The sequence below is a fragment of the Bacteroides sp. D55t1_190419_B8 genome (assembly GCF_015558905.1).
GTDB lineage: Bacteria > Bacteroidota > Bacteroidia > Bacteroidales > Bacteroidaceae > Bacteroides > Bacteroides vicugnae.
In genome coordinates, this window is record NZ_JADMOU010000004.1 from 215,051 (window position 1) to 272,721 (window position 57,671).

Annotated in this window: 40 protein-coding genes (2 of these 40 running past the window's edge); 18 read left to right on the top strand and 22 right to left on the bottom strand. The window is 43.1% G+C overall.

The features are described 5' to 3' along the window. The 9 genes from I2I13_RS05790 to I2I13_RS05830 form a co-directional block, all read left to right on the top strand. Positions 1 to 1,246, top strand: the final stretch of a protein-coding gene (locus tag I2I13_RS05790) for an efflux RND transporter permease subunit (protein ID WP_195649064.1). It extends 1,859 nt beyond the left edge of the window; only the last 1,246 of its 3,105 coding nucleotides appear in the window; the start codon falls outside the window, past its left edge; it ends in the stop codon at positions 1,244 to 1,246. Next, on the top strand, positions 1,246 to 2,625 hold the full coding sequence (locus I2I13_RS05795) for an efflux transporter outer membrane subunit (RefSeq protein WP_074556441.1): 1,380 nt from the start codon (positions 1,246 to 1,248) through the stop codon (positions 2,623 to 2,625). Before I2I13_RS05790 ends, I2I13_RS05795 begins: the two co-directional genes overlap by 1 nt. 206 nt (positions 2,626 to 2,831) lie before the next feature. Then, on the top strand, positions 2,832 to 4,478 hold the full coding sequence (locus I2I13_RS05800; RefSeq protein WP_074556442.1) for a diphosphate--fructose-6-phosphate 1-phosphotransferase: 1,647 nt from the start codon (positions 2,832 to 2,834) through the stop codon (positions 4,476 to 4,478). Between the two features lie 169 nt (positions 4,479 to 4,647). After that, on the top strand, positions 4,648 to 5,541 hold the full coding sequence (locus I2I13_RS05805; RefSeq protein ID WP_195649065.1) for a glycoside hydrolase family 25 protein: 894 nt from the start codon (positions 4,648 to 4,650) through the stop codon (positions 5,539 to 5,541). A 75-nt stretch (positions 5,542 to 5,616) separates the two neighbouring features. Further along, positions 5,617 to 6,960 carry a dihydrolipoyl dehydrogenase gene (gene lpdA, locus I2I13_RS05810; RefSeq protein ID WP_195649066.1) on the top strand — a complete coding sequence of 448 codons (1,344 nt, stop codon included), beginning with the start codon at positions 5,617 to 5,619 and terminating at the stop codon, positions 6,958 to 6,960. A 19-nt stretch (positions 6,961 to 6,979) separates the two neighbouring features. Then, the gene (locus I2I13_RS05815; RefSeq protein ID WP_195649067.1) at positions 6,980 to 7,702 is read left to right on the top strand and encodes a lipoate--protein ligase family protein; all 723 of its coding nucleotides are present in this window, start codon (positions 6,980 to 6,982) and stop codon (positions 7,700 to 7,702) included. A gap of 108 nt (positions 7,703 to 7,810) precedes the next feature. After that, a complete protein-coding gene (locus tag I2I13_RS05820) occupies positions 7,811 to 9,175 on the top strand; it encodes a dihydrolipoamide acetyltransferase family protein (RefSeq protein ID WP_195649068.1) in 1,365 nt (454 codons plus the stop codon). A 37-nt stretch (positions 9,176 to 9,212) separates the two neighbouring features. Further along, the gene (locus tag I2I13_RS05825; RefSeq protein WP_195649069.1) at positions 9,213 to 11,249 is read left to right on the top strand and encodes a thiamine pyrophosphate-dependent enzyme; all 2,037 of its coding nucleotides are present in this window, start codon (positions 9,213 to 9,215) and stop codon (positions 11,247 to 11,249) included. 12 nt (positions 11,250 to 11,261) lie between these two features. Next, entirely contained in the window at positions 11,262 to 11,768 is a 507-nt protein-coding gene (locus I2I13_RS05830) for a flavodoxin (protein WP_148366197.1), read from the top strand. 175 nt (positions 11,769 to 11,943) lie between these two features. Here I2I13_RS05830 and prmA read toward each other — a convergent pair whose 3' ends face one another. Beyond that, entirely contained in the window at positions 11,944 to 12,810 is an 867-nt protein-coding gene (gene prmA, locus I2I13_RS05835; protein ID WP_074637181.1) for a 50S ribosomal protein L11 methyltransferase, read from the bottom strand. A gap of 331 nt (positions 12,811 to 13,141) precedes the next feature. Between prmA and I2I13_RS05840 the strand changes: the two genes are divergently transcribed. Further along, the gene (locus I2I13_RS05840) at positions 13,142 to 14,467 is read left to right on the top strand and encodes a hypothetical protein (RefSeq protein ID WP_195649070.1); all 1,326 of its coding nucleotides are present in this window, start codon (positions 13,142 to 13,144) and stop codon (positions 14,465 to 14,467) included. A 25-nt stretch (positions 14,468 to 14,492) separates the two neighbouring features. After that, on the top strand, positions 14,493 to 16,163 hold the full coding sequence (locus I2I13_RS05845) for an OmpP1/FadL family transporter (RefSeq protein ID WP_195649071.1): 1,671 nt from the start codon (positions 14,493 to 14,495) through the stop codon (positions 16,161 to 16,163). 120 nt (positions 16,164 to 16,283) lie between these two features. Here I2I13_RS05845 and I2I13_RS05850 read toward each other — a convergent pair whose 3' ends face one another. The 21 genes from I2I13_RS05850 to I2I13_RS05950 all read right to left on the bottom strand — a co-directional run bounded on the left by I2I13_RS05850 (position 16,284) and on the right by I2I13_RS05950 (position 45,038). Continuing rightward, the gene (locus I2I13_RS05850) at positions 16,284 to 17,090 is read right to left on the bottom strand and encodes a fimbrillin family protein (RefSeq protein WP_195649072.1); all 807 of its coding nucleotides are present in this window, start codon (positions 17,088 to 17,090) and stop codon (positions 16,284 to 16,286) included. Between the two features lie 40 nt (positions 17,091 to 17,130). Further along, positions 17,131 to 17,601: a nucleoside deaminase gene (locus I2I13_RS05855; RefSeq protein WP_148366205.1), complete on the bottom strand. Its 471-nt coding sequence runs from the start codon at positions 17,599 to 17,601 to the stop codon at positions 17,131 to 17,133. Positions 17,602 to 17,755: 154 nt separating this feature from the next. Next, complete coding sequence (locus I2I13_RS05860) at positions 17,756 to 18,742, bottom strand: Gfo/Idh/MocA family protein (protein ID WP_004325616.1); 987 nt, start codon at positions 18,740 to 18,742, stop codon at positions 17,756 to 17,758. A 519-nt stretch (positions 18,743 to 19,261) separates the two neighbouring features. Next, complete coding sequence (locus tag I2I13_RS05865) at positions 19,262 to 20,488, bottom strand: alginate lyase family protein (RefSeq protein ID WP_195649073.1); 1,227 nt, start codon at positions 20,486 to 20,488, stop codon at positions 19,262 to 19,264. A 41-nt stretch (positions 20,489 to 20,529) separates the two neighbouring features. Beyond that, positions 20,530 to 21,954 carry a hypothetical protein gene (locus tag I2I13_RS05870; RefSeq protein WP_195649074.1) on the bottom strand — a complete coding sequence of 475 codons (1,425 nt, stop codon included), beginning with the start codon at positions 21,952 to 21,954 and terminating at the stop codon, positions 20,530 to 20,532. Between the two features lie 15 nt (positions 21,955 to 21,969). Beyond that, positions 21,970 to 23,484, bottom strand: coding sequence for an IPT/TIG domain-containing protein (locus tag I2I13_RS05875; protein WP_148366211.1), 1,515 nt, complete (start codon positions 23,482 to 23,484; stop codon positions 21,970 to 21,972). Between the two features lie 19 nt (positions 23,485 to 23,503). Then, the gene (locus tag I2I13_RS05880; RefSeq protein WP_195649075.1) at positions 23,504 to 24,985 is read right to left on the bottom strand and encodes a RagB/SusD family nutrient uptake outer membrane protein; all 1,482 of its coding nucleotides are present in this window, start codon (positions 24,983 to 24,985) and stop codon (positions 23,504 to 23,506) included. A 20-nt stretch (positions 24,986 to 25,005) separates the two neighbouring features. Then, positions 25,006 to 28,122, bottom strand: coding sequence for a TonB-dependent receptor (locus tag I2I13_RS05885; RefSeq protein ID WP_229128568.1), 3,117 nt, complete (start codon positions 28,120 to 28,122; stop codon positions 25,006 to 25,008). Between the two features lie 23 nt (positions 28,123 to 28,145). Beyond that, complete coding sequence (locus I2I13_RS05890) at positions 28,146 to 29,348, bottom strand: alginate lyase family protein (protein ID WP_074637162.1); 1,203 nt, start codon at positions 29,346 to 29,348, stop codon at positions 28,146 to 28,148. Positions 29,349 to 29,370: 22 nt separating this feature from the next. Further along, positions 29,371 to 30,537: an alginate lyase family protein gene (locus I2I13_RS05895; protein ID WP_195649076.1), complete on the bottom strand. Its 1,167-nt coding sequence runs from the start codon at positions 30,535 to 30,537 to the stop codon at positions 29,371 to 29,373. A 35-nt stretch (positions 30,538 to 30,572) separates the two neighbouring features. Continuing rightward, on the bottom strand, positions 30,573 to 33,062 hold the full coding sequence (locus I2I13_RS05900; RefSeq protein WP_195649077.1) for a glycoside hydrolase family 2 TIM barrel-domain containing protein: 2,490 nt from the start codon (positions 33,060 to 33,062) through the stop codon (positions 30,573 to 30,575). 64 nt (positions 33,063 to 33,126) lie between these two features. Next, complete coding sequence (locus I2I13_RS05905; RefSeq protein ID WP_195649078.1) at positions 33,127 to 34,386, bottom strand: glycoside hydrolase family 88 protein; 1,260 nt, start codon at positions 34,384 to 34,386, stop codon at positions 33,127 to 33,129. A 166-nt stretch (positions 34,387 to 34,552) separates the two neighbouring features. After that, positions 34,553 to 38,788, bottom strand: coding sequence for a two-component regulator propeller domain-containing protein (locus I2I13_RS05910; protein WP_195649079.1), 4,236 nt, complete (start codon positions 38,786 to 38,788; stop codon positions 34,553 to 34,555). After that, positions 38,775 to 39,614, bottom strand: coding sequence for a transporter substrate-binding domain-containing protein (locus I2I13_RS05915; protein ID WP_195649080.1), 840 nt, complete (start codon positions 39,612 to 39,614; stop codon positions 38,775 to 38,777). The genes I2I13_RS05910 and I2I13_RS05915 overlap by 14 nt, the downstream gene beginning before the upstream one ends. Before the next feature lie 17 nt (positions 39,615 to 39,631). Continuing rightward, positions 39,632 to 41,683, bottom strand: coding sequence for a putative porin (locus tag I2I13_RS05920; RefSeq protein WP_195649081.1), 2,052 nt, complete (start codon positions 41,681 to 41,683; stop codon positions 39,632 to 39,634). 120 nt (positions 41,684 to 41,803) lie between these two features. After that, complete coding sequence (locus tag I2I13_RS05925) at positions 41,804 to 42,346, bottom strand: 2-oxoacid:acceptor oxidoreductase family protein (protein ID WP_074556452.1); 543 nt, start codon at positions 42,344 to 42,346, stop codon at positions 41,804 to 41,806. A 20-nt stretch (positions 42,347 to 42,366) separates the two neighbouring features. Next, positions 42,367 to 43,131: a thiamine pyrophosphate-dependent enzyme gene (locus I2I13_RS05930; RefSeq protein ID WP_005677852.1), complete on the bottom strand. Its 765-nt coding sequence runs from the start codon at positions 43,129 to 43,131 to the stop codon at positions 42,367 to 42,369. Positions 43,132 to 43,143: 12 nt separating this feature from the next. Beyond that, positions 43,144 to 43,317: a hypothetical protein gene (locus tag I2I13_RS05935; RefSeq protein WP_008999147.1), complete on the bottom strand. Its 174-nt coding sequence runs from the start codon at positions 43,315 to 43,317 to the stop codon at positions 43,144 to 43,146. An 86-nt stretch (positions 43,318 to 43,403) separates the two neighbouring features. Beyond that, the gene (locus tag I2I13_RS05940) at positions 43,404 to 44,483 is read right to left on the bottom strand and encodes a 3-methyl-2-oxobutanoate dehydrogenase subunit VorB (protein WP_074556453.1); all 1,080 of its coding nucleotides are present in this window, start codon (positions 44,481 to 44,483) and stop codon (positions 43,404 to 43,406) included. An 11-nt stretch (positions 44,484 to 44,494) separates the two neighbouring features. Beyond that, positions 44,495 to 44,722 (bottom strand): ferredoxin family protein, encoded by a 228-nt coding sequence (locus I2I13_RS05945; RefSeq protein WP_004297419.1) that lies wholly within the window; start codon positions 44,720 to 44,722, stop codon positions 44,495 to 44,497. Positions 44,723 to 44,756: 34 nt separating this feature from the next. Beyond that, positions 44,757 to 45,038, bottom strand: a complete 282-nt coding sequence (locus I2I13_RS05950) for a tol-pal system YbgF family protein (protein ID WP_008999149.1) — start codon at positions 45,036 to 45,038, stop codon at positions 44,757 to 44,759. Positions 45,039 to 45,292: 254 nt separating this feature from the next. Here I2I13_RS05950 and I2I13_RS05955 point away from each other — a divergent pair, with 254 nt between their 5' ends. The 7 genes from I2I13_RS05955 to I2I13_RS05985 all read left to right on the top strand — a co-directional run. Further along, positions 45,293 to 45,841, top strand: coding sequence for an RNA polymerase sigma-70 factor (locus I2I13_RS05955; protein ID WP_148366231.1), 549 nt, complete (start codon positions 45,293 to 45,295; stop codon positions 45,839 to 45,841). Between the two features lie 126 nt (positions 45,842 to 45,967). After that, positions 45,968 to 46,945 carry a FecR family protein gene (locus I2I13_RS05960; RefSeq protein ID WP_148366233.1) on the top strand — a complete coding sequence of 326 codons (978 nt, stop codon included), beginning with the start codon at positions 45,968 to 45,970 and terminating at the stop codon, positions 46,943 to 46,945. A 168-nt stretch (positions 46,946 to 47,113) separates the two neighbouring features. Continuing rightward, positions 47,114 to 50,440 (top strand): TonB-dependent receptor, encoded by a 3,327-nt coding sequence (locus I2I13_RS05965; RefSeq protein WP_195649082.1) that lies wholly within the window; start codon positions 47,114 to 47,116, stop codon positions 50,438 to 50,440. Between the two features lie 10 nt (positions 50,441 to 50,450). Then, positions 50,451 to 52,274, top strand: a complete 1,824-nt coding sequence (locus tag I2I13_RS05970; RefSeq protein WP_148366237.1) for a RagB/SusD family nutrient uptake outer membrane protein — start codon at positions 50,451 to 50,453, stop codon at positions 52,272 to 52,274. 30 nt (positions 52,275 to 52,304) lie between these two features. After that, on the top strand, positions 52,305 to 54,020 hold the full coding sequence (locus I2I13_RS05975) for a DUF4979 domain-containing protein (protein ID WP_008999154.1): 1,716 nt from the start codon (positions 52,305 to 52,307) through the stop codon (positions 54,018 to 54,020). 124 nt (positions 54,021 to 54,144) lie between these two features. Beyond that, the gene (locus I2I13_RS05980; RefSeq protein WP_229128572.1) at positions 54,145 to 56,406 is read left to right on the top strand and encodes an alginate lyase family protein; all 2,262 of its coding nucleotides are present in this window, start codon (positions 54,145 to 54,147) and stop codon (positions 56,404 to 56,406) included. Between the two features lie 17 nt (positions 56,407 to 56,423). Beyond that, a protein-coding gene (locus I2I13_RS05985) for a GH92 family glycosyl hydrolase (RefSeq protein WP_195649083.1) crosses the window boundary here: on the top strand, positions 56,424 to 57,671 show its 5' portion. The gene runs 948 nt beyond the window's last position; the window shows 1,248 of its 2,196 coding nt (coding positions 1-1,248); its start codon is at positions 56,424 to 56,426; its stop codon lies beyond the right edge, outside the window.

Sequence of the window (57,671 nt, forward strand, 5' to 3'; positions counted from 1 at the left end):
TGCTGAACTGACGGTGATCCTGAAACCTTGGGAAGAACGGAAGAGTACTACTATTGAGAAAATCATGCATACGGTGGAAAAACATCTTCAGGAATATCCGGAATGTAAAGTCTATCTGTCCACCCCTCCGGTGATTCCGGGACTGGGTAGTTCGGGAGGTTTTGAGATGCAGCTGGAAGCTCGCGGAGAAGCCACCTTTGATAATTTGGTAGACGCAGCAGATACATTAATGTACTATGCATCCAAACGTAAAGAGCTGGCCGGCTTGTCATCTTCTTTGCAATCGGAAATCCCACAACTCTATTTTGATGTGGATCGAGATAAAGTGAAGATGCTGGGTGTGCCTTTGGCTGATGTGTTTTCTACCATGAAGGCTTATACCGGTTCGGTGTATGTGAACGACTTTAATATGTTCAACCGTATATATAAGGTTTATATTCAGGCGGAAGCTCCTTACCGGGAACATAAAGACAATATTAATTTATTTTTCGTAAAAGCCTCCAATGGAGCGATGGTACCGTTGACTTCTCTGGGAAATGCATCATATACCACAGGACCGGGAAGTATCAAACGTTTCAATATGTTTACTACGGCCGTTATTCGTGGAGCAGCTGCGCAAGGATATAGTTCCGGACAGGCGATGGAGATCATGGAACAGATTGCCAAAGATCATCTCCCCGATAATATCGGTCTGGAATGGAGCGGTCTTTCCTATCAGGAGAAGCAGGCGGGAGGTCAGACAGGTATGGTGATGGCACTGGTATTCTTGTTCGTTTTCCTTTTCCTTGCCGCACAATACGAAAGTTGGACAGTGCCTATTGCCGTATTGCTTTCTTTACCTGTGGCTGCTTTGGGAGCCTATTTGGGAGTCTGGGTTTGCGGATTGGAAAACGATGTTTATTTCCAGATTGGCTTGGTTATGTTGGTCGGACTTGCCGCTAAGAATGCAATTTTGATTGTAGAGTTCGCAAAGGTGCAGGTAGATAAAGGTGAAGACTTGGTGCAGTCGGCCATATACGCAGCCAAATTGCGTTTCCGTCCGATTCTGATGACCTCTCTTGCCTTTGTGCTCGGTATGCTTCCGATGGTACTGGCAAGTGGTCCGGGTTCGGCAAGCCGGCAGGCAATCGGTACAGGTGTATTTTTCGGAATGATATTTGCCATCGTATTTGGTATCATTCTTGTGCCGTTCTTCTTTGTGATGGTGTATAAAACAAAGTCGAAAATCTTAAAACATAAGAAATAATGAAACGAAAGAAACTATATATTGCTATTCTGTTACTTGCCGGAGTACTGACTTCCTGCAAGGTAGGGAAAAGCTATGTCCGTCCTGATCTTCATTTACCCGACAGCTTGGAAAGATCACAGGATTCGGTCAGCTTCGGTGCTCAGGACTGGAGGGATATTTATACGGATGCTACATTGAGAAGTCTGATAGAGCGTGCATTGGATCATAATAAAGATATGCTGATTGCTGCTGCCCGTGTGAAAGAAATGGCTGCACAGAAACGAATTTCTACGGCGGCATTGCTTCCGGACATTAAAGGAAAAGTGACAGGGGAACGTGAACTTGAGAATCATGGAGGAGACGCTTTCAAGAGATCAGATACCTTTGAAGCACAATTTCTTGTTTCATGGGAACTCGATCTGTGGGGAAATCTACGTTGGGCACGTTCGGCTAGCATTGCCGAGTATCTGCAATCTATTGAGGCGCAACGTGCATTGCAGATGACGATTGTGGCTGAAGTGGCGCAGGCTTACTATGAACTGGTAGCTTTGGATACAGAGCTTGATATTGTCAAACAGACGTTGAAAGCCCGTGAAGAAGGGGTACGTCTGGCACGTATCCGGTTTGCCGGTGGATTGACCTCCGAGACTTCCTATCGACAGGCACAAGTGGAGTTGGCACGTACGGCCACTCTGGTTCCTGACTTGGAACGTAAAATCTCTCTGAAAGAAAACGATATTGCTTATCTTGCGGGTGAATATCCTAATAAGATAGCCCGTTCCCGTTTGCTTCAGGAATTTAATTCTCCGGAAACACTTCCCGTAGGATTACCGTCTACTTTGTTGGAACGCCGTCCCGATATTCGTCAGGCAGAGCAGAAACTGATTGCTGCCAATGCAAAAGTGGGAGTGGCCTATACGAATATGTTCCCGCGTCTTGCCTTGACAGGCGGTTTCGGTAGTGAAAGTACTTCTTTGTCGGAACTCCTGAAATCTCCCTACGCAATTATGGAAGGAGCTTTATTGACTCCTATATTTGGTTGGGGAAAGAACCGTGCGGCATTGAAAGCGAAGAAGGCCGCTTATGAGGCTGAAGTACATAGTTATGAGAAATCCGTACTGGAAGCTTTCAAAGAAACACGTAACGCGATTGTCAACTTCAACAAGATCAAGGAAGTATACGAACTTCGTGCCAATCTGGAACGTTCGGCCAAGAGCTACATGGACCTGGCACAATTGCAGTACATCAATGGGGTCATCAACTATCTGGACGTATTGGATGCCCAACGTGGATACTTTGATGCCCAAATCGGATTGAGTAATGCCATTCGTGACGAGTTGATTGCGGTGGTTCAACTTTATAAGGCTCTTGGCGGAGGCTGGGAGCAGAATCCCTAGAATTATATTATAAATTAGCTCGCTGAAGAAAACGTAAAGGCTATCTCCCACGTCGGGAGATAGCCTTAATTTTTCTTTCTTCTTCCTTTTGTCTTAAAAACAACAGAAGAAGAATTTTCATAATTCGGAAAAAAGTGCGAAATTTGCAACGCTTTTCAAGTTTGACAAGAAACTTACTAACACCTTTAAATAAAAAATTAAAGAAAATGACTAAAAGTGCATTGCAAATCGCAAGGGCTGCTTACCAGCCCAAACTTCCGAAAGCATTGGCATCAGGAGCTGTTAAGGCTGTAGCAGGTGCTGCTACTCAATCTGTAGCCGATCAGGAAGCTATCAAAGCATTATTCCCGAACACGTATGGAATGCCGTTGATTACATTCGAAGCCGGTGAAGCTGTTGCTCTTCCTGCTATGAACGTAGGTGTAATTCTTTCCGGTGGTCAGGCTCCGGGCGGACACAATGTAATCTCCGGTTTGTTCGACGGTATCAAGAAATTGAATCCGGAAAACAAATTATATGGTTTTATTTTGGGTCCTGGTGGTCTGGTAGATCACAACTATATGGAACTGACTGCTGATATCATCGACGAATACCGTAATACGGGTGGTTTCGATATTATCGGTTCCGGACGTACGAAGCTGGAAGCTGAAAGCCAGTTCGAAAAGGGTTATGAAATCATCAAAGAATTGGGTATCAAGGCACTGGTTATCATTGGTGGTGACGACTCTAACACAAATGCTTGCGTATTGGCTGAATACTATGCTGCTAAGAAGTATGGTGTACAGGTAATCGGTTGCCCGAAAACAATCGACGGTGACTTGAAGAACGATATGATTGAAACTTCTTTCGGTTTCGATACAGCTTGTAAGACTTATGCTGAAGTAATCGGTAACATCCAACGTGACTGTAACTCTGCACGTAAATACTGGCACTTCATCAAATTGATGGGTCGTTCGGCTTCTCACATTGCACTGGAATGTGCTTTGCAGGTACAGCCTAACGTATGTATCGTTTCAGAAGAAGTGGAAGCAAAAGATATGTCTTTGGATGATGTAGTGACTTACATCGCTAAAGTGGTAGCAGACCGTGCAGCACAAGGACACAACTTCGGTACAGTATTGATTCCGGAAGGATTGGTAGAGTTCATTCCTGCCATGAAACGTCTGATTGCTGAATTGAATGACTTCCTGGCTGCTAATGCTGAAGAATTCGGTCAGATTAAGAAATCTCACCAACGTGATTATATCATCCGCAAACTTTCTCCGGAAAACTCTGCTATTTATGCTAGTCTGCCGGAAGGTGTTGCCCGTCAATTGACTTTGGATCGTGACCCGCACGGAAACGTTCAGGTATCATTGATCGAAACTGAAAAACTGTTGTCTGAAATGGTAGCTACTAAGTTGGCTGCATGGAAAGAAGAAGGCAAGTATGTTGGTAAATTTGCTGCTCAACACCACTTCTTCGGTTATGAAGGACGTTGTGCTGCTCCGTCAAACTTTGACGCTGACTATTGCTACTCTTTGGGTTACACGGCTTCTATGTTGATTGCTAACGGTAAGACTGGTTATATGTCTTCTGTACGTAACACAACAGCTCCTGCTGCTGAATGGATTGCTGGTGGTGTGCCTATTACCATGATGATGAACATGGAACGTCGTCACGGTGAAATGAAGCCGGTTATCCAGAAAGCATTGGTAAAACTGGATGGTGCTCCTTTCAAAGCATTTGCTTCACAACGCGAACGTTGGGCTATCGAAACGGATTATGTATATCCGGGTCCGATCCAATACTTCGGTCCTACAGAAGTTTGCGACCAGGCAACTAAGACTTTGCAACTGGAACAAGCTAAATAAATACACTTCAGAGCAGTTGTTAATGTAATAGTTGCAATAATAGCTGCAATGAAGGGTTCTTTCAGGCACGGATTACGCGGATTAACACGGTTTTTTAGTTATTTCTTAATAAACCGTGTATTCCGTGTAATCCGTGCCTATCTCTAAAAATATTGATCGTTTAAAGTAAATGCCGCAACGCAACAACCCGATGTCTGCCGTACAGAAGAAAAGAACTGTTTCCACCACTAAAAGAAAGGGAACGGCCTCTTCTTCCAAAACTTCCCGTACCTCAAAAAAGGAACAGGTGAAGCATCGAACTGTGATGCCTACCTGGCTCCGTAATATGCTGGCAGTGATGATTGTCGGTTGTTTCTCCGCAGCTTTCTATTATTTCTTTATCCGTCCTTATGCTTATCGATGGAAACCTTGCCATGGCTTAAAGGAATACGGTGTCTGCATCCCTGACGGATATGATATTCATGGTATTGACATTTCTCACTATCAGGGAAAGATTGATTGGAAGAAGCTGTTGCAGAATAAAGAGACGGCTACTCCTTTGCATTTTGTCTTTATGAAGGCAACAGAAGGAGGAGATCATAACGATACTACATTTGAGGCAAACTTTGCCAATGCCCGTAATCATGGATTTATCCGTGGCGCTTATCATTTTTATATTCCGAGCACGGATGCTTTGAAACAGGCGGACTTCTTTATTCGCACGGTAAAACTGGATTCCGGCGACCTGCCTCCGGTTCTCGATGTGGAAGTGACCGGACGAAAAGAGAAAAAGGAATTACAGCAAGGCATCAAACGCTGGCTGGACCGGGTGGAATCTCATTATGGGGTGAAGCCTATTCTTTATACCTCTTATAAATTTAAAACCCGTTATCTGGACGACTCTATCTTCAATGCATACCCTTATTGGATTGCCCATTATTATGTGGACTCTGTAAGGTATCAGGGAAAATGGCACTTTTGGCAACATACGGATGTGGGAAGTGTTCCCGGTATTAAAGAAGACGTAGATTTGAATGTATTCAATGGCTCGTTAGAGGAACTTAAAAAGCTGACAATTAAGTAACGGGTATTTCTTTTCCCTACAACTTATCTCTTCTCATATTTGTTATAATCGTATTATTACTTAAAAGATACGATTATGAACTTTGATATAGCTATTATTGGTGGTGGTCCGGCCGGGTACACAGCTGCCGAACGGGCAGGGGCCAACGGATTAAAGGCCGTTCTTTTTGAGAAAAAGGCAATGGGTGGAGTATGTCTCAATGAGGGGTGTATTCCTACTAAAACTTTGTTATATTCTGCTAAAATACTGGATAGCATCAAGAATGCTTCCAAATATGGCGTTTCTGCCGAATCTCCTTCGTTCGATTTATCCAAGATTATGAGCCGTAAAGATAAAACAGTAAAAATGTTGACGGGCGGTGTGAAGATGACTGTGAGTTCTTACGGAGTGACTATTGTAGAAAAGGAAGCTCTGATAGAAGGAGAAAAAGATGGGAAAATACAAATCATTTGTGATGGAGAAACCTATTCCGTGAAATATTTGCTGGTATGTACCGGCTCTGATACAGTGATTCCTCCTATACCGGGACTGTCAGAAATCAGTTATTGGACTTCCAAGGAGGCATTGGAAATAAAGGAACTTCCAAAGACGCTGGTCATTATTGGCGGCGGGGTGATTGGGATGGAGTTTGCTTCTTTTTTCAACAGTATGGGTGTGAAAGTGCATGTGGTAGAAATGATGCCGGAGACTCTGGGAGCGATGGATAAGGAAACCAGCGGTATGCTTCGTGCCGAATATGCCAAACGTGGAGTCACTTTCTATTTGAATACGAAAGTGGTGGAAGTAAATCCTCATGGAGTTGTGATAGAAAAAGAAGGCAAGACGTCTACTATTGAAGCGGAGAAGATCTTGCTTAGTGTAGGACGTAAGGCAAATCTATCCAAGGTAGGACTGGACAAGCTGAATATAGAACTGCATCGGAATGGAGTGAAAGTAGACGAACATCTGTTGACTTCGCATCCTCGTGTATATGCGTGTGGTGATATTACAGGCTATTCTTTATTGGCGCATACCGCTATCCGTGAAGCGGAAGTCGCTATCAATCATATTTTAGGAGTGGAAGACCGGATGAATTACGATTGTGTTCCGGGAGTCGTTTATACCAACCCTGAAGTGGCGGGAGTGGGAAAGACGGAAGAAGAACTGGTAAAATCAGGAGTTCCTTACCGTGTTTCAAAATTACCGATGGCTTATTCCGGACGGTTCGTTGCGGAGAATGAACAGGGAAACGGACTCTGTAAGCTGATCCAGGATGAAGACGGGAGGATTATCGGTTGTCACATGTTGGGAAATCCGGCATCAGAACTTATTGTGATAGCAGGTATTGCTATTCAGAGAGGGTACACGGTGGAGGAATTCCAGAAGACTGTGTTTCCGCATCCTACGGTCGGAGAGATTTATCACGAAATTATGTTTTAACTCTTATTCCGCTTGATCTATGATTCGATGTATCTATAGTCCGTTTACTGATATTTACTTTCACTTGGCAGCAGAAGAATATCTGTTGAAGCAGGTAAATGAAGATATTTTCATGCTTTGGCAGGATACTCCTTCTGTGGTAATAGGTAAGCATCAGCGGTTGCGGTCGGAAGTCGATAAGAAATGGGCGGAACAGGAACGAGTACATATTGCCCGTCGTTTTTCGGGTGGGGGAGCGGTGTATCATGATTTGGGTAATGTCAATCTGACTTTTATAGAAACGGTTCCCCGTCTGCCGGAATTTGTTACTTACTTGCAGCGGACATTGGATTTCCTGAATTCTATAGGCCTGATGGTAAAAGGAGATGAACGATTGGGGATTTATTTGAATGGATTGAAAATATCAGGGAGTGCGCAATGCGTACATAAGAATCGGGTGTTGTATCATTGCACTTTATTGTATGATACGGATCTGGCAGCATTGCATAAAGCTTTGAATCCGGAACCGATGGTTGATGATGAAACTTTATCGTCAGTATATGCCGTTCCTTCCGTTCGGAGTGAGGTAACTAATATTCGGAGTCATTTGCCGGAGGGAACTGTAACTGATTTTAAAGAGAAGGCTTTTCAGTATTTCAGTAAGTTCCAATCTGTCAGTGCTTTTAACGGGAAGGAAATAGAGGCTGTCAATCAGCTCCGGAAAGAGAAATATATTCAGAAAGAGTGGATATATAGTCGTTGATGTCCGGACTGGCTTTGTCAGTATCCGGTTAAAATTTACTTAACTTAAAACTTTCTATTTCAGCCCGTTGTTGTAATATATCAAGGTTTAATAATAAATTAACTGTCTATGTCGAAATTCGAAATAAAAATGCCTAAGTTGGGCGAGAGTATAACCGAAGGGACCATCGTCTCTTGGTCTGTAAAGGTGGGTGACATGATTCAGGAAGACGATGTGCTTTTTGAAGTGAATACTGCTAAAGTAAGTGCGGAGATCCCTTCTCCCGTAGCGGGAAAAGTGGTGGAGATTTTATATAAGGAAGGTGATACTGTTGCTGTAGGAACCGTAGTCGCTATAATTGATTTGGATGGCGAAGAATCTTTTGGAACGGAGCCGGTAAATGTTTCTGAAACATCACCATCGTCAGCGGAAACTGCTAAGAACGAATCAGCGAATACTGCATCGAAACCTGTTGTTGCAGAGGAAGAACGTTGGTACTCTCCTGTTGTGATTCAGTTGGCGCGGGAAGCTAAGATTCCGAAAGAAGAGCTGGATGCTATACAAGGAACCGGTTATGAAGGGCGATTGAGTAAGAAAGATATAAAAGATTATATTGAAAAGAAGAAAAGAGGAGGTAGCGTTGAACCGAAGCCGGCATCTGCTGCTCCGGCCGCAAGCAAACCATCAGTTGCTGTTTCTTCTGAACAGGCAAGTCCGAAGGTTGCTCCGGCTACATCTGCCGCTGCTGCCCAGCCGGCTGCCACTTTATCTAAATCGTCTGCTCCTGTAGCAATGCCTGGAGTCGAAGTCAAAGAGATGGATCGTGTCCGCCGGATTATTGCCGACCACATGGTTATGTCTAAGAAAGTATCTCCTCACGTGACCAATGTAGTAGAAGTAGACGTTACCAAATTGGTACGTTGGCGTGAAAAGAATAAAGATGCTTTCTTTCGTCGCGAAGGAGTGAAACTGACTTATATGCCTGTGATAACAGAAGCCGTGGCAAAAGCATTGGCTGCCTATCCACAGGTGAATGTATCGGTAGATGGATATAATATTCTTTTCAAAAAGCATATTAATGTCGGTATTGCCGTCTCTTTGAATGATGGAAACCTGATTGTTCCTGTGGTACATGATGCCGATCATCTGAATCTGAACGGGTTGGCTGTTGCTATCGATTCTCTGGCCTTGAAAGCAAGGGATAACAAATTAATGCCGGAAGATATTGATGGGGGCACATTTACGATAACCAATTTTGGTACATTCAAGAGCCTGTTCGGTACGCCAATCATTAATCAGCCGCAAGTAGCTATCTTGGGAGTAGGGTATATTGAGAAGAAACCTGCTGTTGTAGAAACTCCGGAGGGTGATACGATTGCAATCCGGCATAAAATGTACTTGTCTTTGTCTTACGATCATCGGGTAGTAGACGGAATGTTGGGAGGTAACTTCCTGCATTTTATAGCCGACTATCTCGAAAATTGGAAAGGCTGATAACTGATTGTTTCATTCATTAAGAACTTCATTACTCATGAAAAAGAAATATGATATAAAGACTACAGATGTAGAAACCCTGAAAAAGTGGTATCATCTGATGACATTGGGGCGTGCCTTGGACGAAAAGGCACCGTCTTACCTGTTGCAATCATTGGGGTGGTCTTATCATGCTCCCTATGCAGGACATGATGGTATTCAACTTGCCGTTGGTCAGGTATTCACCCTCGGTGAAGATTTCCTGTTCCCATACTACCGGGATATGTTAACCGTGCTTTCTGCCGGAATGACCGCTGAAGAAGTGATTTTGAACGGTATTTCCAAAGCGACGGACCCGGGTAGCGGAGGACGTCATATGTCGAACCATTTCGCGAAACCGGAATGGCACATTGAAAACATCTCCTCTGCTACTGGCACACACGACCTTCACGCAGCAGGTGTGGCCAGAGCAATGGTATATTATGGACATAAAGGCGTGGCTATCACTTCTCACGGAGAGTCGGCTACTTCCGAAGGATTCGTTTACGAAGCTATCAATGGTGCCAGTCTCGAACGTCTTCCGGTGATTTTTGTAATACAAGATAATGGGTATGGTATTTCTGTACCCAAATCGGAACAGACTGCCAACCGTAAAGTGGCCGAGAACTTCTCGGGCTTCAAGAACTTGAAGATTATCTATTGCAACGGAAAGGATGTATTCGATTCGATGAATGCTATGACCGAGGCACGGGAATATGCTATCAGCACCCGTAATCCGGTTATTGTGCAAGCGAATTGTGTCCGGATCGGTTCGCATTCCAATTCAGATAAACACACCTTGTATCGGGATGAGAATGAATTGGAATATGTGAAAGATGCTGATCCCTTGATGAAGTTCCGCCGGATGCTGCTGCGTTATAAACGTCTGACCGAGGAAGAACTGCAACAAATAGAAGCTGATGCAAAGAAAGAATTGTCTGCTGCCAACCGGAAGGCTTTGGCTGCTCCCGATCCCGATCCTAAAAGCATTTATGATTTTGTAATGCCCGAGCCTTATCAGCCACAGAAATATAAAGACGGTACACATGAGGCGGAAGGGGAGAAGACTTTTCTGGTCAATGCCATTAATGAAACATTGAAAGCTGAATTCCGCCATAATCCCGATACCTTTATTTGGGGGCAGGATGTGGCAAACAGGGAAAAAGGAGGCGTGTTTAATGTAACCAAAGGTATGCAGCAAGAATTCGGCGAGGCCCGTGTATTCAGTGCACCGATTGCGGAAGATTATATTGTAGGCACTGCCAATGGAATGAGTCGTTTTGATCCTAAAATTCATGTGGTGATTGAGGGAGCGGAGTTTGCCGATTATTTCTGGCCTGCCATAGAGCAATACGTGGAGTGTACACATGAGTACTGGCGTAGCAATGGGAAATTTGCTCCGAATATAACTCTGCGTCTGGCTTCCGGTGGTTATATCGGTGGAGGCTTGTATCATTCTCAAAACCTGGAGGGAGCTTTGACCACTTTACCGGGGGCACGTATTGTCTGCCCATCTTTTGCGGATGATGCTGCCGGATTACTTCGTACCAGTATGCGATCCAAAGGCTTTACGCTGTTCCTCGAACCGAAAGCATTGTATAATTCGGTAGAAGCGGCAGCAGTAGTGCCGGAAGATTTTGAAGTACCTTTCGGGAAAGCACGTGTTCGTCGTGAGGGAACAGATTTGAGCATTATTACCTATGGCAATACCACCCATTTTTGCCTGCACGCAGCAGAACGATTGGAAAAAGAAGGTGGCTGGAAAGTGGAAGTCATTGATATTCGCTCCTTGATTCCGTTGGATAAAGAGGCGATATTCGAATCGGTCAAGAAAACGAGCAAGGCATTGGTCGTTCATGAAGATAAAGTTTTCTCCGGTTTTGGTGCGGAACTTGCTGCTATGATTAGTGGGGAAATGTTCCGTTATCTTGATGGACCGGTGCAGCGTGTGGGGTCTACTTTTACTCCTGTCGGTTTTAATCCGATTCTGGAAAAGGAAATTCTGCCGGATGAGGCCAAGATATACGAGGCTGCCCGGAAATTATTGGAATATTAAATAGTGTGGATTATGAAAAAGATAGGCTTATTTTATGCTACCAAAGCTGAAAGAACGAGTTGGGTGGCAGAGAAAATACAGAAAGAATTTAGTAAGGAAAAGATAGAAACAGTGCCTATTGAACAGGCTTGGCAAAATGACTTTGAGGCTTATGACTGTTTCATTGTCGGTGCTTCAACTTGGTTTGACGGAGAACTTCCTACATATTGGGATGAATTGTTGCCGGAGTTACGGACAATGAATTTAAAAGGAAAGAAAGTTGCAATCTTCGGGTTAGGAGATCAGATACGTTATCCGGAAAACTTTGCGGATGGCATCGGATTGTTGGCAGAGGTATTTGAAGAGGATGGAGCTACGCTAGTTGGCTTTACTTCTTCCGAGGGTTACACTTTCGAACGTTCCAAAGCTTTGCGTGGCGGGCAATGGTGTGGTCTGGTTGTTGATTTGGATAATCAGTCTGAACATGCAGAAGAGAAAATAAAGGAATGGTGCCAACAGATAAAGAAGGAGTTCGCGTAACAACTATGTGAAGACCTCGTTCATAATAACCTGATCTCCTCGCTTCTACGAGATAGTGACGCTATCCAATAAAAATGGTGACGGTATATGATTGGGATACTGACGGTATCATTGTCATATAGCGTCACTATTTTTTTATATCAATCAAGAGTCTTGTGTTTATTAATAGCGTATATCAACCATGATTTTCGGTTGCCCCTTTATAAATAAACTTCACCTCTGCCCAACGATTTTTCTCTTTATAATGGACAAAAGTCAGTCCGTTTTTTCCGGCTTCTTCCCGGATGGAGTCAATGTCGTCTACATAAAATCCGCTCATATAGATTTCAGAATCAGTATGCATACAGGCAACATACTGTTTCATATCATTCAGTAATATATTCCGGTTGATATTGGCAATGATGACATCGAAAGGTCCTTTTCCGGTCAGTGACGAAGCATCTCCCTGTGAAACCACAATGTCATCTACATGATTCAATCCGATATTTTCGATGGAGTTGCGTACACACCATTCGTCGATATCGATAGCCGTGCAAGGACGTGCACCTCGCATTCGTGCCAGAATGGCAAGAATTGAAGTTCCGCAACCCATATCCAGCAGGGATTTATTATTCAGTTCGTTGTCCAGTAATTCTTCAATAATAAGGCTTGTCGTTTCGTGGTGTCCGGTGCCGAAAGCCATTTGCGGGTTGATAACAATGTCATATTCCGCTTTGGGAACATCCTGATGGAAAGTACTGTGAATCACACAGCGGTTGCCAATGATAATAGGTTGGAAGAAATTCTTTTCCCATTCTTCGTTCCAGTCCTTGTCTTCTGCTTCAATATAAGTATAGGTGATTTCTGTGTCGGGTATAGGAAATTCATCTATCGCATTTTTTATAACAGTTTCGTCACATAAGGATTGTTGGATGTATGCAGTCAATCCGCCTTTGCTTTCAACAAAACTTTCGAATCCGGCTTCGCCTAATACAGCAGCCAATACATCATTCACCGTTTCGGTGCAAGGATGTGTCTGAAATGAAAACTCAAAATATTTCATAATCTTTCTTTTTATCTGAATAATGATGGGGCAAAGATACTCAAAAACGAAGTCTTGACGAAGTTTTTTAATGAAGTATATGTTGCTATCAACAAAAGCTCCAAATGGACTTCTTTGATTTGTATATATCGTATGTGAAGTTTACCATACCTTTGATATCATAAGTTAAATAGACGTATTTCGATAGAATCAAACACCTCTTTTTCTCTATAAAAGTAGTGAAATAGGGATTTCCCTATTATCCTTTGGGGAAAATCTCCCTCGAACGAAAAATCTCTTCCTTATCTTTGTAATGTGAATAAGTTTAAGTAATTACATAAACCGAGATGATATGAAAAAGATTGTTTATTTCTTGCTATTTGCCTTGTGCCTCCCGATAGGCTTGATGGCACAAAGCGTTGATGACGACCTTTACTTCATTCCTTCAAAAGACAAACAGGAGAAGAAAGAAACTCCGGTTAAGAAGGAACCGAAGAAACAGGTGACCAACATCTATACTTCACCGGGTACTACAGTAGTGGTTCAGGACCGTAAGGGAAGAACACGGGATGTGGATGAATATAACCGCCGTTACGATGCACGTGATAATGAATTCGTAATGGATAATGATACCTTATATATAAAAGAAAAATCTAATCCGGATTTGGACGGAGAATGGGTGACAGGTGAATTCAATGGTACGGAAGACGACTATGAATATGCTGAACGTATCATCCGTTTCCGCAATCCGCGTTTTGCTATCAGCATCAGCAGTCCGTTGTATTGGGATGTAGTTTACGGTCCGAATTCATGGGACTGGAACGTATATACCGATGGTATGTATGCTTATGCATTCCCGACATTCAGTAATCCGCTCTGGTGGGATTGGCGTTATGGCTCTTACGGCTGGGGATGGAACTATGGCTGGGGATGGAATCGTCCTTATTACGCTTGGGGATATTCTCCGGGTTATTGGGGCGGCTGGTATGGCGGCTACTGGGGTGGCTGGTATGGCGGCGGTTATTGGGGACATCACCACCACTGGCACGGTGGTCCTAGCTGGGGCTGGGGCGGAGGTGGAAGCAGTCATTGGACAGGCCCTACCTATACGAATCGTCGTTCTTCCGGACAAAGCAGTTACAGAAATTCGTCTCGTCAATATGGTTCGAGTGCTGTTCGTTCCAGTGGCTCTTCAGTTCGTGGAGGTTCTGCAGTTCGTTCTGAAGGTAGTTCTGTTCGTTCTTCAAGTTCTACTTATAGCAGAGGAACTACTTCCAGGCGTGTAGTGGGCACACGGACTTCAGGTGAACGCAGTAGCTCAAGTAGTCGTAGCAGTGCTACTTATTCTCGTCCAAGTAGTACTAGAAGTAGCGGAAGTTCCTCATCTTCCCGTTCGACTGGTTCTTCTGGTTATTCGCGTTCGTCCGGAACCACTACTAGGAGCAGTAGTGCAAGATCAACTTATAGTCGCGGTAGTTCAGAAGCACCGCGTAGTTATTCTCCAGCAAGTAATAGTAATACCCGTTCTTCTTCCTATGGTACTTCTCGTTCTTCTTCACGTAGTTATTCTCCAGCTTCGTCAGGTGGTAGCAGTTCTCGGGGCAGTTATTCGAGTGGTGGTTCTTCTAGGTCATCATCAGGTGGAGGATCCTCTCGTAGTGGCAGTGCCAGAAGATAAGTATTAATTAAACGGTTTTACAAGAATGAAAAAGATAAGTGTTTTAATTGCTCTAGGGATGTTGATGATAGCACCTTGGGGAATGGCACAAACGATATATGACGGTGCCAAACTAACAGGAAAAGATTTAAATGGAACTGCTCGATTTGTGGGTATGGGTGGAGCTATGGGAGCTCTTGGAGGAGACATATCTACGATAGGGACTAATCCGGCAGGTATTGGCCTTTATCGCAGTAGTGATGTAATGACTTCATTTGGGTTTTCTCTTTATGGAAATGAAAGTCAGTATTTGGGGAAGAAGTTTAATTCCGATTTAACTAAGGGAGATTTTAATAACATCGGATTTGTATTTTCTTCGAAGATTGGCAATGAAACTCCGCTACGTTTTGTGAATTTCGGTTTTAACTATCATAAAGCGAAATCATTTAATAATAACATGCGCATGGAAGGTAATTTGGGACTTTACTCCCAAACTTATCTAATGGCATCTCAAGCAGCTGGCATTGAAAAATGGGGAGATTCGCCTTATACGGATAATGGTATTGGTTGGCTATCTATTTTAGGCGCTGATGCTGGACTGATTAGGGATATAACAATACATGACAAGACAGGAGGGGTAAACAATATTCCTTATACCTATAAGGATGAACAAGGGAAGGAGGTACAGTATAAGGATATAAATGGTAATCCTCTTTATATCTCTCCTGGACATTTTGAAGGAATGTTGGATAATGGGTATGCAAACTTTCGCTCGGAAGAACGCGGTGGAATTGATCAATATGATTTTAATGTATCATTTAATTTTAATGATCGGGTATATTTGGGGTTGACGCTAGGTGCTTATTCTGTAGATTATAATAAGTATACTTTTTATGATGAGGATTATGGAAATGATGAGGGATATAATTTGCAGAGTTGGAATAGAATAAAGGGTTCTGGCTTTGATGTGAAGTTGGGAGCTATTATTCGTCCTTTTGAATATTCGCCTTTTCGGGTTGGGCTAGCTATACACACGCCAATATTTTATAGTTTGGATTATAAGACAAGTGCACAAGTTATATCGGATGTGATGGATGTTGTAACTGGAGAAATAAAGGGGTATGACGTAAAATCATGGGATAATCTTCCAGGAAAAGGGGATATGATTCTTCCTTTCGATTTTCAAACTCCTTGGACTTATAATGTAAGTTTAGGATATACGGTGGGTAAGAGCTTGGCTTTGGGAGCAGAGTATGAGTATCAAGATTATTCTTCCATGAAATTTAAAGATACCGAAGGTAATTCTTCTGCTTATGAATTTGAAAATAGTACGACATCTATGTTGAAAGGGGTTAGCACGGTTCGTCTTGGTTTGGAGTATAAGGTGATTCCACAGTTTGCTTTTAGGGCAGGATATAATTATAGTACGGCTGCTTTCCATCAGGATGCTTTCAAGGATTTGGCTATAAACTCTATTCAGACAGACACGGATTTTGCTAACTCTAAATCAATGAGTAATTATACATTGGGTATTGGTTATCGCGGATCAATGTTTTATGCTGATTTGGCTTATAAATACTCTACATATAAAGAAAATTTCTATCCGTTTGTGAATGGACTTGTAGATGGTGGTGATACAGTTATTGGTTCACCGGAAGCAACGAAAGTGACGAATACACGTAGCCAAGTGTTGTTTACCGTAGGTATGCGCTTCTAATCTAATAAAGAGACAGTTTTCAATTTCAATAATAACTTTTGTGTGTAAAAAATCCCTGGAATGCTGAGTGTCTACAGCGGTTCCGGGGATTTTTATTAGTATCGCTGTTATTCTTTTGTTTTATCTGCGTAACGGAGTCCGTTCATCAATAATTCCGCGACCTCCGTAAAGTCTCATCGTAACAGGACTTCCGGCTTCTATGGTAATATCCTGATCTGCAATGATAGGTTCTTCCTTATCGTCTACGATTACAGAACCAATCTTCTCACCAGCTTTGATTATTTGTGGAATCAAGTTAGTCAGGATACCTTCTGAAATTTTCCGGATACTGATATATTCCGGGGTTGCATTCTTGTCAGCTTCGATTTTACCGTTGAAAAGATCCTGCACACCTTTGTTCTTCAGGAAAAGTTTAACGATTGCTTTACCTTCGTACGGGTTGCCTTTTTCATCAAGTAGAATAACGGGCGCAGTCATTCGCTTGAATGTAAGGGCTACATTGCTAGAACCTTTGCGGGCTTGGGCTGTGCCGAACAAATATTCTAAACCGCCTTTGATATCACGGTAGCGACTAAAGAGGGATCTAGTCGTTACATCACCGGACAATTCAGGATAATGAGCATAGAAAGTTACAGCTTCCGAATCTGTAGCTGTCTCGCTCCAATTTTGGTTATCTACTCCCAAGGTAAAAGGCTGATATTCCTGCTCGGAAACGGACATTGAAATGACATCTCCGGCTGAAAAACTACTTTTTAAAGGAAGTGACAGGGTACTGCTGCTACGAGTAACAGCGTCAGTGATACTTTCATTGTCGACAGTAGTAAGAAAGTTGATACCTTCTTTACTGGGGGCTTGCAGTTCGTCTTGTTGTTGACAACTGAACAGGCATACTGATGCCATAACAAATAAAAGGCTTTTTCTTTTCATTTGAGGGATAATTAATAGGTTAATAATAGTGAGAGGTTTTTTAATATTCTACTCTGTCTTCTTTGGCCGCCCAAGCTTTGAAGGCAGTAAGGGCTTCATTATGCAATAAGATTTCGGAAGGAAGCTTTCTGTCTTCAGGCTTCAGTTCCAGTTCGTCATAAATAAAAGAGTCATCGAAGCCAATATTCTTGGCATCGGTCTTATTGTTTCCATAGTACATTTTATCCAAACGTGCCCAGTAAATAGCACCGAGACACATGGGACAAGGTTCGCAGGAAGTATAGATTTCGTATCCGCTAAGATTAAAAGTACCGAGTTTGGCAGCTGCGGCACGTATTGCACTCACTTCGGCATGAGCAGTTGGGTCACAAGATGCCGTAACACGATTCACTCCTGTTGCAATTATTTCCCCCTCTTTCGTGGCAATCACAGCACCGAAAGGACCTCCACCATTTTTAACATTCTCTTTGGAAAGCTCGATTGCTTTCCTCATTAAGGCTTCTTTAGTCATGGTACAAAAAAGTATATTGTTAGTTTCATTTTTTCCTTCTCTTCTTTATACAAAGATAGAAAAAACTAACAATATACAATGGAATATCCCTATTAATTTTTTTACAGTATCGGTAAACTGCGGAGAAGAATGATACTTTTTTTGCTTTTTGGGGTTATAGTTTGCCTAAAATTTTATCCATTACCCAATTAGTAAGCGTTGCGCTTTCACCGTCACAGGAGCAAACGGACTTACCCAATAGGTGATCTACCACTGCTTGAATGAGAGGTTGTTGCACATGTTCCGGGTTACCGATGCAGATTTCTTCCCGTCCTTTTTCGGTATGTAAGCCTATAGGTTCATAAGTAAAAACAGAGAAACAAATCATTCCCTTGTCACCGATAATTTCAATACGGTCTTCGCGGGCAGAGTCATGGGCTACGAAACACCAGGAACCGCTACCAACCAATCCGTTATCAAATTGGAAACAGGCGCTTAATGTATCTTCAGCAGGATAAAGTCCACCCCGATTACTCTTATAACCACTTGCTTCGAGGATGCAGCCGAACATATCCTGCAACAAATCAATCTGATGCGGAGCAAGGTCATAGAAGTAGCCACCTCCGGCAATGTCAGCCTGCACACGCCAGGGAAGATTATCGCGATTGTAATCCAGATCGCGTGGCGGTTGGGCAAAACGAATCTGCACATTGATGACATTACCGATAGTCCCGTTCTCTACCAATTCCTTTACTTTCTGGAAATAGGGGAGATAACGGCGATAGTAAGCTACGAAACAAGGAACTCCCGTTTCATTGGATATGCGGTTGATGCGTGTACATTCTTCGTACGTCACAGCCATTGGTTTCTCAATATAAGCAGGTTTGCCTGCTTTCATGGACATAATGGCATACGTAGCATGTGAAGAAGGAGGAGTGGCAATGTAGACAGCATTTACTTCCGGATCATCGATCAGTTCTTGTGCATCGTCATACCATTTTTTGATTCCTCTCTCTTTGGCATACGCTTTCGCCTTCGCACCGTCACGACTCATTACGGCTACGACTTCCGAATGTTCTACTTTCTGGAAAGCGGGACCACTTTTTGTCTTGGTTACTTCTCCGCAACCAATAAAGCCCCATTTGATAATCTTTTCACTCATAATATATACCTATTGTGTCTGCTTTAACAACCCCCCAAAGATAAAGCTATTTTTTGTCAAGAGCAACTTTATTGATTATTAACTTGGCAGAGACAGTGGGAAAACAGACATTACGTTTTACTTCAATAGAGGCTCTGCTTTACCTGAACAGACGGTCTGTTTGGTGAAAACAGAGCCTCTAAAAGATGGCAACGCACACTCTAATTCCGGTAAGAAGCAAGGTGAAGACCGCTATGCCCCGGGTTGAAGGAGAAAGAATACCGGGCAAAACAGAAGGGAAAGCCGGGGTGGGGGGAACTTTCCCCTCTATGAATATGATTTTTCCTTTGATATATAAAAAGAAAGGAGGGAATCACAATTCCCTCCTTTGCGTGTAGTTTAATTGAAGCTACTTTATCATTAACTCTGTAAAGATACGATATTCGGAAGCGAAAGTCAAGTCTTTGAGGCTTTATTTGCTTTTTATTTCTCTATTCCACCGGATTGGATGGGTAAGCTTCCGGAGTATATTCTCCTTTTTTACAATGCATCTTTCTCTTTCAGGAAAAGAAGATTGAAAAGCTCTTTGGAGTTCTTTTTCCGGAACTGCTGATATGCCTTTAAATAATCGGTGCGAGTGGAATCGAGCAGATACAGTCGATACAGGTCTTTACATAATTCCTGTTGTTTACTGTTCCATTCGCTGATTTGCTTGTAAGGCCATTCTTTGACTCCTTTACCGAGATATGGCTTCAGAAAATCGGCAGCTTTGTAAATGCTTCGTCCGTCGGCAGAGCTGACAGAAAGAACAGGTATATGGGCTTTTTCTCCCATAGCCGCAATATCTATCAGATGTTGCAGATTGAATTCTGAATATCCGAAAGCCAATGTCCGGCGTAATTCTTCGGGCTGTTTGCCGTCCGGTTCAATCTGTTTGAATACCCGCTTCTCGGGAACTTCCCGAAGTACCCGTTCGGCTACTTTATGATTGCCGGTATAGAGTGCAAATGCGATGGCTTGTGCATCATAAGCAGTACTATGATTGTTGGGGCGGCTGGCTTCTTCTTTTCCTTGTTCGCTAGTCAGAATCCAGTCCAGTAATTGCCCGAACCATTTTTTTAGCTGCTCTGAATCTTTCGAGGTGAACGAACGGGATTTTTCAAGAAGCTGAACGGCATCCAGCATTTCCACTAACGAATAAGTATCTATCACACCATAGCAACGGCCAAGATCATTATTATGTCCGGGCGCAACCTGCGCATATTTCAGATGTGGGTTCATGCAGGTTTTCTTATCCAGAAACCAGACACGAATCTGTTTGGTTGCTTTCAGTGCATACTGTTCTTTGCCACTGAAATACCACGCAAGTGCGAGTGTCGTGACATTATTTGCCATCTCTCCCAAGCGGTTACGGTCCAGTTTATCCAGTTCCGGATTGGATACACCATCGCGGCTGATATAAGGTTTACCGTCCGGCTTGGTCGGGTCCGGCCAGAAATAGCGTGCCTGGCTCAAGTAGTCGTGTTTGTCTCCGCTTGGTGGCGTTTTATCTTTCATCATAACAGAAAGATAGTGGGCGTTCAAAGCCTTGTCTGCCTGCTTTAGTAAGTTCTGATAAGTGGCGCTGTATGCGGCTTGATTGAGAGACTTTTTCACTTGTTCCAAATGTTCCGCATTCCAGATGCTCTGGGCGCAAACAGTCATTGCAACAATACTGAAAGCCAGTGACAAACGGATTCTCTTGGAGTAGTTCGCTCGTAGATTCATGGGATAATATAACTTTTGGGGTACTCGTTTTATTGTATTGCCTATTTCTCGTAATATACATTCATAATGATGGTATTCAGCTTTCTGTCTGTTTGAATATTCAGCTGTTTCACCCAAATCAATCCGAATTTCTCCTTATGATAGAAGTAATACACTTCTCCTGCTGCAATAGTCGGAGTATTTGTTTTGATATCAGACGCTTTCACATCTCCGATGTCATCCCGAATATTGGTGATTTCACCATTTGTCACTTTGGCAATCAGTGCGTCATCCGTGACTTTCTTGAACGGAGTTGTCTGCGTAGGCTCTTTCCAGATGGCATAATCATTCAGATTTAAAGCTGTACCATTGCAAAACTGACTGTTCAGAAGATTGGTTCCGATATTGGCCGGATTCAACAGACGCGCTGTGGGCGCACCGCTAGTATTATCCATTGCGAAAGTAACCCATTCCTTATGTTCGACTACATCGCATGGAGTCATCGTCCGTCCATTCGTAACATCAAAGAAAGCATTCTCCGTTCCATGACTTCCCAGTTCGATATTTTCCCAAAGGATGTATGGCAGGGTAGGTGTCGGTTTCACTGTTACGCTTCCCGATACAGATAGTTCCTGATTATCCCCCAGCACATTGTCATACACTAATACTACATTGTCGATTACTAAATTTTCGGTAATGTCTTCGGGAGCTTTGAAAGAAAGACTGGTAGCGGTAGCTGTAAACTCGTATGCTTGTCCGTTTACCATTAGTTTCTTGATAATATTCAGATTGGTTCCGGCCAGCGTAATAGTGGCTCCTGTGCCCACTTCTCCTTCCAGAACAGTGGTGACAGTAGGAATAACCGGTGGCACGATTACTTCAAAATCATTAGATACATTCACGGTATGGGTAGTATATGTAACGCTCAACTGAACCTTTTTAGTTATATCGAAAGTAGAGGGCACAGTTACCATCAGTGAAGTATGCGAACGGTCCGGATTGGGATCGAAAGATACCACTTGATCTCCGAAGTTTACCTTAGTAATCAGGTGCATATTCTTTCCTGTAAGTGTGATCTTATCTCCGATAGTAGCAGAACTCACATCAGTGGTGACACCCGGCACTACCACTTCGAAAGCATCACTCAAAGTCAGTTTGTGTACAGAATTGTAAGTGGCAACGACAGAGATATGTTGTGTCACTTCGAAATTATCGGGCACCGCCACTATCAGTGTGGTTTGCGAACGGTTGGATGGCTCGGTAGTGATGTTGACCACCTGATTGTCAAAAGCCACTTTAGAGATCAGATGCATATTCTGTCCGGTAAAGGTAACCTCGTCACCGATTGCTACGGAATAATCCGTAGCCGGTGGATTGACAGATGTTTCCGGAATTATGATTTCATTGTCACGGGTACATCCGTACAACAAACCTATCAGGCAGAACAGGACTGCCGATAATGCGGTAAATTTATATTGTCTTTTCATTGTCTTTCGTCTTTTTTAGTAACGTTGGTAATACAGGTCGAAAGTAATCGTTGCATTGGCATCATTCGTCGCCTTAACAGCGTCAAAGTCTACATTGACAGAACGGATAATCATAATACCGAATTTATTCTTCTTCAGGTTCTTGAACACAACGACACTGCCTGCCTTGTATATATTCGATGCTTCCTTATCCTCCGCTTCCGCTTTCTGACGGCTGCGTACCGAGTTGGAGCCTTCCGCATCCATGTCAATATTGAATAATGCTTTGGTAATCTCGTCGGTAGGAGATATTTCTTCGATGTTTCCTTCTTTAATGTTTCTAATCAGTTCGCCATATCCTTTGCTTTCCTGAAGTACAAGAAGTTTGGTGACAGTAGAAGTAAACTCACCAAAGTTTTCGTTGACTTCAGCTTCCGTAGAAGAACTCTTCAATGGAGGTAATGGAGTACCGTTACACCAATAATTTCTCAAATTAGCCTTTATGTTCTGCGGACCGTTCAATGCAAAGTCATTATTACTGTTGTGTACCGCTGCAAAATCAATCAGGGCACGGGAATCAACATCTTTCAGGATACAAGTGGTGGAAACCTGTCCGGTAGTTCCGTTAATCATATTACCAAAATCTTCATTGCGGTGTGCGCCCATCTTCAGATTCGGATAGCTGAATACTCTCGGAATAAATACATAACAGTCATTCCGTAGCGTCAGACTGCCTGTTCCCTCATAATATTTGGCCAGAACGTCCACAGTAGCACTCTCCGGCAATTCCGGAACACGGAATACAATGCTGTTGGCAGTTTTCTCAACGAAGTTAGTCACTTTCACTTCATCCCCGAAATGGATGCTTTCAATCAGATTCAGGAAAGTTCCGTTGAGGGTAATCAGACTTCCCTCGGTCACCCGTTCTGCCATTGCGTCAATGGTCGGAATATCTTTGATGATCTCAAAAGCAGGACCCTCCGGTTGAGTGAACTGCTCTCCTGTAGAGTCAAGATAATAGAGGGAGATAGGAGCGGTATCCGTGATGACGAAAGGAATGGTTGCTACAATTTCTCTTTCGGACTGATAGGAGATGGAAGCCTCTTTATCGCCGAAACAAACTTTAGACACGATGTCCAGATTCTCACCTTGTATTTCAATCTGATCTCCCACGTGCGCCCCGGCAGGAACATTCTTCACTTGGGGAACCGGATATACAATCGTAAATGACTGCTCACTTTCCGTCTTTTTTTCTTTCGTACTAAGAACGATTTTCCCGTTTCCGGCATTGGCGGGAACTACAATAACAATCTCCTGTTGAGAGAGCTTATAGCGTATCGTAGCTTCTACGCCACCAATCGTTGCTTTTTGTATATCGCGCAGGAATTCTCCTTTGACAGTGATTTCCTGTCCGAACTTACCGCTCGTCGGGGTGAACTCTATAATTTGAGGATCACCCTGTTCGGTGACATCAGTCGATTCTTTTTCGTTGCAACCTGCCAGCGCAGTGAGAACGAAGAAGATGAATAGGCTATAGAATTTATTTTTCATGATTCAGTGTCTTTTAGTATTAATAGTTAGGGTTCTGTGTGATGACGCCCGGATTGTTGTCGATCACGCTTTGTGGAATCGGCAGTATCAATTGGTAATCCTGCAACTTGTTGATCTGTTGGGTATAGCCAGCATAGAAATCCCATTCCGTTTCCTGAATATGCTTGTTGACCACCTCTATGGCCTTGCCCCAACGCAAGAGGTCGAACCAGCGTTGATTTTCGAAAGCCAGTTCCAAACGACGTTCTTTCTCAAGATAGGTACGGAATACGTTACGGGTAGTCACAGCGTTACTCTCGATTTTGCTTAGTCCGGCACGTTCACGTACCAGATTCAGGTATTTCAATCCGGCAGAAGGACCGTCTACTTCGTTCAATACTTCCGCATACATCAGCAGCACATCTGCGTAACGGATAATGGGCCAGTCATTTTCAGCATCGTATCGTACAGATACTTCTGAAAGGAACTTCTTGACATAAGCAACCTGTGCTTCCATCTCTTTGCTCTTATCATAATAACTGTCTGCCATGCTGACGTCCTTTCTTAAATCCTCTTTACTGTAAGCAGCGGATATTTCTTTCGTCGGGTAATTCTTACCGTCACCGCTACCGGTGATTACATTCGCGCCACTGTTCTGCGGTGCAAATGTATTGGCAAACGGAGAACCGATACCCAGGCTGCCGCTTTTGTAGCGTACAGTGAAGATAATGTCATCGTTCATTTCTTTGGTCGTGTCGAACACATCGGCATATTTGACATTCAGCGTTTCGCCTTTAACAGTCACTACATCGCTTAGTAACGGTTTGGCATCTTCATACTGTCCGAGGGTAAGATAAACCTTTGCCAGTAGTGACTTGGCTGCCAGTACCGTGGCGCGTCCCAAGTCATTGGAACTATACGTAACATCCTGCAAGTCCGTGACAGAACGTTTCAGGTCGTCGATGATTTGTGAGTAGGTAGCCTGTACCGAACTGCGGTCTTTTCTTAATGATTCTTCGATACTGATCTCTTCCGTCACCAGAAAGGTGGGACCGAAAAGACGCACCAGATTGAAGTAATGATAAGCACGGATAAAGAGTGCTTCACCCTCGAATTGTGCACGCTTCTTTTCGTCCTCCACTACGTTCAACACTTCGGGAACCAGTATTGAGTTACAGTTATTGATGTTCTGATAAGTAGCCTCCCAGTAAGTACGGATATTCGGGTTGCTGGCGTCCATTGTTCCGAGGTCCAGTGCCAGCAGTTGCATGAATGCGTCATTACTGGAACGGGTGCTGTTCATGCGGGTATTGTCCGAGCGGAGTTCCGTCAGCGCCCATTCTATATTTAACGGATTGTGCATACCTCCGTAACAGCCGATGACAGCAGTATTCACTTCCGCTTCATTCTTATAGAAGTTGATATCGGCTATGTAAGAATCTGGCATGATGTTCAAGTCGCAGGAGGCGAGTCCCAACGCACAGGTCGAGAGAATACCGATGAATGTATGTTTTAGTTTCATTGTTATTTGTCTTTAAGGAGTTAGAAATTAAGTTCGAATCCGAAAGTGACTGTCGATTGCAGGGGGAACCCTCCGGACTGGTAACCGTTGATAAGGGGAGAACTGTAAGAACCACTCGTCTTGCGTGCTTCCGGATTAATACCACGGTAGTCCTTGGACCAGATATAGAACAGGTTCTGTCCTGAAGCATAGAGACGGAGTGAGTTGATTCCGATCTTTTTCAATTGCTTCTTATTGAACTTATAACCTAAAGTCACGTTGCGCAATGCCACATACGAGCCGTCTTCGATCAGGTAATCCGTAAATTCCCAGGCGACACCGCCGTTTGCTGCGAAAGAGGGAGTTTTTCCGTCACCCGGGTAGTCTGCGCTGATCCAGCGGTTTTTCACGTAGTTGCGGTTGAACTTCTTGGTTTCGGTAAAGTAACCGTCACCGTTGAATACATCCAGTCCGTGAACTCCCTGAATCATGACGTAAAGGTCGAATCCTTTCCAGGTCAGTGTATTGGTGAATCCCCATGTTGCTGTCGGGAATGGGTTGCCTATTTCTGTACGGTCTTTGTCATTAATCACTCCGTCATCGTTGATATCTACAATCCGGAGACTGCCCGGTACGGCGCTGGCCAAGTGGGGAACAGCGTCTACCTCTTCCTGACTTTTGTAAATGCCGTCTGTCTTGTAGCCGAAGAAAGAAATGGCTCTCTTGCCTACCTGTGCCAGATATGTTTCGTTACGTTCACCCGTAGAGATCAGTCGTTCTTCTCCCGAAAGTTCCAGTAACTTGTTGAAGTTGGAAGAGATATTGAATGAGCTTTCCCATTCAAAATTCTTGGTGCGGATATTATGAGTGTTCAGTTCTATCTCAATACCACTGTTGCGGATGCGTCCGATATTATTCCAGTAGTTATTGAATCCGGTGAAAGAAAGAACCGGCTGTTTGAATAATAACTGTTTGGTGATGGAGTAGTATCCGTCCACTGTCAGGTTGATGCGGTTGTTCAGGATGCTCAAGTCAAATCCGGCGTTGTATTCGTAAGTCTGTTCCCAGGTGATGCGGTTGTTACCTTTGGTTTCGCTAGTTTTGGCGAGTCCGGAGATCAGGTTGCCGTTTCCCTCTCCCAATGCATAGTTGTTGGGATAGAGCAGGTCATAGAATGAATTGGCGGGAATACTGTTATTACCCGTCACACCGAAACTGGCACGGACTTTCAGCAGGTTCAGCCAACCGAATTGTTTCAGGAAAGACTCTTCCGAAGCACGCCATCCCACAGATACCGAGGGGAAGTAGCCCCATTGATGCCCGTCGGCGAAGAGAGAACTTCCGTCTGTACGGATACTGGCAGAGAACAGGTATTTCTCATCATAACTGTATGTGGCACGTGCCAATAGGGACATCATTGCCGTACGGTATTTCTGGGTGTAAGTTCCGTCAAGGTCGAAAGATGTTGCGGCATTCAATGTATGGATATAGTCGGTGGGGAAGCCCAGTCCGACGATACCGGCAGTTCTTTCAGAAGTAGTCTGCGCTGTGTAGCCGGCCAGTACGGAGTAGTCATGCTTCCCTGTCTTTCCGGTATAGTTCAACGTGTTCTCGCTCAATAAGTCGATATACAGACGGTTGGTATAAGTACCCATAGCTGATTCTTCATCTTTCTTCGCTGCATAATCGCGATATTGATTGTTCTGGCGATACTTGATAAAGAAACCGTTGGAAGTGGTGAATACCAGTCCTTTCATCAGTTGGACATTGAAAGAGGCATTCGCCTGCAGGTTGTAATCCTCGCGGAAACGTTCTTCCGTATCCATCAGTGAACGCGGATTGTTGTTGCTCGAACCGAAAGGACTGCTGGTCGGGGTGAAAGTGGTTCCGTCTTCACGGGTATAAGTAACATTGCTGAAGTCGCTGCCTCGTGCATACGAACCGATAGGTTTGCCGGTCAGTGCGGAGGTGGCGGCTGTATGGCGTACAGGCATGAAAGAGGGCGTACGATAGAAATCCATGAAGTTGGTGGCAGGAGTTTCTGTCTTGGTGTACGACGGTGCCAGATTCAAGCTGAAGTCTACCCGTTTGGATAGTTTGGCAGTGATGCGTGAACGCAGGTTCAGGCGGGTATAGTTGCTGTTGAGCATGATACCGTCTTCCTGTGCATAGTTGCCCGAAATATAATAAGTGATGTCATTCTTGCCACCCGATACGGAGAGCTGCACCTGGTGAATCTGCGGACTGCTGTTCAATCCCTCTTTCTGCCAGTCGGTGTAGTTATCAATGAGGCCGAAAGCCTCCTCTGTCTGTGACATTGTTTTATTTTTCAATACCGATTCATATCCGATCATGCTGCAATAATCCTGTGAACTCATGATGGGATGTAACTTATAAGCCCATTTCAAACCAGTGGAGGCTTTCACGCTGTATTTTGGTTTACTGGCTTTTCCTGTCTTGGTAGTAACCAAAATAACGCCATTGGCGGCACGTGAACCGTAGATGGCTGCCGAAGCGGCATCTTTCAATACTTCGATGGAAGAAATATCCGCCATATCGAGTGTGGAAAGACCGTCCGGTGTGGGGTAGCCGTCGATGACAATCAACGGAGAACTGTCGGCACTGATAGAACCCATACCACGCACACGGATTTGTGGGGCGGCTCCCGCTTCGGAAGTAGAGTTCTGGATATTGACACCGGCAATTTTACCCTGTAATAACTGGTCTACTTGGGTCACGGGAATATCTGTCAGGTTGTTGATATCCATTTTGGACACAGATCCCGTCAAGTGGGACTTTTTCTGCACACCATAACCTACGACTACCACTTCATCCAGTGTCTTGGTATCTTCCAGCAGGTGAATATCCAATTTGTTTTTACCGTTGATGGCAACTTCCTGTGGGATGTATCCGATGTATGAAACCACCAGGATAGACTTGGAGGAGGGGACACTCAACGTAAACTGACCGTCCATGTTGGTGATTGTACCTGCGGTACCACCTTTTACTTTCACATTCGCTCCGGGGATTCCACCCTGACTGTCGGTCACTGTTCCGGTGACGGTAAACGACTGTGCATAAGTGACGGTAACGCACGGAACACAGAATAACAGCATCAATGCCATTACCAAAGGGTAATGAATAAATTTGTTCTTCATCTGATTAGTATTTTAAGTGTTTCTTATTCTAAACTATAGATTAAATGAATTCTTTTGTTGGCAGGTGTCTTGCGGAATTGAGTGCCGATGGCTTCATATCCGGCTTTCGGATCAAAGAAGGAGGCACGGCGAAGAATCCAGCAAGCTTCTTCCTGTTTCTTGTCCCATTCCTTGATTTGTTGGTAAGGCCATTCGCTCTGTGGTTTGCCGATATATGGAATCAGAAATTTCAGTGCTGCCGTAATGGAACGTCCGTCCGGACTGGTGGCGGTGTAAATATCCTGTCCCAAAGTGGAGGCGATCGAACACATATCGAGCATATGTCCCAGATTGAAGATGGTATATCCTAGGGCGGTGGTGCGTGCAAGTTCCAACGGTTGCTTGCCGTCCGGTTCTATCTGCGCGAACAAACGCTTTTCGGGAAATTCCTGAATGGTTTTCATTGCAAGATCTTGATTGCCTGTATATAGAGCATAAGCTGTCAGTTGCACGTCATAAGCCAGACCGTGATTGTTCTTTGCTCTCTGTTCTTCGGCAGCTACGGGACTGGTCTGCATCCATTCCACTAGTTGCGTGAACCATTCTTTCATCCCTTTCTTTACTTTGGGAGTAAATGCTTTCGAGTTCTCCATCAATGTCATGGCGTCAATCATTTCTGTGAATGAGTAAATATCAATCATACCTGCGCCACGTCCCATGCCTTTATTCTTTCCGGGGATGGTTTGTCCGTAAGTGAGGTTCGGATTCATCTTTGTCTTGGCATCCAGAAACCAGACATTCAGGAAGTCTACGGCTTTTTGCGCATATTTCTCATCACCGGAGAAGTAATAGGCAAGTCCCAGTGTGGTGACTGCTTTCGACATATCTCCCAGTTTGTTGCGGTCGAGCTTATCCAATTCCGGATTTCTTAGTCCGTCTTTACGGATATAGGGCAAACCGTCCGGTTTGGATGGGTCCGGCCACCAATAAGGCCCCATGCTCATATAGTCATGTTTGTCTCCGCTATCTGCTGTCATCGTTTTATCCATTACGGACGGCGGAGTCATCTTCAAAGCCTTGTCGGCATCTCTTAAAAGAGTTTTGACGGCAGGGGCATATAGAGGTGAATCGGCTTTTTCTTTTACTTTGGCTAATTTTTCCGCAGCATAGATGCGGGTGTTGGCTACCTGTGCGTTCAGTGTGAAAGCAGAGGCGAACAATAATGTGCATACTAATAAGTTTTTCATATTCTATTGATTTTCTAGTTTATTAAATCCATAATAACGGGTGACGGATGGGAAGATTACGTACCACCTCTTCGTTGGTGGGGAAATGCTCCAGTTGCATCCATGTTTTGAAATATCCTTTGTTGAAATGATGTAATGTGCCGAATAACAGGAACGGTTGTGCCACCGGCCATTCTTCCCAGAACATGATGTCGGGTTGTCTCTTCCAGCTACTTTTGTCTTTTACGTATGGATAAAGCCAGGCGATACCCTTATCAATGTTTTTGCCATCCGGTGTGGTATAGTTCCATATGTTTTCTTCTTCGGTAGTGAGCAGTTGGCAGATAGTGGCCATTGCGTCAAGGTTGAAAAGAGAATAACCATAGGGCTTGGTGCGTTCCAGTTCTAAAGGGAAACTGCCGTCTGCAGCCATTTGATTAGGTAAAAGTACTGTTTTATAGCGTTCCGTGCAAAAACGAATCATTTCCCGGTTGTCCGTGAACAACGCAAAGGCAGCGACTTGCATGACCCAGCAGGTACCATGATTGTTTTTCGCTTCCATTTCTTTGATTCCGTAACGGTGTGTGGACATCCAGGTCAGATAATCGGAGAACCATTGTTTGATAGTCCCCAGTTCTTCCTTGTCAATTATCCCTTTCGCTTCCATAAGCCGGAGCGACTGCACTACTTCGATCAGGTGAATCGTATCGATAATTCCTATTCCTCGTCCTGTCGCTACTCCCTTGATGGCCTGTGCATACAGCAGATTGGGATTCATCTGTGTATCCGGGGTGATAAACCATGCCCGGATATGTTGCATGGCTGCATCGGAATATACTTGTTTACCCGTAAGTATCCAGGCGGAAGTAAGGTCGCCTACCAGTTGGCTCATGCGAATCATGGTCTGCCGGTGTGCTGTGAAATTCTCCGGGTTGGTTTCTCCGTCCCGGCGGATATAAGGACCGTCGGGAGCTTCCGGATTCGGCCACCAGTAGTCGCCCTCCGAATAGAAGTCATGGATACCTCCGGCACTTCTTGTCGCGCGGGTAGCGGTCACTGTGACCGGTTTCTCATGAAGCGCGGCATCTGCCCGTTGTATCGTTTCTTTTTCTAAAAGGTGACGGATCTGTTCGGCTGTGTTTTCTCCGGCAACTGCCGTAGCAGTGCCAAAGAATATAATGAAACCTATTGAAACTATTGTCTTTCTCATGGTACTTTTCTCCTTTTCTTATTCAGCTTTCACTGCTATTCAGCTTTCACTTCGATGAAAGCAGTTTGAATGCCCGGTGATTTTACGGCTATCTGGCATGTGCCGTTCAAGTCAACGCGAATCGCAGCTCTGCCATTATAAGCCTGTACTTTTCGGGAACCGGTGGATGTTCCTAAGTTCTGAATCAGTTTTCCGTCGCCCGCAGCTTCAAATGAGATTACATTTGCAGCATCCAGGCAGGGGATCCCTTTGTCGTCAGTCAGCTGGGCTTCCACCCATACGATAGAACCTTTATCGGGGTATGTCTTCAACTTCAGTTGTTTCGGATTGCCCCATTCTTCTGTCTGGTAGTTGAAACTTATTTCATCCGTAATGGCTGCTTTCATGTTACCTTTACCAGGGCCTTTCACAGCGACCGCTTTTATGTTATTTTCTCCTGCTTTCAGTAGGCAGTTCCAGTGAAGTCCCGCTGCCGGAAAATCTTGGCTGTTGCGTTGCTTGACTCCCTGACTGACGCCGTTCACGAACAGCTCTACTGCTGCACAGTTGGAATATACCAGAATCTCTTTTTCTTCGTTCACTTTGCCCCATCGAGTCCGCCAGTTATGACCGTAAATATGAATCATAGGCTGTTTAGTCCAGTAAGACTGGAAGACGTAGTAGGCTTCTTTTTTAGTGAGATCCCGTTCTACCACTCCTTTCTGATTGACGTATGGCACCGGATTATCGGGGCGGAGAGGGGTGGAGAAATCTTTGAATACCCAAAAGGCGGTTCCTGTCAGCCAAGGCATTGTTTCTTGCTCTTTCAAGTGCCAGTCGAATAGTTTTACGATGTAAGTTTCCGACCAGTCGCCATCTCTGGAAGCACGGGGATCTCCGCCTTGCAGGGCGAAGTCGCCTGCCCGTTCGTCGGCACTGTTTCCACTCGTAATTGCCTGTAGCGGGTTGAAAGGATATTCGGAATGACGTCCGGCATGTGAGTCACCTCCCCATTCTACGTGCAGGAAATGTTTCACCCGTTTCATCTCGTTCTCCGAAATGCTCTTGTAGTCTGTGAATTGTCCGCGATACCAGCCTGCCCAAATGGAGGGAGAGTAGACATCTACAATATCATTGCAGAAATCACATCTGCGGATGGAAGTCATACGTGACGGATCGAGTTGGTGTGACAAGTCATTCAACTCTTTCATGAAAGCACGGATGGCCGATTGTTCGAATGTTGAGAAATCATTGGGCCAGTCATTTTCATTTCCCAATCCCCAAAGGATGACGGAGGGATGATTGTGGTGCTGGGTAATCATGTTGGTCAGCATCCGGCGGGCTTGTGCCTGATATTTCTCTCCTCCTAGTCCACCTCTGCACCAGGGGATTTCTTCCCATACCAAAATGCCTAACTGATCGCATAAACGGAGAATGATGTCCGATTGTTGGTAATGTCCCAAACGGATAAAGTTGACTCCCATCTCTTTAATCAGTTTCATTTCCGCTTCCATTTGTTCTTCTGTCATAGCGGCGCCTACTCCGGCATGGTCTTCATGCCGATGGGTTCCTCTTAACAGCAGGCGTTCTCCGTTCAACCGGAAAGGTCCGTTTTCAATGAATTCAAAGTGACGGAATCCGACGGATTCTGTAATAGTCTGTTTGCTTTGAGGAGTAGTCAATGTCAGTTCGCAGGTATAGAGTTGAGGCTGGTCGGGACTCCACAGAATCGGATTCTTAATCGTTGTTTCGAACAGAGGATTTGTTCCCAACGGAAGAATCGTTGTTGTCTGTTCCCATACCTTTTCTCCATTAGGCGCCTTTAATAAAAGGTGAATGCTTGCCTGGCGAATATCATTCGGGTTATGAAATGTTCCTTGTATCTTTAGAGAAGCGCTTTTCATATCTTTCTCTACAGGGGTTTCTATCTGTATATTACTGAAGGACACTTCGGGCTGGTAAATCAGATTCACGTAGCGGTAAAGACCACCGTATAAGTTGAAATCCGACAGGTCGGACGGAATCATCTCCGTATCTCTGGTATTATCGCAACGAACGGATAATGGAATTCTGCCATTGAAGCGTTTTGCGCAATCCGGGTTGGCAAGGGCTTGTTGAACAGCTTCGGTGATATCGACACTCCAACCGTCGTAGCCTCCTGTGTGACTGGCTACTTTATATGTATAGACATACACTTCCGTTTTTTGTCCTGCTCCCTCAAACTCCAGCAGGATGCGTCCATTGAGATATGGATTCTTGATAGAAAGCTGCATGCGATACCATCCTGCGCCCTGATAATAATTGATATCCGGGTCTACTGCATCTTCTGCATTGAAACAGTGGGGCAGGGTAACCTGTTGCCAGATAGGCACTGCTTCGGAAGAACCGGGGTCGGCGGGACGTATTGCTTCCCAAATGCTTCCCAAGTCACCTTTCAGGTATTCCCATGAGTCTGTCAGCCGGATTCTTTGTTGAGTCGGAATCATGGCATTTAACGGGAGTATCAGCAGAATGAACAGGATGAATATGGAAGATAATCTTTTCATAATTAGTAATGTACTAATAAGGATAAATAGTAAAGTGATGTGATCGTGAGAGTTGCCGGAAGATTTAGAAAAGACTTTCTTCCTTTTCCAATTTAGCTTTGCGGAGCAAGGCTTCCAGGAAATAATAGTCGGCGTATGAAAGCGGGACATCTATTTCGCTGTCGTGTGGTTTGGAACCTGTGCTGTGCAGCAACAAGAATCCTTTATCTCCGTTCAGTTGCGCACGATAGCTATGCGCCAGATTCTGGAGAATCTTATCGGCTTCCTGCTTGTATTGTTCTTTCTTTTCGGGAACGTATGTGCTTAGTTCATAAAGAGCGGATGCCATACAGGATGCAGCGGATGCGTCACGGGGTTCGTTCGGTATTCCGGGTGCGTTGAAGTCCCAATAAGGAATCAGGTCTGCCGGCAGGGTCGGATTACTGAAGATGTATTTCTCTACTTTTTCCGCCTGTTGCAGGAATTCGGGTCTGCCGGTTTCACGATAACACATGGTATATCCGTATAAGGCCCATGCTTGTCCGCGTGCCCATGCCGATTCGTCGGAATATCCCTGATGCGTCATTTTGCTGCGTACCGTTCCGTTGATGGTATCGTAATCTACTACATGATAGCAGCTGTTGTCTTCACGGAAGTGATTCTTCATGGTAGTGAGTGCATGGTTGACTGCTATATTATAATAGGTGGAGTCGTTTGTTTCGCGGAATGCCCAGAACAGAAGTTCAAGATTCAGCATATTATCGATGATAACGGGGAATTGCCATTTGTCTGCATGGTGGTCCCAGGAACGGATACAGCCGATTACCGGTTTGTAACGGGTAATCAGGGTGCGTGCGGATTGCAACAGAATATCTTTATAAGTGGAATCTCCGGTCAGACGATAACCGTTTCCATAGCTGCAATACATCTTGAAGCCCATGTCGTGTGTTTTTCCGTTATTTTTTTCGCGTTCCAGAATTTCTGTATGTTTCTGCGCCTGCTCTTTCCAATATGGATTGTGCGTGTATTCATATAGATACCAAAGCTCACCGGGGAAGAATCCACTGGTCCAGTCTTTAGAAACAACCAGTTCCAGTGAACCGTCCGGTTTGATACTGCGGGGATTGGTTAATTCCCCCCAGCCTTTGTTTTCTCTCTTTTCTCTACTCTCTTGTGATTCATTGGCACGTGCCTCGTCTATTTGAGTCAGTGCGTATTTTAATTGCTGTTCGGCAAATGCGAAGTTAGAAGCAACGATATCTTGCTCTTTAGAGTGATTACAACTGGTAAGTGTGATGATTCCAAGTCCGAAGACCAACAAGTAGTTTTTAATCTTTGTTTCCATATGATTATATTAAGTAGAACAACATTGCAAATGTATGGAAACAGAGTAGAATCGGTTTGTCTAATGATGCCAGATGTTTGCATTTTCATCCCAAACAAATAAAAAAATCCGCTCTGTAAGCCTTGTTGGGACATTTTTTATTGTTTGGGACGATTTTGTAAATCGGCTATTTCCGGATGGTATCAATATCTGTATGGCCTGAATGTGACTTTTGATATTCCGATGGAGAAACACCGTAAGCTGATTTGAAACATTTCGTGAAATAGGCAAGAGTACTGAATCCCGTAGCCGTTGCAATTTCGGTAATGTTCATTTCTGTTTGCTTCAGCATTTGTGTAGCTATTTCCAAACGTTTATGACGGATAAGGTCATTCAACGGCAGGTCGGTGATAGCTTTCAGTTTCCGGTAAAGGTTGCTCCGGCTGAATCCCATCTCTTCACAGATTTTGTCTACTTTCAAATCGGGGTCAGTGAGATACTTTTCAATGATTTTGAATAGTTTCTGCATGAATTTCTCATCGGCAGAGGTCGTTTCCACTTCAATTCCCATGGATTGCAGGGAGAAGTTTTTGCTATATACGGATTTTAGCTTCTCCCGCTGTGCCAGAAGATTGTAGATACGTACCAGCAGGACATCAATATTAAATGGTTTGACTACATAATCGTCTGCTCCCGACAAGAATCCTTCTTTGACATGCATCACCATCGTGCGGGCAGTGAGTAGAATAACGGGAATATGTCCTGTCTGCAAATTGTTCTTGATAAGTGAACAAAGTTCCAGTCCGTCGATACCGGGCATCATAATGTCCGTCACCACTAGGTCGGGAAATTCTTTCAGGACAATTTCAAAAGCATCCGAACCGTTGTCGGCTTCCAGTACATGGTAATATTGTTCCAAGTGTCCTTTTACGTAACTTCGTATCTCTTCGTTGTCTTCTACCAATAGAACTGTTTTGCCGGGTAGGGATGGAGTGGCTCCGGAAACGGTGTTTTCGGAATCAATGGCTCCGGACATACCCTTTTCTACTTGTTCATTGGTTTCTTCCGGGAGAACAACGGCATCCGCTACCTCTTCTTCTGTCATGGTGTGGTTTGGCAATAGGATAGTGAATACGCTTCCTTTGGGGGTATTGGCTGTGACTCCAATTTCTCCGTGATGCAGATGAACAACAGATTGAGTCAGGCTTAATCCGATACCTGTGCCATTCATATTCTCGCTACCTGTCGTGTGACCAACCTGGTAGAAGGGAGTGAAGATTTGGGTACGTTCATCTTCTGGAATTCCTTTTCCCGTATCTGCTACCTGAATCACTAAATAACTTCCCTGATGGGAGGTGATAAGCGGAGAATGTTCCGATAGCCAGTCGCTATGTTCTTGGCGGAGAGTGTCTATATCTGTAATCAGCAATAAACGCAGAGTGATCGTATCTCCCGGTACTGTGAATTTGAAAGCATTCGACAATAAATTGAAAACAGCTTTTTCGAGTAAGCCCTGATCGAAGCAGGCTGTCACCTCACCTTGAGGGGCCTGATATTCAAAGTGAATCCGTTTGCTTTCGGCAATCTGCCTGAATGTATAGAATATTTCGAGCAGGAAAGCATTCAGGTCGCTTTGAGACAGTTGGAGAGTAAGATTACCACTCTGGTTCTTCTGTAAATCCATCAATTGATTGACGAGAAGTAATAATCGGCGGGCATTTTTCAGAATCATTTCCAGTTGTGTTCTGATAAACTGGGGAACTTCTGCCCGTTTCATCAACTCTTCCAACGGACTGATGATAAGTGTCAGTGGAGTACGTAACTCATGCGAGAAGTTGGTGAACAGGTGTAGCTTTGTCTGATGGAATTCTTCCATGCGTTGTTTTTCCATTTGCTTCATGCGCAAGTCCAGTTCCAGTTTATGCTTACTGTACATATAATAGCCGATAGTAAACATGATTCCCAATGCGGATAGGACATAGAGAATATAGGCCAGTGGCGTTCCCCACCACGGAGAGCGAATGATGATTTCCATTTTCTTTCCGGTTTCATTCCATACGCCGTCATTGTTGGATGCTATGACCTGGAATGTATATTTTCCCGGAGCGATGTTGGTATAGAATGCTTCTTTACGACTACCTACGTAATTCCAGTCTTCGTCGTGACCGGAGAGTTTATAGGCATATTGGTTCTGTTTATGCAGAATGTAGTTCAAGGCACTGTATGCAATGGAAAAATTATTCTGATTGTAGGCAAGTACCAATGTTTGTGTATCATCCGGGGCACTATCCAGCAGATGAGTATCATCATTCGGTGTGATAACCTTATTGTTTACGGTCAGTTGGGTCAGTACTACCGGCGGCATGGTGTTATTCTTTAGGAGAGAGCCGGGGGTAAAAGAAAGGAAACCATTGCTTCCGCTAAAGTAGATCTCACCGTGGGGCAGACTGATGACTCCCTGCGGTGTAAACTCCAACGTTTCAGAACCGACAAAACAGTCATAACTACGTATCTGCCCGGTCTTGGTATTCAGCTCGGCTATTTCCTTATCGACACTAATCCATAAGTTATTATTGTGCTCCACCATGGCATATACCTCATTATTGGGTAGCCCCTCTTTCTTGCCAATATGTTTGACGACGCCTGTTCCTTGTTTATACAGGTATATTCCCCCTCCGAAAGTGCTGAACCAGATTTCACCGTTCGCTTTGCGCACCATGGAAGTGATGTAGTTATTTTCGAGTTTCTGATTGGGATTTGTCTCTGACATATTGCAACGGAGCACCGTTCCTTTTTGCATATCATATTCGTAGAGCCCGAACGACCGGGTTCCTATCAGAAAGGTATGGGCATTCAGTGGCAGGAAACTCCGGAGACTGGTAAAGTTGACAAACTCCTTCTTCTCTTTGCCATACGGGAACTGATTCGTGATTTTTCCGTCCGGAGACAGTTTCACCAGTCCTTTGTCGGCTGTCGTTCCAATCCATAGATTATTCTCTGCATCTTTATAAAAAGTATAGATAGCTATATTTTTTTCCCGGTCGAATGAATATACTAATGTGAACTTTCTGGAGGGAATATGGAATTTATAGACTCCTCCGGTACTTGTGCCACACCAGATGTAATCTCCGTCCAGTAACAGGGATTTGATGATGTTCTTGTTAAACAATCCTTGGGATGTCTGTTCAATCAGGAAGTTGGTATATTTCTTGGTGATGGGATCGAACTGCATTAATCCTCCTCCCTCTGTTGCAATCCACAATGAAGTGGAATCATACACCATCGTGCCAAAGATATTATATAACTTCTGGTTGTTATTCTCTACCGGATGGTAAAAGATGAATCGGTTATTGAGCGGGTTATAGTAGTTCACACCACCGGAGTAGGTACCTACCCAGAGCGTTTTTTCCCGGTCGATGTAGATACTGCGGACGGAAAAATGACTTAGGCTGTTCTGGTTGGCATCGAACCGGTTGTACTTGGATATATCATCATTTCTTAAATCCAGAATACTAAGTCCGTCAAACGTCCCGATAATCAATTTCTGGTCCTGCTCGGTGATGCAACGGATATAGTCATTTGTCAGTCCGCTGTTTTTCTGATTGTAGATGGATAAGTCTTTGGTCTTCGGGTTCCATTTATTCAGTCCTCTGGTTTCTGTTCCTATCCATATCTGATGTCGGGAGTCTTCGAAAATACAACTGATTGCGTCGTCCGACAGGGCAGGCAGTGTGCTTTTATTGAGTTGCTGAATCAACTCCATTTCAGGCGTACAGATAAATAATCCGTGACGGTGGGTACCAATATAAAGCCGTTTTTCTGCATCAATATAAAGCTGCATGATTGCTTCATTCTCCGGGATATGGTCGGAATATTTCTTCTTGAATTCCCCGGAACGGGGGTACCATATACATAACCCTGTTCGGGTACCAACCCACAGATTTCCGGACTGGTCAAATTGAAGAACGGCAATGTTGTTTCCTGCCATGCTTGGATAATCGTCCGTTTGATATTTGGTAATCTGATTGGTTTTGAGATTGATATAATTAAGCCCGTTATTGGTGCCTACCCACAATCCGTCATTTGCATCGTCCGGCAACAGGCAGGTGATATGATTGTCCGACAATGAATGAGGATCATCGTTATCATGCTTGTATACAGTAAATTTCTCCCCGTCGTATTTGTTTAATCCATTGCGGGTGGCAAACCAGATATACCCTTTGGAGTCTTGGGCAATGGCAAGGACTGATAGTTGCGACAAGCCATTCTTGAGATTGATATTCGAGAAATTGAATATCCCGCTTTCTGCGGCATGGGTCCGTGGAAAGCAGATAGTCAGGAGAATCAAGAAAGCAATAAAAGAAAATGAACGTATATGGAATCGAAGTTTTTGTGTAATAGAAATAAGGTTATTCTTTATCATAGTATTTCTTATAAATCTTTTGGTATTCCTTTTCCTTTTGGAATTTATCCAGCCATGTATTCAAACTATCGAGTAAGGCGGGGGATTGTTTGCTGACTGCCCATGAGTAGAACTGCGTGAAGCTGATAGCTGTATTAATATCTATTTGCGGCAACGAATCTGCTGCTGCCAGTGCGATACTTTCGTCACAAACGGCATAGTCGATGTCTCCATGCGCTACCATTGATATCAATTGTTCGGAACCGTATTTATCAATCTCTTTGATATAGATCGTGTCTCCGATCTCATTGCCTAAATTCTGAATACGCAAAATAGAAGGAGAACTTTTTACGACATGAAGTGTTCGCTGGGCTAAATCCAGCTGGGTACGGATATAGAGCGAATCATTCTCTCCAGTTTCTTTGCGTTGCACCAGCACTTGCTTGTTGAGGAAAATGGGAGAGGTGAGAAGCAGAGAGTCTTTTAACTTGCTGGTGGCTAATATGCCATAAGCAATCACATCATAACGTCCCTCGCTTAATCCTTCCAACCGCTTTTCGAAACTCATGATAGGTGTTATTTCGGCTTTGAGCCCTTTGTCCCGGGCGAATGCCTGGATCAGTTCGTAATGAAAACCGGAAACAGTGTCACTGTCTACATAAAAACTGATGGAATTATATTCAGTGGCTACACGTATGATACCCTCTTTGGCAATGGCAGCATAATCACGCGGATGTCCCGCAGGTTTTTCCTGCTTGCCGCATTGACGGAAAGAGGAGATAAATGCCAATACAACAATCACTGGCACTAAATATCTGAACAGTCTCAATTTGGGGCGTGATACCATAAGCCGTATAGTTTTTGTTAATCATAGAAATTCCATGAAAGACCGAATTTCAGCACACGTGGGTTGATGGGGTAGTGCGGAGACAAAAAGTAATTCGGACTGCTCATGCCCTGGTTCACGTGATACATCATTACATAGAAACGTGTACGCTTTAAATGTAAATTTGCATATACATTCACAATCGGATAACCTCCTATCTGTACTTGGTCGTCTGTCGGTTGCAGATGAAAATTCTGAATGGCCGGCATATAGGCAGGTGCATTGTATTTGCTGAAATAACGCACGTCGGCTCCCAATTGCACACTAAGTACTTTCTTCGCCAGTTTGAACTGCATATAGAAGTTATGATATAGCGAGAGATCAGGTAGGGGAAGTACAGTCTGGTCACTGGATTTCTGCCAGGTCACTTCATTGTCCAGATGGAAGATTCCCAACTTGAAGTCCTGATTAAGACTTGCAGATAATACCTGTATACTTCCGCTGTTCTGTTCCGGTGTTGCTTCTTGGTTGAAGTAAGTATAGTTCTTGATGTTTTCAACTCCTGCTTTCAGGCGTGTCCTCCAACGTGCAATGCTCAATTCCCCCTCAATACGGGTACGGAATTCCTTGTCCATATCGTCGTCCCACATAAAATGCTTGGAATGATAATGGCGCATATAGAAAGGAGCAAGCTTATTGCTGACTTCACCACGGGCTATCAGACTGACGGTATCTTTCCATAACGGGAAGTTCAGGTCAATATCTCCTTTTACATTAAATTGTCCGATGGCTTTTCCTGCCAATCCCACTTCTCCGATAGCATGGTAATGAAGTACATTTCCTTCACGTTTGGATAATTCTCCTCCAACAAATATTTCATTTTCGTTGTATTTGTCGGGCAACGGATTTCCTTCCATATTCATCAATGTATACTTGCTGATTTTATAGGAAGCGAATGCCGTCAATCCGGCTTTGGCATATTTATTAAAGCCTTCCAATAGAGCAATACCTATGGTATTCTTGATTCCTACATAGGTGGTACTGTCTCTGGCCGTAGGATTATCTGGGTCTAAATAAGTGTTTTGATAATAATTCTTCTCGCGCATATCATCATTCGAGTTGAAGGTATGCCGTGCCCGTTCTACCTGGATGGTGTGTATAAAACTGGTAACGGGGACAAACTCCTGTTTGGCGGGAGTGGTGTCATTTTCAGCCTGTGGTATGTCACGACTGAATCCCAGATTATATCGTTGGGTCAGGAAGACATAAAAGTCATGGTTACGGTTGGTCGTTGCATTTAGTACGGTAGGAATATTGGTTGACTCATATTCTCTTTGACCTTGCGCCATTTCTTCCGGTGCAGTGATATAGCGGTCGTCCTCAATACCTCCGTTTTCGTTTGTTTTCAGGTAATTGTTGCTGTATATAGCTTGCATCTGATATTTGTCGCCGATATAGCTACCGAAAACAGCTGCGTTAAAATACGCCGTATTCTGATTATTGTAATATCCTCGTCCGTACAGGTAGTCTATATTAAAGCCGAAAGCCAGTTTCTTGTTTACATTGACAGAGAAGTAAGATTTGAAACGCTCTTCCCCGTTCACTTTATTACCGGCTTTGTGATACGTCAGATTCGTATAAGGTACGTTACTGTTGGTAAAATTAAATTCCGTAGGACGAATAAAGAAACTGGAGAAAGGCTCCATGAAAATAGTCGGTTCCGGGTCACGGCGGTCAAAGAAGATGCGTGACATACGGGGAGAACCCATATTGGCCAGATAATTGTAATGTCCGGTAAGTCCTTCGGTCAGGTTTGAATTCTGGAAATGATGAAAGGCTGTATCTGCCGGTACTATGGTCCGGTCGCCCAACTGGTTTTTGATACGCCACATATACAATTTTGGAGGCAATCCCTGTACTTCGACATTTGCACTATCCAATCTGTCCGGAATCATGGCAGGGTCTACCTGATTTCCGTATTGGTCGTATCCGTTTTCGTCTACTCTCTGGCGACCATTATCGAACTGTGCCTGAACAGTCGTCAAACCTATAACGGAAAGTAATATATATAATAGTAAGATTCGTCTCATAATTGGAGGCAAAGATACTTACTTTAATTGAGAATTGAGAATTGAGAATTGAAAAATATGTTGCATCCTTTACTTGGCGAGCAATTATTTCTTAATTCTCAATTCTTAATTTTTAATTTATTAAACCTCACGGATTAACTCCATCCCTTTCTTGATAGCTTCCTCGTTCATAGGAATCAAGTGGTGGTGGCGTTCCGGCAAGGTTTTCTTCAATCCTTTAACCACATTCTCCAAAGTTACAACCGGACGAAGTTTCAATAAACCGCCAAGTACGATCATGTTGAATGCTTTGGCATTGTTCATCTCGTTGGCTGCATCCATTGCGTCAATACGATATACTTTGATATCCTTGCGAGTAGGAGGGTGGATAATTCCGTAACCGTCATAAATCAGGATACCGCCGGGTTTCACTTTGCTTTCGAACTTCTCGAGTGAAGGCTGGTTCAGAATGATGGCAGCATCATATTTACTTAGAATCGGTGAAGATATCTTGTCGTCGCTTACAATAACTGTAACGTTGGCCGTTCCACCTCGTTGTTCAGGACCATAAGCCGGCATCCAGCTCACTTCTTTGCCTTCCATCAGACCGGAATATGCCAGAATCTTACCCATAGACAATACGCCTTGTCCACCGAAGCCTGCTATAATAATTTCTTCTTTCATTGTTCTGTTGACTTTTAGCGTTATTCTTTATCTTTTAAATCACCTAGCGGATAGAATGGGAACATGTGTTCTTCCATCCATTTGTTTGCTTTTTCGGGAGTCATCTTCCAGCCGGAGCTGCAAGTAGAAACGATTTCCACCAGGTTGGAACCTTTACCGCTCATGGAATTCTCAAACGCCTTACGGATTGCTTTCTTAGCTTTGCGGATAGCCGGTACGGATTGTACGGACTGGCGGGTTACGTAAGCGGTTCCTTCCAATTGGGCAGCGATTTCAGTAATCTTCAGCGGATAGCCATGAAGTTCCACGTCACGTCCGTAAGGACAAGTCGAACTCTTCATTCCTACCAGTGTAGTCGGGGCCATTTGACCACCTGTCATACCATAGATGGCATTGTTGATAAAGATAATCGTAATGTTTTCGCCACGGTTCAAAGCATGTATGGTTTCAGCTGTACCGATACAGGCCAAGTCACCGTCGCCTTGGTATGTAAATACGAGACGGTCCGGCCACAAGCGTTTGACAGCGGTTGCCACAGCAGGAGCGCGCCCGTGTGCTGCTTCTTGCCAGTCAATGTCCAGATAGTTATAGGCGAAAACCGCACATCCTACCGGAGAGATTCCCACTGTTTTATCTTCCATGCCCATTTCCTCTATTACTTCGGCAATGAGTTTGTGTACCACGCCGTGACTGCAGCCCGGACAGTAGTGCATGGCGTTATCGTTCATCAGAGTCGGTTTTTTGTAAACCAGATTCTCGGGTTTGATTATTTCTTCTTTAGTCATAACTTCTTCTCCTTATCTGTTGGTGAACCGTATAAAAAACTCCATCAGCTTGACAAAGATTGCCGCGCCGCATACGTAGATAAACATTTTGAAATCTTCTTTGGCTACAAAATAGATGATGATGGCTGCGACGGCCAATATCATAAAGAGGATATTCAGTACGTTTCTTATTTTATCGGGATTCATCGCTTTATTTACTATTTTTTATTTACGATTTACGATTAAGATTATTTTGCGACTTACCATAGTTACTTTAATCGTAAATCGTCTAATTACATTATTTTTTCTTCCAAGGCAGTTACAATTTCATCCGGGTCGGGCACAATACCGCCGAGGCGTCCGAAATGTTCTACCTTTATTTTACCGTTAACAGCCAGGCGGACATCTTCAATCATCTGTCCGGCATTCAGTTCCGTAACAAGCATGCCCTTTACTTTATCAGCATAAGAGGCAATTGCCTTTGTCGGGAATGGCCACAAGGTGATCGGACGCAGAATACCTACTTTGATACCCTTTTCACGAGCTAGTTCCATTGCTTTTTGGCCAATGCGTGCCATTGAACCAAAGGCGATGATCAGATATTCTGCATCTTCGCAGTTTATTTCTTCAAAACGTACTTCGTTTTCTTCGATTTTACGATACTTGGCCTGGAAGCGGAGGTTGTTGATTTCCATTGCTTCCGGTTTCAGTTCCAGAGAAGTGATAATGTTCGGTTTGCGGCCTTTCGCCTTTCCGGTAGTAGCCCATGGGCATTGTTCGATTACTTCCGCTTCCGTGCGGCGTGCTTTTTGAGCAGGAAGAACTACTTTTTCCATCATCTGTCCGATCACACCATCAGCAAGAATAATAGCCGGATTACGGTATTTGAATGCCAATTCGAATCCCAGTGCTACAAAATCCGCCATTTCCTGTACGGATGCCGGTGCGAGTGCTATCAGTCTGTAGTCACCATGACCACCACCTTTTACAGTCTGGAAGTAGTCTGCCTGGCTCGGTTGGATGGTTCCCAGTCCGGGACCGCCACGCATCACGTTCACAATCAGACAAGGAAGTTCGGCACCTGCGATGTAAGAGATACCTTCCTGTTTCAGACTTACACCAGGACTTGAGGATGATGTCATAACCATTTTTCCACTACCTGCACCTCCATATACCATATTGATAGCTGCCACTTCACTTTCTGCCTGGAGTACTACCATGCCGGTTGTTTCCCACGGTTTCAGTTCGGCCAGCGTTTCCAACACTTCCGATTGGGGAGTAATAGGATATCCGAAGTATCCATCCGCACCGCAGCGGATAGCTGCATGGGCGATGGCTTCGTTTCCTTTCATTAATACAACTTCTTCTGCCATATTCTTTTCTTTTATTCTACTTTTACTTTATACACTGAAATACATCCGTCCGGACAAACCGTTGCACACGAGCTGCATCCGTTGCAGGTATCTTCTTTTACTTGCCAGGCATAGTTATAGCCTTTCATATTTACCTCTTTATTGAGGGCGATTACATCGAGCGGACATGCCACTACACACAGGTTGCATCCTTTGCAACGCTCCGTGTCGACTACGATTGCTCCTTTGATTTTTGCCATAATCTTTATTTTATTACGTTATCTTTGAGTTCGATTATTGATTAAACATATCTTTGTGGTAGAAATTGAGGATATCAATTGCCATTTTCCTGGCCTGAACGGCAGGGCTGTCCGGATTGAGCTCGATGGCATACTGGTAGTTGTCCAGTGCCCGCTTCCAATCTCCTTTTTTTCGGTAGGCATTTCCCCGTAAATAGTAAAGAGTATCTTTCTCTTTTTCGACAGAAGTGTCCTGGAGAAGCTGGTCCAATTGCTTAATCGCTGTGTCCACATCCCCCTGATTGATAAGCTCTTTTAGGTTGTCTATTTGCTCCATTTCTTTCGTCTTTCGGGATTCTGAAACGCAAAGATAGTTTTTATTTGTGTAAATGGGGCAAATGAAGACGGAAATTTACAACGTTTGGACTTTATTGTATATTCTATGAATATATAGTCAGGATGAAAGAAAAAACGGATCTCATCTTTTTTGTTTATAACGAGAATATATCTATTTTTGTCACCACCAACATGATTGGTTTTGTTTTCTCTGATGATGATTATTAATACACTTTGGCCTTGTAGAATACTGAAATGAAAGATGAACATGTGAATGATATAAATAATTATCAGAAACTGTATATGCAATATGCGCCCATGTTGTTGCGTTTTGCTGGGAAGTTTATTTCTCCTTTCTTTGCAGAAGATATTGTGCAGGATGTATTTCTTAGAATATGGGATAAACAAGTTTTTCTGTTATCTGAATCAGAGGTTAAAAATATATTGTTTGTTGCTGTCCGGAATGCCTGTATCGATCATTTGCGTCGTATTAGTCTCGAACAGGAGTTTGCCGATAAGCGTGCTATCCAGCTCAAATTAGATGAGTTGAGCTTTTACGACGGTGCTGATGAGTTATTTATGAGGAAAGACTTGATAGCACATGTGATGGCGAAAATAAATGAATTGCCCGAAAAAAGACGCGAGATCTTCTTGTTGTCATATATGGAGGGACTTAAGGCAGCAGAGATTGCTGAAAGATTGAATTTATCCACGCGAACAGTAGAGAATCAATTATATAGAACATTGCTTTTCTTGCGAAAGGAACTTCAGACGGCTTTTGTCTATTTATTTATGTTCGTATAGCCTGCATGAATTCTCGTTTTCCATCACGTAGAAAAATATAATTAAAAAAAATAAAGAAGTCGGTGAGTAGTTTTTGCCGATGGTTCGTTACATATATAAAAACAGGTAAATATTATCTATTTATATATGGAAAACATGATTTCAGATTTGATAATAGGGTTTTTAAAAGGTTCGTTGAATGAGAAAGAGATCAATCAGTTTTATGATTGGGTGAATGAAACACCTGAAAATAAAAAGATTTTTTTCGAAGCGAAGATGGTCTATGATGCTTGCTTGTTTAAAGGAAGCGATATTGATATGGATAAGAGCTGGCAACGTTTATTGGAAAAGAAACAGAAGCAGACTCCAAAGAAAATATACACTCTTTTCCGGAGAATTCAGACTTATGCGGCAGTCGCTGTTATCGCCATCGCCCTTACTTCTACTATCTTCTTGATGTTAAATACTACTTCTCCTGCTCCGATAGCCGAATATGTGAGTGGTGATGGAATTGTTGCTGATAAGATAATACTGTCAGACGGTACACAGGTGAGCATGGGCAGTCAGTCGAAATTCCGTTATGATCCTCATTATGGAAAAGATAAACGTGTGGTTTATTTGGAGGGAGAAGCATTCTTTGATGTAGCCAAGCAAAAAAGTAAACCTTTCATCGTGGTTGTGAATGGGCAGGAGATAGAAGCTTTAGGCACCAAATTCAATGTGGAAGCTTATCCGTCGGATTCTGTTGCTGTTACTACTTTATTGGAGGGCTCCATTCGTTTGACTAGTGAAAATATAAATACTCCGGTTGTTTTAAGACCCAATCAACAATATGTCTACAATAAAGATAAAGGAACTTATAAAGTAGATAAAGTAGAAGCTTCTCTTTATACATCATGGATTTCCGGTTATTATTATTTTCATGAAGAAAGTTTAGACGGAATATTGAACAGGCTGGGACATATTTACGGAGTCGATTTCCGGGTTCAGTCGGATAACTTGAAAGGACGTAAATTTACCGGAACCTTCTATCGGGGACAAAGCATTAAGGATATTCTGGATGTGATAAATGTCTCAATTCCAATTCAATATCAGGTAAATAAGCAACATGTGATTATAAATTGAATAACTAATCTAAATTAAGAACGACAGAATGAATAGCAGTTAACCTTATATAATAAGAAAGAGAGAAGAAAATTTTGGCCGATTTTCTTCTCTCCGAGATGTTTGCATCTCAAAAAATTAAACTTCCTCTTGAATGGAATAGTGTTTAATCTTAAAACTTACAAATGTATGAATAAACAGTCTATGACTTACGGGTATCCCCCAAAAAGAAGCATAAAAAACATAAAAATAACTTTTACCGTTTTGTTGTTATTTATTTTGCAGCTCACAACAAGCAATATTTATGCGCAGGATAAAAAAGTATCCATATCGGTAAAGAATGAAAATCTGGAGAATGTAATAAGAATGGTTGAGAAACAGACGGATTATCTGTTCTTTTACAATTCAGATGAAATCAATAGGAAACAAAAAATAACAATCGATAAAAGAAACAGCACATTAAAAGATGTACTTGAAGTAATTACCGCTAAAGCCAATTTATCATATACCATTAAAGGTCGTCATATCATTCTGACGCAAAAGGTTGAAAAGACTGCTGTGGGTGGAAGTGCTTCAGCCAAGCCGTCGGAGAGAACAGTGACGGGTATAGTAAAAGATGAAACGGATTTCCCAGTTGTGGGGGCAAATATTGTGATACCCAAGACGAAGAAAGGAGTCATTACAGATATAAATGGAGCTTTTTCCTTGAATGTAACTCCCGGAGATGTAATTGAAATTTCCTATTTGGGATATATGACACAGGAAATTAAGGTGACAGATCAGAAGTCACTGAATATTGTGTTGCGGGAGAATGCAAAAGCCTTGAGTGAAGTGGTGGTTGTGGGATATGGAGCTGTGAAGAAATCTGATTTGACAGGTTCTGTAGCTTCCGTGTCCAATGCAAATCTGGTAAGGGGAGGCAATACAAACTCTGCCGGTGCTTTGCAGGGCGAACTTTCCGGAGTGACGATTGTACGTTCCAATAACAAACCGGGTGGAGGGTATGATATCAAAATCCGTGGTATTAATTCTATAACAGCTTCTTCCTCTCCGTTGATTGTCATTGACGGAGTGCCGGGTGGAAATCTGGACTTTGTGAATCCGGATGATATTGAAAAGATAGATGTGTTGAAAGATGCGTCTGCAACAGCTATTTATGGATCCAGTGGTGCCAATGGAGTTATCATTGTTACAACTAAGAGAGGCCAGACCGGTAAACCCAAGATTTCGTATAATGGCTATGTGGGGTTTAGAACGTATACTAACCTGCCGGATATGATGTCCGGAGATGAATATGTACAGCTTGCCAGAGAAGCAACTCGTGGCGGGGCTCCCAATTATGTTTATAAAAGAGACGAGCAGATATTTACAGATCCCTCCGAACTTCAGGCGGTAAAAGATGGTAACTATTATGATTGGTTGGATGCTATTTCCGATCCTGCTTTTATAACCAACCATAGCCTGTCGGCAGTAGGAGGTACGGAAGCTGTAAAATATGGTTTCTCCGGTGGATACTATTATGAAGATGGTATGATTCAGCCACAAGAATATACGCGTTATAATTTGCGTTCAGTGGTAGATATAACTATCAACAAACATGTGTCTTTTGGTGGAAGTATGTATGCTACTCACAGTATTCGTGAAAAAGGTAACTGGGACTTATTGCGGGATGTATTCCGTATGCGTCCTACACAACATCCGAACAGTTTGGTGACAGGTGAAGAAATCTGGAAGTATTCGAGTAATAATCTTTTCAATCCTCTGATTACTTCAAAGAATCAGCGTTCGCAAGTGAAAAGTTTAAATCTTCAAAGTAACATCTATCTGAAAATAACTCCTATTGAAAATTTAGAGTTGACTTCTTCCTTTTCTCCGTATTTCACGCAGACATCTATGGGCGATTATATCGGAGTATGGACTAAAGCGCAGCAAGGTACGGCCAAAGGAGCAATTGCTAATGCTACAAAGGATAATTCGTTGAGTTGGATCTGGGATAACATTATAAATTATACTTGGAAGAAGGCGATACATTCCATTACTGCTACCGGAGTTTTTTCTGCACAGAAATATCAGTATGACAGATTATATGGGGCGACAAAAGACCTGTCATATAATTCGTTGTGGTATAATTTGAATGGAGGAGAAATTACAGGATTAAGTTCTAATTTCAATCAGTGGACTATGATGTCTTACGTCGGTAGAGTCAACTACGGGCTTTTAGACAGATATTTGTTGACGGCTAGTTTGCGTTATGATGGTTCATCTAGGTTGGCTGACGGTCATAAATGGGCGCTGTTTCCTTCAGTGGCTGTTGCATGGAGAATTACAGAAGAAAGCTTTGTCAAAGATTCGAAGTGGCTGTCTAATCTAAAACTGCGTTTGAGTTATGGACAGGCAGGTAATGCCAATTCTGTTTCCCCTTACGCTTCTGAAGGGAACATTTCGGGTTCTGTTTATTATCCTTTCGGTACTTCTACTTCTGTAGGTAATCTTCCCGCTAATATAGCTAATCCCTTATTGACATGGGAGCGTACTTCTGAATATAATGTTGGATTTGACTTCGGCTTTTTAGGTCAGCGTATTTCCGGTAATATTGAATATTATAACCGGACAACGAATGATTTATTGATGGGGCGTAATATTCCGGTTCATTTAGGTTACTCATCGGTAGTTTCCAATGTGGGTTCAGTGAGAAACAGCGGATTTGAATTACAGCTAAATACGGTAAATATTGCATCGAAGAACTTTACATGGAATACGACCATTAATTTAGCTTACAATAAAAATGAGATTGTAAGTCTTGCCGATGAAGAAGATTTGAGTAACTATTCTGTGAATCTGAAAGGAATGAGAGGCCGTTATTCGGATAAAAGATTTATCGGTAAGCCTGTAGATACTAACTGGAATCAGAATACGATTGGTGTGTGGCAGTTGGGAGAAGAAGAGGAAGCTGCGAAATATGGGTGTGTACCGGGTAATTTCAAGATTAAAGACTATAATAATGACGGAAAACTTACTGATGACGATTATATCATAGATGGTAAACGAACTCCGGATTGGACGGGAGGTATGACGAATATGTTTAAATACCGTGATTTTGATTTATCTTTCCACATGTATTTCCAGTTAGGCGCTACTCAATACGACCGTTTCTTTGAAAACTTTGCATTGGAATGGAACAGTCAGAACTTTAATAATTTGCGGACAAACTACTGGACACCGGAGAACCCTTCCAATACAATGGGGCGACCTTCACAAATGGGTTCCAGAGGTAATATTGCTTATGAAAAGACCGATTTCCTGAAAGTATCCTATGTCACATTGGGATATTCGCTGAATAAGAAACTACTGTCAAAATGGGGGTTAAGCAATGCCCGTATCTATGTGACAGTACAGAATCCTCTCATCCTGACGAAATTCAGGGGACTCGATCCGGAACAGCCGGATATAACAAATATCGGAGATACGGATGGTATGACTAAGAATACGCTATTAGGTGTTAATGTTTCATTTTAAAAACAGATTTATGAAAAACAAAAAATATTTGAAATATGTCCTTTTATCATTAACTATAAGTATAGGGATGAGTTCTTGTTCTGATTTTTTGGATGAAGTGAATTATTCCAGTCAATCAGCGGATAAATATTATCAGACTAAAAGTGGATATGAAAGTTTGATTGTAGGGTGTTATTCAAACTTGAAGAATATTTATAATAATACGAACTTTCAGATTTTCACTCAACAGGGGACAGATGTGTTTACACAGAATTATCCGACGGAAATTACTCCGATGAACCAGTACACCACTACTTATCAGTCGAGTAATGGTACGGTTTATTCCATGTGGAGCTCTTATTATAATGCTTTGAAGAATGTGAATGCTGCTATCGACCGTTCGGAGAATGTGATTCTACGGACAGATGATCCGGATGGCATGGAACCGAACACTCTCGCGCAACGAGTAGCGGAGGCTAAGGCATTGCGGGCATGGTACTTATTAGAGATTATTAGAAACTGGGGAAAGGCCCCGTTGGAAATACATGAAGCGAAAGAACCTTCTTATACCGTTGAGTATGCGGATGGTGCCGCTTTTTATAAGCAAATATTTGAAGATCTGGAGGCAGCAATCGCAGTGCTTCCTTATCGGCAGACGGGTTCCAGCTATGGCCGTATGTCTAAAGCTGCAGCCAAACATATCCGGGCATTAGCTTATCTGACACGTGGATATGAAGATTATGCAGATGCTAAAGATTTTGAGAATGCTTTTAAAGATGCGGAAGATGTCTATCTTAATTCAGGACACAAATTATTGGACGATTATGCTATGGTACATCGTCAGTCGAACGAAATGAATGACGAGATTGTTTTTGCGATTGGTTTTGCTGATGCGGCGAACTATAATACGAATATCTGGAATCAGTGGTTTATGATGCCATATTCTATCGGCGGTTGGTTAGGATTAGGGAAAGATAGCTATTATGGTAATGCCAGTGCGCATGTAAAAGCAATTCCTACTAAATATGCTTATCTCATGTATGACTGGCAGAAAGACAGACGCCCATCAGTCACTTATATGAGTCCGCTGAATGGAGATAAGAATACTTCTGTGGATGGAAAAGACGCTGGCAAAAACTGGTTTCAGTGTACTACTCCTGTGGATGGAGTTTTTGCAAAAGGTGATAAGATTATCTACTTCCCGGTTCCTACCGATCCGGAATATAAGGTATGGTCTGCTTCAGATAAAGATAAGGTAAGATACAAGGTCTTTAATTTCCCGGCTGGCGACGCGAGCGATATGTCCGATGACGATTATTATAAGTATGCTTATCAGACGACAAATTCAACATCTCGTACTTTCCTTCCTATTTGGAAATTCAAAGATGGAAATACAGAGTTTAAAGAGGATGAATCGGGGTCCGGCACACGTGATATTTATCTGTTCCGTCTGGCAGAAACCTGTCTGATAGCAGCAGAAGCGGCAGTTATGAATAATGATAATGACAATGCGATCAAATATATTAATTATGTTGCTTCACGTGCGGCCAAGAATGCTCCGGTTGCAGGTCTTACAGGCTATAGCGGGACTGTAACATTAGATGATATACTTGATGAGAGGGCGAAGGAATTATTAGGCGAAGGATCACGTTGGAATGATTTGCAGCGTACTCGTAAATTGGCAGAACGTGTGTTGAAATATAACTGGGATGTATCTAATATTCATGGTGGTACAATCAAGACTACTCTGACAGAAGAGTCTTTTAAGAATAAATTTATTCTGCGCCCTATTCCTTTGCAATGGTTAAATTCTTTATCCAATGGAAGTGAATTGGGAAATAATCCCGGTTGGTAACCGAATGTTGAATTTTAAAACGAAACTTATATGAAACTAAGATATATTTTACCGATACTATTTTTATTGTTTGCTTTTGTTTCATGTCAGGAAGATAATACGCCTCCACCGGCTAATCCGAATCCGAATTATACGGAAACGGGCCCTTCTATGGACTTTGTCCACCCGGGAATCCTGCATACGACAAGTAGCTTGAACCGGATGAAAAACTTTGTGATGGGCAATGTTTCTCCGGCTATAGACTGCTATAGGAAACTTGAATCAAACCGTTTGGCTTCTTCCAGCTATGCAATACAAGGTCCTTTCACTGTCATTGCACGTGATGGAATTAATGCAAGTACTAAAACGCCTAGTGAAGAAGATCATAAGGCAGCCTATTTGAATGCGGTTATGTGGTGCCTGACAGGGAACGAAGCACATGCAAAGAAAACGATAGAGATATTGAATGCCTACGCCGGGACATTGCGTGAGATAGGTCCTGATGCCAATGACGACCCTTTATGCGCTTCTTTGCAAGGATTTCTTTTAGTAAATGCAGCCGAACTGATTCGATATACCTATGAACCTGTATCTCAAACGGATATTGATGCTTGGGAGAAGATGTTCCGTAATGTATTTATTCCGGTTTTGAGGGAGTTTTTTGCCAAACCGGCTTATACGAATGGCAACTGGGGTACTGCTGCTATCAAAGCTTTTATGGGATTCGGTGTTTTCTTGGATGATGAAAGTTTATATAATGAAGCTGTTGACTTTTTCTATAATGGTAATGACAATGGTAGTTTGACAAACTATATCAGTGAAACCGGACAGTGTCAGGAGAGCGGACGTGACCAGAATCATACGATGTTAGGATTGGGACATTTGGCGGAAGCGTGTGAAATTGCTTATAATCAGAAAAACGAAACGCTCTATAGCGCCTCGGAAAATAGATTGTTGACGGGTTATGAATATACAGCTAAATATAATCTCGGATATAATGATGTTCCTTTTGTCACCTGGCAGGATGTTACCGGACGATATTCAAACTGGACGGTCATCTCTACGGCAGACAGAGGTAGCTTCCGTCCCGTGTTTGAGATAGCCTACAATCATTATGTGACTCGTAAAGGCTTGAAGATGCCGTATACCCAGCAGGTGATATCCAGAATTTCTCCGGAAGGGGAGGCACAATGGTGTGACCATCCGGGATATGGAACGCTACTGTTCCGTTCGGAAAGTGGAATGCCGCCAAGTGAAGGAGCTGTTGACGGTAAGGGTACAGATTGGAAGGTTGTGACTAATAATGCGACTGGCAAAGCCGAAGGCGATGATTACATTGTAACACCTTCTTTGCAAGGCAACGGAAAGTATAGAGGTGATGTGAAGCGAGGACAACTGGCATTGCATATCGGTAATTATCCAATTCTTGCAGTTGTGATAAAAGGACTGCCGGCTACCCGTGCGTTTACGTTCGACTCTTCCGAATATGGATATTATAAAAATAGTGTAGGCAACCAATGGGGACAGAATACAGCATCAAGTATTGAAAAAGACTATGGAACGGTCTACTATTGGAATTTTAGCGAAGGAAACTTCTTTAAAGATGATAAGAATGTATATCTGCCCACAGATAAATCATTCAATATAACTATTACCTTGAAGATTGCCGATCTTGTTTATCCGGATGGAGTATCACCTTATACTATCAAATGGATGAAAGCATTTAGAAATGTTGATGAACTGAACAGTTATCTGGAAGAGAATTAATCTCCTTCCGTTTTTAAGGTAGAAAGAAGACAATGTAATTATGGTCAGCCCTTTTTGACAGGGCTGATTATAATTGCATGGTCATATACACATCCATTTAAATAATAGGTAAATAGATATGAACCTGATAAAGAAAAGAATATTCTCTTTGTGGGCTAGTCTGTGTATTCTGTGTGCAGTCAATGCACAAGAGACAGAACTGACCTACTGTAATAAGCAGATACATAAAACATTGCAAGCAATTGGAACTTCCTCTAAAATTCCGAGATCCATGGATGCTTATAAGTTGCATTGGAATATGGTGAGTGTCGATGATTGGACGAGTGGTTTTTTTCCGGGAGTTTTATGGTATGATTACGAATATAGCCGGGAACCGGAGATAAAAGAAAAAGCCGTTTATTTCACCAGACTGTTAGAACCTTTATCCCATAAAGTTACCAGTCATGATCTGGGATTCCAGATATTCTGTAGTTATGGCAATGCCTACCGTCTGACAAAGGATAAATATTATAAGGACGTTATTCTCAAAAGTGCGGAAGAACTGTCCCAACTGTATAATTCCAGGGTTGGGACTATTCTGTCATGGCCGTGGAAAGTTGCGGAAAATGGTTGGCCGCACAATACAATCATAGACAATATGATGAATCTGGAATTATTATTCTGGGCGTCAAAAAATGGAGGAGGTAAAAAGTATTATGATATGGCATTGTCACATGCTCGTGTAACTAAAGAAAATCACTTTCGTCAAGACGGCTCTTGCTATCATGTGGCCGTTTATGATACCATATCCGGCAAGCTTATAAAAGGAATCACTCACCAGGGATATAGTGACCGTTCCATGTGGGCACGCGGACAGGCATGGGCTATTTATGGCTATACGATGGTGTATCGTGAAACCCGTGATAAGGATTTCTTGCGATTTGCAGAAAAGGTGGCCGATCTTTATATCAGTCGTTTGCCGGCCGACCTGATTCCATTCTGGGATTTTGATGCACCTGATATTCCGGCAATACCCAAAGATGCTTCGGCTGCTGCGGTAACAGCGTCCGCCTTATTGGAACTGTCAACATTGGAAGACGATCCGGAACGATCCGAACGATATTATGCATTAGCAAAAGAAATGCTTCATAGCTTATCTTCAGAGCACTATCAGAGTAGAAAGAAGAACTCTTCCTTTCTATTACATTCTACCGGGCATTATCCTGCCGGGGAAGAAATAGATGCTTCTATCATTTATGCCGATTATTACTATATAGAAGCACTTATGAGGTGGAAGAAAATAGAAGCAAAACAAGCTCTGTCACAAGAGAATAAATTTATCCATCCGGGTATTCTACATACCCGGGAGAGCCTGGAGCGAATCAGACATTATGTAGACCAGAAGATAAATCCGGCTTATCAGTCTTATTTATTGTTGCAGGCCGATCCTTGTGCTTCATCCGATTATCAGCTTCAGGGACCTTTTGAGGTTATAGCCCGCTTGGGAGTGAACAGCTATACAAAAAGACCGAGCGAAGATGACCATAAAGCAGCTTATTTGAATGCTCTGATGTGGACGATTACAGGAAAGGAAGCCCATGCCCGCAAATCAATCGAAATATTGAATGCGTATAGCGCTGTATTAAGACTGATTGGCCCCAATGATAATGATGATCCCCTGTGTGCTTCTTTACAAGGAAGTATGTTAGCCAATGCAGCCGAACTTATCAAGCATACGTATGACAAGGTTGAAAAGAAAGATATTGCAAGCTGGGAGCACATGTTGCGTACGGTATTTATTCCGGTTCTGGATACCTTTTTTAAAGCCAAGCCTTATACAAACGGAAACTGGGGAGCCGCTGCAACGAAAGCATATATGGCTTTTGGCATTTTCTTGGATGATGAATCTTTGTATAATCAGGCTGTTGACTTCTACTATAATGGTCACGATAATGGTACAATTAAAAATTATATCAGTGAAAGCGGGCAGTGCCAGGAGAGTGGACGCGATCAGGACCATGTGATGTTCGGATTGGGTAATCTGTCTGAAGTTTGCGAAACAGGCTATAATCAAGGTGATGAAAAGATGTATGCCGCACTTGACAACCGTTTGCTGACCGGCTACGAATATACGGTAAAGTATAATCTGGGAGAATCGGTTCCTTTCAAAGTCTGGACGGATATATCAAGACGTTATTGCGATTGGCAAGTGATTTCGGAGAAAGAACGAGGAGCTTTTCGCCCGATATTTGAGATTGTATACAACCACTATGTCACCCGCAAGGGGTTGGATATGCCCTATACCCGGCGTGTAATGTCTAAAATCTCGATTGAGGGGGGCTCTAAATGGTGTGATGGTCCCGGATATGGAACATTACTTTTCAGGACACAAATGAATGAAAAATGAACAATAAACAAATGAAGATGACAATAAAGATCCCCATCCTATTATTAAATATAGTTGGAGGACTATTAGTGTTGAGTTGTACTACACAACCCAAAGTAAATACCGATTATTCGGTATATGTGAATCCGTTTATAGGCAATGCGGATAACGGACATACTTTTCCGGGAGCATGTGTTCCTTTCGGTATGATTCAGGCGAGCCCGGAAACGGGAAATGATGCCTGGAAGTATTGCAGCGGATATAATTTTGCGGATGATTCTATCATCGGCTTTGCCCAGACTCATTTAAGCGGAACGGGATGTCCTGATTTGGGTGATATCCTCTTACTACCTTTCAGTGGGAAGATCGAAAATAATGTCTATAAAGGTAAGTTTGATAAAAGGTCAGAAAAGGCTTCTCCCGGATATTATGCCGTTCACCTGACAGATTTTGATGTGGATGTCGAACTGACTTCTACCCAACGGACAGCTTTTCATCGTTACGTTTATCATTCGGATGCACCATCCGGATTGCTGATAGACTTGCAGAGTGGAGTCGTATGGGATCGGGAATGGCTTAAAAAACATGTATTGTATGCTGATATGGATCTGCCGGATAACCATACCATCACCGGACATCAGATGGTAGAGAACTGGGTGAAACGTTCCTATTATTATGTGATTTCTTTTGATAAACCATATACGGTAAAGGATACCTTATCTTCTGTTGATCCGGAGAAAGGGAAACGTCTTCTGTTGGATTTCAATCTGGCGAAAGGGGATACCTTGCAAGTGAAAATAGCACTTTCAACGGTAGGAGTAGAGGGTGCCATTGCAGCTTTGGAAAAAGAAAATCCGGCATGGAATTTTGAGGGAATCCGTACGGAGGCACATAACCAATGGAATCAACTATTCTCTAGGGTGAAAGTTACGGGAAGTGATGCACAGAAAACCAACTTTTATACATCGCTCTATCATCTGTTTATCCAACCTAACAACATTGCTGATATAGACGGTCGTTATCGTGGAGCCAATGATAGTATATATACTTCGAAGACGGGTAGTTATTATTCTACTTTGTCTTTGTGGGACACTTACAGGGCAGCTCACCCCTTATATACGATTCTATGTCCGGAAAAGGTGGATGGTATGATCCAGAGTATGCTTGACCATTATAAAATACAAGGATATCTGCCGATATGGACTTTGTGGGGAAAGGAGAGTTATTGTATGATAGGGAATCATGCCATTCCTGTCATAGTGGATGCCTATCTGAAAGGTTTCCGC

Excerpts from the sequence above, each read along its gene's own strand:
- I2I13_RS05795 (WP_074556441.1), top strand. The coding sequence starts at position 1,246 with ATGAAACGAAAGAAACTATATATTGCTATTCTGTTACTTGCCGGAGTA.
- I2I13_RS05800 (WP_074556442.1), top strand. The coding sequence starts at position 2,832 with ATGACTAAAAGTGCATTGCAAATCGCAAGGGCTGCTTACCAGCCCAAA.
- I2I13_RS05805 (WP_195649065.1), top strand. The coding sequence starts at position 4,648 with ATGCCGCAACGCAACAACCCGATGTCTGCCGTACAGAAGAAAAGAACT.
- lpdA (WP_195649066.1), top strand. The coding sequence starts at position 5,617 with ATGAACTTTGATATAGCTATTATTGGTGGTGGTCCGGCCGGGTACACA.
- I2I13_RS05815 (WP_195649067.1), top strand. The coding sequence starts at position 6,980 with ATGATTCGATGTATCTATAGTCCGTTTACTGATATTTACTTTCACTTG.
- I2I13_RS05820 (WP_195649068.1), top strand. The coding sequence starts at position 7,811 with ATGTCGAAATTCGAAATAAAAATGCCTAAGTTGGGCGAGAGTATAACC.
- I2I13_RS05825 (WP_195649069.1), top strand. The coding sequence starts at position 9,213 with ATGAAAAAGAAATATGATATAAAGACTACAGATGTAGAAACCCTGAAA.
- I2I13_RS05830 (WP_148366197.1), top strand. The coding sequence starts at position 11,262 with ATGAAAAAGATAGGCTTATTTTATGCTACCAAAGCTGAAAGAACGAGT.
- prmA (WP_074637181.1), bottom strand. The coding sequence starts at position 12,810 with ATGAAATATTTTGAGTTTTCATTTCAGACACATCCTTGCACCGAAACG.
- I2I13_RS05840 (WP_195649070.1), top strand. The coding sequence starts at position 13,142 with ATGAAAAAGATTGTTTATTTCTTGCTATTTGCCTTGTGCCTCCCGATA.
- I2I13_RS05845 (WP_195649071.1), top strand. The coding sequence starts at position 14,493 with ATGAAAAAGATAAGTGTTTTAATTGCTCTAGGGATGTTGATGATAGCA.
- I2I13_RS05850 (WP_195649072.1), bottom strand. The coding sequence starts at position 17,090 with ATGAAAAGAAAAAGCCTTTTATTTGTTATGGCATCAGTATGCCTGTTC.
- I2I13_RS05855 (WP_148366205.1), bottom strand. The coding sequence starts at position 17,601 with ATGACTAAAGAAGCCTTAATGAGGAAAGCAATCGAGCTTTCCAAAGAG.
- I2I13_RS05860 (WP_004325616.1), bottom strand. The coding sequence starts at position 18,742 with ATGAGTGAAAAGATTATCAAATGGGGCTTTATTGGTTGCGGAGAAGTA.
- I2I13_RS05865 (WP_195649073.1), bottom strand. The coding sequence starts at position 20,488 with ATGAATCTACGAGCGAACTACTCCAAGAGAATCCGTTTGTCACTGGCT.
- I2I13_RS05870 (WP_195649074.1), bottom strand. The coding sequence starts at position 21,954 with ATGAAAAGACAATATAAATTTACCGCATTATCGGCAGTCCTGTTCTGC.
- I2I13_RS05875 (WP_148366211.1), bottom strand. The coding sequence starts at position 23,484 with ATGAAAAATAAATTCTATAGCCTATTCATCTTCTTCGTTCTCACTGCG.
- I2I13_RS05880 (WP_195649075.1), bottom strand. The coding sequence starts at position 24,985 with ATGAAACTAAAACATACATTCATCGGTATTCTCTCGACCTGTGCGTTG.
- I2I13_RS05885 (WP_229128568.1), bottom strand. The coding sequence starts at position 28,122 with ATGAAGAACAAATTTATTCATTACCCTTTGGTAATGGCATTGATGCTG.
- I2I13_RS05890 (WP_074637162.1), bottom strand. The coding sequence starts at position 29,348 with ATGAAAAACTTATTAGTATGCACATTATTGTTCGCCTCTGCTTTCACA.
- I2I13_RS05895 (WP_195649076.1), bottom strand. The coding sequence starts at position 30,537 with ATGAGAAAGACAATAGTTTCAATAGGTTTCATTATATTCTTTGGCACT.
- I2I13_RS05900 (WP_195649077.1), bottom strand. The coding sequence starts at position 33,062 with ATGAAAAGATTATCTTCCATATTCATCCTGTTCATTCTGCTGATACTC.
- I2I13_RS05905 (WP_195649078.1), bottom strand. The coding sequence starts at position 34,386 with ATGGAAACAAAGATTAAAAACTACTTGTTGGTCTTCGGACTTGGAATC.
- I2I13_RS05910 (WP_195649079.1), bottom strand. The coding sequence starts at position 38,788 with ATGATAAAGAATAACCTTATTTCTATTACACAAAAACTTCGATTCCAT.
- I2I13_RS05915 (WP_195649080.1), bottom strand. The coding sequence starts at position 39,614 with ATGGTATCACGCCCCAAATTGAGACTGTTCAGATATTTAGTGCCAGTG.
- I2I13_RS05920 (WP_195649081.1), bottom strand. The coding sequence starts at position 41,683 with ATGAGACGAATCTTACTATTATATATATTACTTTCCGTTATAGGTTTG.
- I2I13_RS05925 (WP_074556452.1), bottom strand. The coding sequence starts at position 42,346 with ATGAAAGAAGAAATTATTATAGCAGGCTTCGGTGGACAAGGCGTATTG.
- I2I13_RS05930 (WP_005677852.1), bottom strand. The coding sequence starts at position 43,131 with ATGACTAAAGAAGAAATAATCAAACCCGAGAATCTGGTTTACAAAAAA.
- I2I13_RS05935 (WP_008999147.1), bottom strand. The coding sequence starts at position 43,317 with ATGAATCCCGATAAAATAAGAAACGTACTGAATATCCTCTTTATGATA.
- I2I13_RS05940 (WP_074556453.1), bottom strand. The coding sequence starts at position 44,483 with ATGGCAGAAGAAGTTGTATTAATGAAAGGAAACGAAGCCATCGCCCAT.
- I2I13_RS05945 (WP_004297419.1), bottom strand. The coding sequence starts at position 44,722 with ATGGCAAAAATCAAAGGAGCAATCGTAGTCGACACGGAGCGTTGCAAA.
- I2I13_RS05950 (WP_008999149.1), bottom strand. The coding sequence starts at position 45,038 with ATGGAGCAAATAGACAACCTAAAAGAGCTTATCAATCAGGGGGATGTG.
- I2I13_RS05955 (WP_148366231.1), top strand. The coding sequence starts at position 45,293 with ATGAAAGATGAACATGTGAATGATATAAATAATTATCAGAAACTGTAT.
- I2I13_RS05960 (WP_148366233.1), top strand. The coding sequence starts at position 45,968 with ATGGAAAACATGATTTCAGATTTGATAATAGGGTTTTTAAAAGGTTCG.
- I2I13_RS05965 (WP_195649082.1), top strand. The coding sequence starts at position 47,114 with ATGAATAAACAGTCTATGACTTACGGGTATCCCCCAAAAAGAAGCATA.
- I2I13_RS05970 (WP_148366237.1), top strand. The coding sequence starts at position 50,451 with ATGAAAAACAAAAAATATTTGAAATATGTCCTTTTATCATTAACTATA.
- I2I13_RS05975 (WP_008999154.1), top strand. The coding sequence starts at position 52,305 with ATGAAACTAAGATATATTTTACCGATACTATTTTTATTGTTTGCTTTT.